This window comes from Tessaracoccus sp. OH4464_COT-324 (assembly GCF_003932855.1).
GTDB lineage: Bacteria > Actinomycetota > Actinomycetes > Propionibacteriales > Propionibacteriaceae > Arachnia.
The window spans coordinates 344,563-399,848 of record NZ_RQYZ01000001.1 but is presented as its reverse complement, the minus strand read 5'-3'; the positions used below and the strand labels follow the sequence as shown (position 1 = coordinate 399,848).

59 protein-coding genes and 1 tRNA gene (2 of these 60 only partly in view) are annotated in these 55,286 nt (G+C 64.0%); 32 read left to right on the top strand and 28 right to left on the bottom strand.

What is annotated here, in order from left to right; genetic code table 11:
* From thrS to EII42_RS01890, 13 genes are all read left to right on the top strand, one after another.
* Positions 1-742: the end of a threonine--tRNA ligase gene (gene thrS / locus EII42_RS01950; protein ID WP_125170408.1), read on the top strand. It extends 1,277 nt beyond the left edge of the window; the window shows 742 of its 2,019 coding nt (coding positions 1,278-2,019); its start codon lies beyond the left edge, outside the window; it ends in the stop codon at positions 740-742.
* A complete protein-coding gene (locus EII42_RS01945) occupies positions 739-1,260 on the top strand; it encodes an HIT domain-containing protein (RefSeq protein WP_125170407.1) in 522 nt (173 codons plus the stop codon). The genes thrS and EII42_RS01945 overlap by 4 nt, the downstream gene beginning before the upstream one ends.
* Positions 1,253-2,071 (top strand): phosphatidylinositol mannoside acyltransferase, encoded by an 819-nt coding sequence (locus EII42_RS01940; RefSeq protein ID WP_158676358.1) that lies wholly within the window; start codon positions 1,253-1,255, stop codon positions 2,069-2,071. Before EII42_RS01945 ends, EII42_RS01940 begins: the two co-directional genes overlap by 8 nt.
* Before the next feature lie 11 nt (positions 2,072-2,082).
* A complete protein-coding gene (locus EII42_RS01935) occupies positions 2,083-3,048 on the top strand; it encodes a glycosyltransferase family 4 protein (protein WP_158676357.1) in 966 nt (321 codons plus the stop codon).
* A 10-nt stretch (positions 3,049-3,058) separates the two neighbouring features.
* The gene (locus tag EII42_RS01930) at positions 3,059-3,649 is read left to right on the top strand and encodes a CDP-alcohol phosphatidyltransferase family protein (RefSeq protein WP_233558226.1); all 591 of its coding nucleotides are present in this window, start codon (positions 3,059-3,061) and stop codon (positions 3,647-3,649) included.
* Positions 3,649-4,416 (top strand): DUF881 domain-containing protein, encoded by a 768-nt coding sequence (locus EII42_RS01925; protein WP_125170404.1) that lies wholly within the window; start codon positions 3,649-3,651, stop codon positions 4,414-4,416. Before EII42_RS01930 ends, EII42_RS01925 begins: the two co-directional genes overlap by 1 nt.
* A gap of 2 nt (positions 4,417-4,418) precedes the next feature.
* Positions 4,419-4,751 carry a small basic family protein gene (locus EII42_RS01920; RefSeq protein ID WP_125170403.1) on the top strand — a complete coding sequence of 111 codons (333 nt, stop codon included), beginning with the start codon at positions 4,419-4,421 and terminating at the stop codon, positions 4,749-4,751.
* Positions 4,744-5,547: a DUF881 domain-containing protein gene (locus tag EII42_RS01915; protein WP_158676356.1), complete on the top strand. Its 804-nt coding sequence runs from the start codon at positions 4,744-4,746 to the stop codon at positions 5,545-5,547. The genes EII42_RS01920 and EII42_RS01915 overlap by 8 nt, the downstream gene beginning before the upstream one ends.
* Positions 5,548-5,599: 52 nt before the next feature.
* Entirely contained in the window at positions 5,600-6,076 is a 477-nt protein-coding gene (locus EII42_RS13810) for an FHA domain-containing protein (RefSeq protein WP_125170401.1), read from the top strand.
* Positions 6,076-6,768, top strand: coding sequence for a MerR family transcriptional regulator (locus EII42_RS01905; RefSeq protein ID WP_125170400.1), 693 nt, complete (start codon positions 6,076-6,078; stop codon positions 6,766-6,768). Before EII42_RS13810 ends, EII42_RS01905 begins: the two co-directional genes overlap by 1 nt.
* Positions 6,749-7,249: a bifunctional nuclease family protein gene (locus EII42_RS01900; protein WP_125170399.1), complete on the top strand. Its 501-nt coding sequence runs from the start codon at positions 6,749-6,751 to the stop codon at positions 7,247-7,249. Before EII42_RS01905 ends, EII42_RS01900 begins: the two co-directional genes overlap by 20 nt.
* Before the next feature lie 213 nt (positions 7,250-7,462).
* Positions 7,463-7,987, top strand: a complete 525-nt coding sequence (locus EII42_RS01895) for a MerR family transcriptional regulator (protein ID WP_370318083.1) — start codon at positions 7,463-7,465, stop codon at positions 7,985-7,987.
* 30 nt (positions 7,988-8,017) lie between these two features.
* Positions 8,018-9,142 carry a YhjD/YihY/BrkB family envelope integrity protein gene (locus EII42_RS01890; protein WP_125170398.1) on the top strand — a complete coding sequence of 375 codons (1,125 nt, stop codon included), beginning with the start codon at positions 8,018-8,020 and terminating at the stop codon, positions 9,140-9,142.
* 65 nt (positions 9,143-9,207) lie between these two features.
* Here the strand turns inward: EII42_RS01890 and EII42_RS01885 are convergent, their stop codons facing one another.
* Positions 9,208-10,428: a pyrophosphate--fructose-6-phosphate 1-phosphotransferase gene (locus EII42_RS01885; RefSeq protein WP_125170397.1), complete on the bottom strand. Its 1,221-nt coding sequence runs from the start codon at positions 10,426-10,428 to the stop codon at positions 9,208-9,210.
* Positions 10,429-10,720: 292 nt separating this feature from the next.
* Between EII42_RS01885 and EII42_RS01880 the strand changes: the two genes are divergently transcribed.
* Both EII42_RS01880 and EII42_RS01875 read left to right on the top strand, forming a co-directional pair.
* A complete protein-coding gene (locus tag EII42_RS01880) occupies positions 10,721-11,587 on the top strand; it encodes an aldo/keto reductase (RefSeq protein WP_125170396.1) in 867 nt (288 codons plus the stop codon).
* A gap of 1 nt (position 11,588) precedes the next feature.
* Positions 11,589-12,209, top strand: coding sequence for an L-threonylcarbamoyladenylate synthase (locus EII42_RS01875; RefSeq protein ID WP_125170395.1), 621 nt, complete (start codon positions 11,589-11,591; stop codon positions 12,207-12,209).
* Between the two features lie 3 nt (positions 12,210-12,212).
* Here the strand turns inward: EII42_RS01875 and EII42_RS01870 are convergent, their stop codons facing one another.
* Positions 12,213-12,764 (bottom strand): hypothetical protein, encoded by a 552-nt coding sequence (locus EII42_RS01870; RefSeq protein ID WP_125170394.1) that lies wholly within the window; start codon positions 12,762-12,764, stop codon positions 12,213-12,215.
* Positions 12,765-12,825: 61 nt separating this feature from the next.
* Between EII42_RS01870 and EII42_RS01865 the strand changes: the two genes are divergently transcribed.
* Positions 12,826-14,313, top strand: coding sequence for a DUF1846 domain-containing protein (locus tag EII42_RS01865; protein ID WP_125170393.1), 1,488 nt, complete (start codon positions 12,826-12,828; stop codon positions 14,311-14,313).
* A 40-nt stretch (positions 14,314-14,353) separates the two neighbouring features.
* On the opposite strand, the gene treS is transcribed toward EII42_RS01865, so the two are convergent.
* Positions 14,354-16,537 carry a maltose alpha-D-glucosyltransferase gene (gene treS, locus EII42_RS01860; RefSeq protein ID WP_125170392.1) on the bottom strand — a complete coding sequence of 728 codons (2,184 nt, stop codon included), beginning with the start codon at positions 16,535-16,537 and terminating at the stop codon, positions 14,354-14,356.
* An 83-nt stretch (positions 16,538-16,620) separates the two neighbouring features.
* Positions 16,621-17,127, bottom strand: a complete 507-nt coding sequence (locus EII42_RS01855; RefSeq protein WP_125170391.1) for a GNAT family N-acetyltransferase — start codon at positions 17,125-17,127, stop codon at positions 16,621-16,623.
* A 178-nt stretch (positions 17,128-17,305) separates the two neighbouring features.
* Here EII42_RS01855 and EII42_RS13805 point away from each other — a divergent pair, with 178 nt between their 5' ends.
* Positions 17,306-17,530: a DUF2188 domain-containing protein gene (locus EII42_RS13805; RefSeq protein ID WP_125170390.1), complete on the top strand. Its 225-nt coding sequence runs from the start codon at positions 17,306-17,308 to the stop codon at positions 17,528-17,530.
* 464 nt (positions 17,531-17,994) lie between these two features.
* Here EII42_RS13805 and lpdA read toward each other — a convergent pair whose 3' ends face one another.
* Positions 17,995-19,395 (bottom strand): dihydrolipoyl dehydrogenase, encoded by a 1,401-nt coding sequence (lpdA, locus tag EII42_RS01845; RefSeq protein WP_125170389.1) that lies wholly within the window; start codon positions 19,393-19,395, stop codon positions 17,995-17,997.
* Positions 19,396-19,481: 86 nt separating this feature from the next.
* On the opposite strand from lpdA, the gene EII42_RS01840 reads away from it, so the two are divergent.
* Positions 19,482-21,023 (top strand): UDP-N-acetylglucosamine 1-carboxyvinyltransferase, encoded by a 1,542-nt coding sequence (locus EII42_RS01840; protein ID WP_125170388.1) that lies wholly within the window; start codon positions 19,482-19,484, stop codon positions 21,021-21,023.
* A 754-nt stretch (positions 21,024-21,777) separates the two neighbouring features.
* On the opposite strand, the gene pdxY is transcribed toward EII42_RS01840, so the two are convergent.
* Positions 21,778-22,635, bottom strand: coding sequence for a pyridoxal kinase PdxY (gene pdxY / locus EII42_RS01835; protein ID WP_125170387.1), 858 nt, complete (start codon positions 22,633-22,635; stop codon positions 21,778-21,780).
* Between the two features lie 34 nt (positions 22,636-22,669).
* Between pdxY and EII42_RS01830 the strand changes: the two genes are divergently transcribed.
* Positions 22,670-23,440, top strand: a complete 771-nt coding sequence (locus EII42_RS01830) for a glycerophosphodiester phosphodiesterase (RefSeq protein WP_125170386.1) — start codon at positions 22,670-22,672, stop codon at positions 23,438-23,440.
* 46 nt (positions 23,441-23,486) lie between these two features.
* On the top strand, positions 23,487-23,825 hold the full coding sequence (locus EII42_RS01825; protein ID WP_125170385.1) for an RNA polymerase-binding protein RbpA: 339 nt from the start codon (positions 23,487-23,489) through the stop codon (positions 23,823-23,825).
* Here EII42_RS01825 and EII42_RS01820 read toward each other — a convergent pair.
* From EII42_RS01820 to lnt, 3 genes are read right to left on the bottom strand one after another with little or no spacing between them, the layout of a single operon-like run.
* A complete protein-coding gene (locus EII42_RS01820) occupies positions 23,822-24,355 on the bottom strand; it encodes an FxsA family protein (protein WP_125170384.1) in 534 nt (177 codons plus the stop codon). The genes EII42_RS01825 and EII42_RS01820 overlap by 4 nt on opposite strands.
* Positions 24,348-25,127, bottom strand: coding sequence for a polyprenol monophosphomannose synthase (locus EII42_RS01815; protein ID WP_125170383.1), 780 nt, complete (start codon positions 25,125-25,127; stop codon positions 24,348-24,350). Before EII42_RS01815 ends, EII42_RS01820 begins: the two co-directional genes overlap by 8 nt.
* A gap of 1 nt (position 25,128) precedes the next feature.
* Positions 25,129-26,661 (bottom strand): apolipoprotein N-acyltransferase, encoded by a 1,533-nt coding sequence (gene lnt / locus EII42_RS01810; RefSeq protein WP_125170382.1) that lies wholly within the window; start codon positions 26,659-26,661, stop codon positions 25,129-25,131.
* A gap of 35 nt (positions 26,662-26,696) precedes the next feature.
* Here lnt and EII42_RS01805 point away from each other — a divergent pair, with 35 nt between their 5' ends.
* Positions 26,697-27,581, top strand: coding sequence for a 5'-3' exonuclease H3TH domain-containing protein (locus EII42_RS01805; RefSeq protein ID WP_125170381.1), 885 nt, complete (start codon positions 26,697-26,699; stop codon positions 27,579-27,581).
* On the opposite strand, the gene metW is transcribed toward EII42_RS01805, so the two are convergent.
* The 5 genes from metW to EII42_RS01780 all read right to left on the bottom strand — a co-directional run bounded on the left by metW (position 27,578) and on the right by EII42_RS01780 (position 31,884).
* Positions 27,578-28,165 (bottom strand): methionine biosynthesis protein MetW, encoded by a 588-nt coding sequence (metW, locus tag EII42_RS01800; protein ID WP_125170380.1) that lies wholly within the window; start codon positions 28,163-28,165, stop codon positions 27,578-27,580. The genes EII42_RS01805 and metW overlap by 4 nt on opposite strands.
* Entirely contained in the window at positions 28,162-29,271 is a 1,110-nt protein-coding gene (locus tag EII42_RS01795) for a homoserine O-acetyltransferase (RefSeq protein ID WP_125170379.1), read from the bottom strand. Before EII42_RS01795 ends, metW begins: the two co-directional genes overlap by 4 nt.
* Complete coding sequence (locus tag EII42_RS01790) at positions 29,264-30,097, bottom strand: EI24 domain-containing protein (protein ID WP_233558238.1); 834 nt, start codon at positions 30,095-30,097, stop codon at positions 29,264-29,266. Before EII42_RS01790 ends, EII42_RS01795 begins: the two co-directional genes overlap by 8 nt.
* On the bottom strand, positions 30,097-30,582 hold the full coding sequence (locus tag EII42_RS01785) for a YbjN domain-containing protein (protein WP_125170377.1): 486 nt from the start codon (positions 30,580-30,582) through the stop codon (positions 30,097-30,099). Before EII42_RS01785 ends, EII42_RS01790 begins: the two co-directional genes overlap by 1 nt.
* A 69-nt stretch (positions 30,583-30,651) precedes the next feature.
* Entirely contained in the window at positions 30,652-31,884 is a 1,233-nt protein-coding gene (locus EII42_RS01780; RefSeq protein ID WP_125170376.1) for an endonuclease/exonuclease/phosphatase family protein, read from the bottom strand.
* Positions 31,885-31,981: 97 nt separating this feature from the next.
* On the opposite strand from EII42_RS01780, the gene EII42_RS01775 reads away from it, so the two are divergent.
* The 8 genes from EII42_RS01775 (at position 31,982) to EII42_RS01740 (ending at position 38,296) form a co-directional block, all read left to right on the top strand.
* A complete protein-coding gene (locus tag EII42_RS01775; protein ID WP_125170375.1) occupies positions 31,982-33,265 on the top strand; it encodes an O-acetylhomoserine aminocarboxypropyltransferase/cysteine synthase family protein in 1,284 nt (427 codons plus the stop codon).
* A 197-nt stretch (positions 33,266-33,462) separates the two neighbouring features.
* Entirely contained in the window at positions 33,463-34,272 is an 810-nt protein-coding gene (locus tag EII42_RS01770) for an ABC transporter ATP-binding protein (protein ID WP_125170374.1), read from the top strand.
* Complete coding sequence (locus EII42_RS01765) at positions 34,269-34,916, top strand: ABC transporter permease (protein WP_125170373.1); 648 nt, start codon at positions 34,269-34,271, stop codon at positions 34,914-34,916. Before EII42_RS01770 ends, EII42_RS01765 begins: the two co-directional genes overlap by 4 nt.
* Positions 34,913-35,578: an ABC transporter permease gene (locus tag EII42_RS01760; RefSeq protein ID WP_125170372.1), complete on the top strand. Its 666-nt coding sequence runs from the start codon at positions 34,913-34,915 to the stop codon at positions 35,576-35,578. Before EII42_RS01765 ends, EII42_RS01760 begins: the two co-directional genes overlap by 4 nt.
* A gap of 26 nt (positions 35,579-35,604) precedes the next feature.
* On the top strand, positions 35,605-36,492 hold the full coding sequence (locus EII42_RS01755) for an ABC transporter substrate-binding protein (RefSeq protein ID WP_125170371.1): 888 nt from the start codon (positions 35,605-35,607) through the stop codon (positions 36,490-36,492).
* Positions 36,493-36,681: 189 nt separating this feature from the next.
* Complete coding sequence (locus tag EII42_RS01750; RefSeq protein WP_125170370.1) at positions 36,682-37,050, top strand: roadblock/LC7 domain-containing protein; 369 nt, start codon at positions 36,682-36,684, stop codon at positions 37,048-37,050.
* Positions 37,051-37,064: 14 nt separating this feature from the next.
* Positions 37,065-37,547: a PAS domain-containing protein gene (locus EII42_RS01745; RefSeq protein WP_125170447.1), complete on the top strand. Its 483-nt coding sequence runs from the start codon at positions 37,065-37,067 to the stop codon at positions 37,545-37,547.
* Positions 37,544-38,296, top strand: coding sequence for a PhnD/SsuA/transferrin family substrate-binding protein (locus tag EII42_RS01740; RefSeq protein WP_125170369.1), 753 nt, complete (start codon positions 37,544-37,546; stop codon positions 38,294-38,296). The genes EII42_RS01745 and EII42_RS01740 overlap by 4 nt, the downstream gene beginning before the upstream one ends.
* A 320-nt stretch (positions 38,297-38,616) precedes the next feature.
* Here EII42_RS01740 and EII42_RS01735 read toward each other — a convergent pair.
* Together EII42_RS01735 and der are read right to left on the bottom strand one after the other, a co-directional pair.
* Positions 38,617-38,690: transfer RNA gene (locus EII42_RS01735), tRNA-Pro, on the bottom strand.
* 75 nt (positions 38,691-38,765) lie between these two features.
* Positions 38,766-40,130 carry a ribosome biogenesis GTPase Der gene (gene der, locus EII42_RS01730; protein WP_233558224.1) on the bottom strand — a complete coding sequence of 455 codons (1,365 nt, stop codon included), beginning with the start codon at positions 40,128-40,130 and terminating at the stop codon, positions 38,766-38,768.
* A gap of 161 nt (positions 40,131-40,291) precedes the next feature.
* On the opposite strand from der, the gene EII42_RS01725 reads away from it, so the two are divergent.
* Entirely contained in the window at positions 40,292-41,857 is a 1,566-nt protein-coding gene (locus EII42_RS01725) for an ABC-F family ATP-binding cassette domain-containing protein (RefSeq protein ID WP_125170367.1), read from the top strand.
* Here the strand turns inward: EII42_RS01725 and EII42_RS01720 are convergent.
* The 5 genes from EII42_RS01720 to prcB are packed head-to-tail and all read right to left on the bottom strand — an operon-like array spanning position 41,854 to position 45,378.
* Entirely contained in the window at positions 41,854-42,198 is a 345-nt protein-coding gene (locus EII42_RS01720) for a hypothetical protein (protein ID WP_125170366.1), read from the bottom strand. The two genes, EII42_RS01725 and EII42_RS01720, sit on opposite strands and share 4 nt — an antisense overlap.
* Positions 42,191-42,838, bottom strand: a complete 648-nt coding sequence (gene cmk, locus EII42_RS01715) for a (d)CMP kinase (protein WP_125170365.1) — start codon at positions 42,836-42,838, stop codon at positions 42,191-42,193. Before cmk ends, EII42_RS01720 begins: the two co-directional genes overlap by 8 nt.
* 1 nt (position 42,839) lies before the next feature.
* Entirely contained in the window at positions 42,840-43,859 is a 1,020-nt protein-coding gene (locus EII42_RS01710) for a prephenate dehydrogenase/arogenate dehydrogenase family protein (protein WP_125170446.1), read from the bottom strand.
* 50 nt (positions 43,860-43,909) lie between these two features.
* A complete protein-coding gene (gene prcA / locus EII42_RS01705) occupies positions 43,910-44,584 on the bottom strand; it encodes a proteasome subunit alpha (RefSeq protein WP_233558222.1) in 675 nt (224 codons plus the stop codon).
* Positions 44,585-44,586: 2 nt separating this feature from the next.
* Positions 44,587-45,378 carry a proteasome subunit beta gene (gene prcB, locus EII42_RS01700; RefSeq protein WP_233558221.1) on the bottom strand — a complete coding sequence of 264 codons (792 nt, stop codon included), beginning with the start codon at positions 45,376-45,378 and terminating at the stop codon, positions 44,587-44,589.
* A gap of 28 nt (positions 45,379-45,406) precedes the next feature.
* Here prcB and EII42_RS01695 point away from each other — a divergent pair, with 28 nt between their 5' ends.
* A complete protein-coding gene (locus tag EII42_RS01695) occupies positions 45,407-45,763 on the top strand; it encodes a DUF3054 domain-containing protein (RefSeq protein ID WP_125170363.1) in 357 nt (118 codons plus the stop codon).
* Here the strand turns inward: EII42_RS01695 and EII42_RS13250 are convergent.
* Genes EII42_RS13250 through metH form a run of 3 tightly spaced genes read right to left on the bottom strand, consistent with a single transcriptional unit; the run spans position 45,701 to position 50,831 of the window.
* Positions 45,701-46,654, bottom strand: coding sequence for a tRNA (adenine-N1)-methyltransferase (locus EII42_RS13250; RefSeq protein WP_199729762.1), 954 nt, complete (start codon positions 46,652-46,654; stop codon positions 45,701-45,703). The genes EII42_RS01695 and EII42_RS13250 overlap by 63 nt on opposite strands.
* Positions 46,647-47,324 carry an HAD family phosphatase gene (locus tag EII42_RS13245; RefSeq protein ID WP_199729761.1) on the bottom strand — a complete coding sequence of 226 codons (678 nt, stop codon included), beginning with the start codon at positions 47,322-47,324 and terminating at the stop codon, positions 46,647-46,649. The genes EII42_RS13250 and EII42_RS13245 overlap by 8 nt, the downstream gene beginning before the upstream one ends.
* A 39-nt stretch (positions 47,325-47,363) precedes the next feature.
* Positions 47,364-50,831: a methionine synthase gene (gene metH / locus EII42_RS01685; RefSeq protein ID WP_125170362.1), complete on the bottom strand. Its 3,468-nt coding sequence runs from the start codon at positions 50,829-50,831 to the stop codon at positions 47,364-47,366.
* Positions 50,832-50,905: 74 nt separating this feature from the next.
* Between metH and EII42_RS01680 the strand changes: the two genes are divergently transcribed.
* Entirely contained in the window at positions 50,906-51,742 is an 837-nt protein-coding gene (locus EII42_RS01680; protein WP_125170361.1) for a PAC2 family protein, read from the top strand.
* Positions 51,743-51,806: 64 nt separating this feature from the next.
* Here EII42_RS01680 and rpe read toward each other — a convergent pair whose 3' ends face one another.
* The 4 genes in view from rpe to EII42_RS01660 are tightly spaced (at most 9 nt apart) and all read right to left on the bottom strand, a layout consistent with a single transcriptional unit that may run on beyond the window.
* Complete coding sequence (gene rpe, locus EII42_RS01675) at positions 51,807-52,457, bottom strand: ribulose-phosphate 3-epimerase (protein WP_125170360.1); 651 nt, start codon at positions 52,455-52,457, stop codon at positions 51,807-51,809.
* Between the two features lie 9 nt (positions 52,458-52,466).
* The gene (locus EII42_RS01670; protein ID WP_125170359.1) at positions 52,467-53,756 is read right to left on the bottom strand and encodes an RsmB/NOP family class I SAM-dependent RNA methyltransferase; all 1,290 of its coding nucleotides are present in this window, start codon (positions 53,754-53,756) and stop codon (positions 52,467-52,469) included.
* Positions 53,753-54,661, bottom strand: a complete 909-nt coding sequence (gene fmt / locus EII42_RS01665) for a methionyl-tRNA formyltransferase (RefSeq protein WP_125170358.1) — start codon at positions 54,659-54,661, stop codon at positions 53,753-53,755. The genes EII42_RS01670 and fmt overlap by 4 nt, the downstream gene beginning before the upstream one ends.
* 2 nt (positions 54,662-54,663) lie before the next feature.
* On the bottom strand, positions 54,664-55,286 hold the final stretch of the coding sequence (locus EII42_RS01660) for a hypothetical protein (protein ID WP_125170357.1). 1,324 nt of this gene lie beyond the right edge of the window; 623 of the gene's 1,947 nt are visible here — the last part of the coding sequence; its start codon lies off the right edge, out of view — the gene reads right to left on this strand; it ends in the stop codon at positions 54,664-54,666.

Here is a 55,286-nt window from a genome sequence, read left to right as displayed (position 1 = left end):
CCTGCTGAAGTTCGTGCTCGACTTGCTGGCCGACTACGGTCTGGACGACTTCTACCTGGAACTGTCCACGAAGAACCCGGAGAAGTTCGTCGGCGACGACGCCACCTGGGAGGAAGCCACCGAGGTGCTGCGGCAGGTGGCCACCGATTCGGGCCTGTCCCTCGTCGACGATCCGGGCGGCGCGGCGTTCTACGGCCCGAAGATCTCGGTGCAGGCGAAGGACGCCATCGGCCGCACCTGGCAGATGTCGACGATCCAGCTCGACTTCAACCTTCCTGAGCGCTTCGGGCTCGAGTACCAGGCGGCAGACGGCACGCGCAAGCGCCCGGTCATGATCCACCGCGCATTGTTCGGCTCGATCGAGCGGTTCTTCGCCGTGCTGACCGAGCACTACGCCGGGGCCTTCCCGGCCTGGCTGGCGCCGGTTCAGGTGCTGGGCATTCCGGTGGCCGCCGAGTTCAACGACTATCTAGGCGGGGTGCTGGATCAGCTGCGTCGCGCCGGGATCCGCGTGGCGCTGGACGCTTCGGATGACCGGTTTCCGAAGAAGATCCGCAACGCGCAGAAGGAGAAGGTGCCGTTCATGCTGATCGCGGGCGGTGACGATCGCGACGCCCAGGCGGTGTCCTTCCGGTTCCGCGACGGCTCGCAGCGAAATGGGGTTCCGGTGGCCGAGGCGGTGGCGGAGATCATCGAGCACGTGCGCAGCCGAAGCAACTCCACCCCGACGGCAGCACAATGAGCGAGCTGGCCGGGATTCCGGATTCGTTCCAGCGGCTGTGGACCCCGCACCGCATGGTCTACATTGACGGCGCGGCGAAGCCCCGCGATGCTGGCGAGTGCCCCTTCTGTGTCAGCCCCCGGAAAGCGGACGCCGAGGGGCTGATCGTGCACCGCGGGGAGCACGCCTTCGTCGTGATGAACCTGTTTCCGTACAATCCCGGCCACCTGCTCGTCTGCCCGTATCGGCATGTCTCGGGCTACGTCGACGCCACGCCGGAGGAGACGAGGGAGATCGCCGAACTCACGCAGCAGGCAATCTCGACGCTGCAGGCGGTGAGCCGGCCTGCCGGGTTCAACATCGGGATGAATCAGGGTGACGTGGCGGGCGCGGGCATCGCTATGCACCTGCATCAGCATGTGGTGCCGCGCTGGTTGGGAGACGCGAATTTCTTGCCGATCGTGGCGCAGACGAAGGCGGTCCCGCAGCTGCTGGAGGACGCCCGGGAACAGCTGGCCGCAGCCTGGGCGGATGCTTAGGCCGTCGCCGCGACGGGTGTTCCGCTGGGGCGGGCGGGTGCCCGTCTGGCTGGGCAACGCCATCGCGGGAGCGGGCGCGCGCGTCGTGGTGCTCAGGCCGCCAGCGGCGGTGCTCAGGTGGCGAGCCAATGTCGCCGCGGTCGTTGGGTTGGAGCCGGATCGCCGGGCCACGCGGCTCCTGATCCGACACTGGCTGATGAATCGGCTGTGGTCTTTGTCGCTCGCGAAGTGGCCCAACCTGCGGCGCATCTCGATCGATCCGGCCGACGAGCAGCGGATGCGCGACTCGCTGGCTGGGCCCGGTCTGGTTCTAGCCCTGCCGCACATGGGTTCCTGGGATGGAGCCGGGGCATGGTGCACCAGGGCGGGAATGCCGGTGGTCAGCGTCGCCGAACGGCTTCCGGACGGGCTGTTCGAGGAGTTCCGGTCCGCGCGCGAGGCGATGGGCATGAAGATCTACCCGGTGGCTGAGCGCGGGCTGACGGACTCCCTGGCCGCCGATGTGGCCGATGGCCTGGTGCTGTGTCTGCTGGCCGATCGGGATCTGAGCGCGCATGGCGTGGCGGTTCGCTGGCCCACCGGGTTCGTCTCGAAGGTGCCGGCGGGCCCGGCTCTGCTGGCCCGCCGCACGGGCGCGGATCTGCGCGTCGCCACCGCCCGCTTCGTCGGCGGTCGCCTGCGGTTGAGCGTCAGCGAGCGCATCGTGGTGGACGAGGTGGTTCCGACGATGCAGCGCGTCGTTGAGCGCTTCGCGGCTGCCATCTCTGCCGATCCCGCGAACTGGCTGGTGCTGCAGCCGATGACGCGATGAGGATCGCGCTCGTGTGTCCCTACTCACTCGACGTGGCCGGGGGAGTGGGCAAGCATGTTCTCGGCTTGGCGGGTTGGTTGCAGTCGATGGGACACGAGCCGACGGTGATCGCCCCGGGTTCGGCGCGTGCGGCGAGTTTCCCGATACACACGTTGGGTGCGAGCGTGCCCATCCGGTTTAACGGCTCAACGGCCCGACTCGCGCTTGGGGCGAGCCAACGTCGCGAGGCCTGGGCTGTGGCCGCGGCAGCCGACGTGGTGCATGTCCACGAGCCCCTCACCCCGGGCGTCGCATACGCCGTGGCGCGACGGGCGCCACGGCTCGTCGTCACGCACCATGCGCACTTCCTGCCGGGGTGGGCGTTGGGCGCGGCCCTGCGCTGGCGCGCGGCCCGGTTGGGGGCGCGGGTGAGCATCGCCGTCTCGGCCGCGGCGAATGAGACGGTGGGTCGGTTTGCGCTGCCGGCGGAGGTGATTCCGAACGCCATCGTGCCGCCGGCGGCGAGCGGGCTGAGGCGGGAGCGGCTCGGCGTGTTCATCGGGCGCAAGACGGATTCGCGCAAGGGCTACGCCATATTCCGCGATGTCCGGGAACGGCTGGCGGGGGAGGTGGACTTCGTCGAGTTCTCCGACGGGCGGGCCAGCGAAGGCGAGCTGGCCGAAGCCCTGCAGCGGGCGAGCTTCCTGTTTGCGCCGAACCTGGGCGGGGAGTCCTTCGGCGTGGTCCTTGTCGAAGCGCTCGCCAGCGGAGCGGGCATCGTTGGGAGCCGGCTGCCGGCGTTTCGGGCGGTGGTGGACGATCCGCGCGTCGTGCGCTGGTTCGAGCCGGGAAGCGTGCCCGGGGCGGTCGCTGCTGTGCGGGCGCTCCTGGGGCAGGGGGTCGGGGAATCGGTGGCGCGTGGCCTGGCGAAGCCGTTCTCGTGGGCCGAGGTGGGGCCAAGGATCCTGCGCCAGTACGAATTGGCCCTGCTGGGCTAGTGTTGTCCCCGTGACCGAACCAGTGTGGGATACCGACCGTGTGATGACAGTTCCGAATGTGCTGTCTTTCATTCGGTTGGCAGCCATTCCAGTTTTCGTCTGGCTGATCATCGTCGGCAATTACACGCCGGCGGTGGCGATTTTGATGATCTCAGGGATCACCGACTGGTTCGACGGTTTCCTGGCCCGGGTGCTGCAGCAGCGCACCAAGCTGGGCGCCCAGCTGGATCCGGTTACGGATCGGCTCTACATCATCGCGACGGTCAGCGCGTTGCTGATCAGCGGCCTGTTGCCTGCGTGGTTTGTGATGGCGCTGCTGGCGCGCGACGCGATGTTGTTGGCTTTGGTGCCTTTCCTGCGCCGCACGGGGCGAAACGCGTTGCCCGTCACGTGGCTGGGTAAGTGCGGCACGTTCGCGCTGCTGATTGCGCTGCCGTTGTTGCTGCTGGGCCACGACGCGGTGACAGGCTGGTCGCTCGTCTACTGGGTGGCCTGGGCCATCGGTCTGGTCGGAGCCGTCTTGTACTGGGTGGCGGGCTTCCAATATGTGGCCGCCACCCGGGAACTCCTGCGCGAGAGCCGGGCGGAAGTGACGCTCTGATGACCAGGCGTCCTGACGCGTCAATGAGCCTGCTTCGGACCCTCACCGAGGAGGCCTTGGAGCCGGAGTATGCCGCGACGACCGCGCCCAGGCGCACGCCTTGGCTGACGGCGACGGTATTCGGCTTGCTGGCCGCGCTGCTGGTGCTGGCCGCGGTGGAGACGCTCAGCAGCCGCGACGTCCGCTCGGCCGAGCGCGACGCCCTGGTTGCGCAGCTTCGGGAGGCCAACGAACACCAGGAGCAGCTGGCGGGCCAGATCGCGCACCGCGAGGAGCGCATCCGAGAGCTGCAGCTCGCGGCGCTGCCGGACGAGCGGCAGCGTTCCAGGTTGGCGCACGCTGAGCTGCTCGCGGGAGCCGTTGGGGTTTCGGGCCCGGGGGTTGTGATCACCGTGGACGACGCCCTCAACGCCACGCCTGCGCTGGGGCACGTGTTGGACAGTGACCTGACGGTGCTGGTCAATGGCCTGTTCGAGGCGGGGGCCGAGGCGGTTTCGATCAACGGGATCCGGGTGAGCACCCGCACTCCGATTCGGCAGGCGGGGGCCGCGATCACGGTCGACTATGTTTCCCTGCGTCCGCCCTACCGGGTGGAAGGCTTGGGAAACAGCGCCCAGCTCGCGAGCCGGTTCGCCCGAACGTGGGCTGGGGAGTGGTGGCGCACGCTGCACCTGAATTATGGGCTGAGGCTTGATGTGCTGCCGGTAGACTTCGTCGAGTTGGCGGCAGATCCCGGTTTGGGGCTGCGGCATGCGAAGAAGGGATAGCCGTGTACGCGATTCTTGGTCTAGTGGTTGGCGTCGTGCTCGGCCTCTATTTCGACCCGACGCTGCCGCCTGCACTCGCCCCCTACTTTCCCATTGCCATCGTGGCGGCCCTGGACGCGATCTTGGGGGCGACACGAGCCTACTTCGAGGGGGTGTTCAGCGACCGGGTATTCGCAGTCAGCTTTCTGTCCAACGTGTTGATCGCCGGCCTGATCGTCTTCATCGGGGACCAGATCGGTGTCGGCTCGCAGCTGTCCACTGGCGTGGTGGTGGTGTTGGGAATCCGCATCTTCACGAATGCGGCCGCCGTCAGGAGGGCCATCTTTCATGCCTGAGCAGCCCGACGAGGTGACCGCCGGCGCGGCTGCGGAACCAGGGCCGAGGCCCGACGGGGCAGCCAGCCGGCCGCTCCGGCGTGGCTTGGAACGAGACTACGTGCGCGACTTTCTGCGGCCGAGCCGAGGACAGGTCGTCGCGGCGGTACTGCTGTGCGTCACGGCGCTGCTGCTGACGTGGAGTTGGCGCTCGCAGAGCGCGCAGCCGGAATTCGCCCAGGCGCGGCAGGCCGACCTGGTTCAGCTGCTGGACACCGTGACGAGCCGCTCGCGCGGCATGGAAGCCGAGCTGCGTGACCTGGAACAGACGTACAACGAGTTGCTGAGTGGCCAGGATCAGGAGGCGAAGCGGCAGCAGGATGCGCAGCGCCGCCTGGAACAGTTGAGCATCCTGGCGGGCCTGGTGCCGGCCGAGGGTCCTGGGATCGTGATCAGGATCGAGGATCCGCAAGGGAAGATGGCTCCCGACCTGATGCTCAACGCTGTGGAGGAACTGCGCGACGCTGGGGCGGAGGTGATCGAGCTGAACGGGAAGGTGCGGCTTGTGGCGGGCAGCTATTTCACCTCTGACCAGGGCCGATTGCTCGTGGATGAGGTGCCGCTCGACGCGCCCTACATGATTCGCGCGATTGGCGACCCGGCGACGCTGGAGGCGGGCGCGCGATTCCGGGGCGGGCTGGTGAGCGAGGTTGAGGGCGCCCGGATGGGGGGCCAGGTGTTCATCACGCAGCAGGAGCTGATCCGAATCCAGTCGATTAACGATCCCGGTGAGTACCAGTTTGCCCGCCCTCGATAGGGTTGGCATACGCTAGAGTCTTGCAGGAACCGAGGGGAACGAGGGCTAAGCAATGAAGTGCCTGAAGTGTGGCTTTGACTGTGCGGAGACCGCCCGATTTTGCAGCCATTGCGGTGCGCAGCTGGAAACATTGACGGACACCACGACGAATCTTCCGATCATCGATGATCTGGAGTACACGCGTCCGCGCCACACTGAGGTCATCCCCGGCCTCGCGCCGGGCAACGCGATGCTAATGGTCAGGCTGGGGCACGGCGACGAGTCGCGTTTCCTGATCGACGCGGATGTCACCACTGTGGGGCGCCACCCGGAGTCCGATATCTTCCTTGATGACATCACCGTCTCCCGGCACCACGCTAAGTTCATCCGGATCGACGGTGTCCTTTTCCTGGAGGATCTGGGAAGCCTGAACGGTACCTACATCAACCGAACCTTGATCGATGGCCGAGCCATCGTCCGGGATGGTGATGAGGTGCAGATCGGGAAGTATCGTGCCACCGTGGCAGTGGGAGACGCACGAGGCAGCTGATGCCCGTCGAGGAGTGGAAGATCAGCCAAGTCCTGGAGAAGGTGCGAGCGGAGTTTCCGGACCTCTCCCTATCCAAGCTGCGATTTCTCGACAACCAAGGTTTGATCTCGCCCGAGAGACTCCAGTCCTCCGGATATCGTCGGTTCACTCAGAAAGACATCGACCGGTTGCTTTACGTTCTGCGCGCGCAGCGTGATCGTTACCTTCCGCTGAAGGTGATTCGAGAGGAGCTGGAGGCGATCGATCGCGGGGAGGAGCCGATGACTGCGCCGCCGCCTGCTGTGGAGCCGGTGGCACCCGATCCGCCGCCTGAGCGAACGCAACAGAGGGTGAGGGTTCCGGCGTCGCAACTTTTCACCCGCAGACAGGTTTTGGTGGAGTCCGGGATCCCGGAGGCCTCGCTGATCCACTTGGAGCGAATGCGTCTGGTGGAGCCGAGGCGCGGATCCAATTTGTATGGGCGGGAGGCGATTGCGGTAGCCAGCGCCGCAAAGAGACTCGCGCACTACGGCTTGGACCTTAGACAGCTTCGGGTGGTGAAGGATGCCGCCTCGACAGAGGTTGCGCTCATCGAGCAGATCTTGGAGCCCTATCGGCGACGAAACGGCTACCCGAGTGAATGCATGGCCGACGTGTGCCGCTCGATCATGCAGGCCCACCTTGCCTTTCTACATGGACAGTTCAATGTGTGACGACAAGCCAGAAACGGTTGATTTGACGGTGCAGGGCATCAGGCTCAGCGGCGAGAACGACCAGCCGATCCTCCTGCTGGAGCACCAGGCGACAGGTTTGGTCCTGCCGATCTGGATCGGGACCGTCGAAGCCGCGGCGATTGCTTTGCTGCTGTCTCCGGACGAGGAGTTCACCCGCCCCTTGACGCACGACTTGCTGGGCAGTGTGCTCGAACAGGTTGAGGCCACCGGACACGTCGAGATTTACGACATGGTCGACGGGCTTTTCTACGCCAGGCTGGTGCTGAACATCGGTGAGATTGAGGCGAGGCCTAGCGACGCCGTCGCCGTCGCGGTGCGCATGGGCTGGCGGGTCCTCTGCCCGAGCGCGTTGCTGCACCGGGTCGGGGTGGCCCCTGAGCAGTTGGATCAGGATGAGGTCGATGAGTTCGTCGCTTTCCTAGACCAGATAAATGCCGATGACTTCACGGCGGAAGAATGAAGCTAAACATCGAGTTTAGGTTTCCCGAGGCGCCAGCCGGCCGCTCGCCGGCTGGCCGGGCTTGGGCGAATAACCTAGCCAGAGTTTACTCATGGCCGGGGAGTGTGCCGGGCGGGCCTGAGCCCTGGGGAGCGACGTGTGCCGGGGCGGCGTGTCGGTGCGGAATCAGGCTGGGGCGAAGGTAGCGTTCTGGCAGCCGAGAGGAAAGAGGAGATCGTGGCAGAGCTACAAGACGCGCTGTTCGAGGGCGATTACACGCCTGTGCCGAGCGATTTCGGTTTCCGCGGCCCGTTGGCCCAGCGGGTGGCGGGGATCACCTATCGGCAGCTTGACTATTGGGCGCGGACCGGTCTTGTGGTGCCGTCCATTCAGGAGGCGGGCGGCTCGGGCACGCAGCGCCTGTATTCTTTCGGCGACATCCTGCTGCTTCGAGTGGTTAAGCGTTTTCTGGACGTTGGTATCTCGTTGCGTCAGGTGCGTGCCGCCGTTGACCATCTGCGGGCCCGCGGGATCAGCGATGTCACGTCGGTGACGCTCGTCAGCGACGGATTCAGCGTTTTCGAGGTCACCAGCGCCAACGAGCTCTATGACCTGACCCGTGGTGGGCAGGGCATGTTCATGATCTCGGTCAGCTCGGTCTGGAAAGAAATCGAGGGGACTCTTCTGTCGATGCCGGTTGAGCGCGGCGAGAGCGTCGCGGACGAGTTGGCGGCGCGACGGGCGAGAGCCGCTGGGTGATGAGCTCGGACGGTCGCTAGTCTTGGTCGGGTGAAGGACAGACTCGATCAGCTCATGAAATGGCCGCCGGTCGCGCACCTGTTGGCAGCGGCTGGCCGGTTCAGCACCAGGCTCGGCCCCCAGTTCGCGGGAGCGATCACCTACTTCTCGGTTCTCTCGCTGGTGCCGATTCTGATGTTCTCCTTCGCCATGCTGGGCATGGTGCTCACCGTGCTCCGTCCCGATCTGCTCGCGGGCATCCAGGTCTGGGTCGAGCAGGCGCTGGGGGGAGTTCCCGGTGACAACGCGCAGTCGATCAAAGGCGTGATAGACAACGCGCTGTCGTCCTGGAAGGGCATTGGTTTGACGGCCCTGCTGATGGCCGGCTACTCCGGGTCCGGTTGGGTGGGCAACCTGAAGATGGCCGTCCGGATGATGTGGCGTGAGGTGGCGGTGGACGAGGAGAACTCCACCAATCCGGTTGTGAATGTTCTTGGCAACATGGTCATCTTCCTCGGCCTGATTGTGTGCGTGATTCTCGTCATCGCGGTTGCTCAGTTCGGCTGGCTGGGCTCGTCCTGGTTGATCGGTGTTTTGCAGCTCGACGGAGTTCCCGGGATAGGCCTGCTGTTCTCCGTCGTGTCCTTCCTGCTCAACTTCCTCGTGGCGTGGATCCTGGTGGCGTTTCTGTTCCTCACCCTGCCGGGCGAGCGGGTGCGCAGCCGCGTTTGGCTCGTCGGGGTTACGATGGGCGCGCTGCTGATCACCATCCTGCAGCAGCTCGCAGGCGTGATCACGAGCATGTTCTCCAGCAGCCCCGCAGCATCCGTGTTCGGCTCGCTCATCCTGCTCATGCTGCTCATGAACCTGCTGGCCACCGTACTCCTGTTCTGTGCCGCCTGGATCGGCACGGATCCCCAACGGCGCCCCGACGTGAGCGGCGTGCGGGCGAAGGCCGCGGAGATGGCGGCTAACCGCGCAGCTGTTGCCCGCGCCTTCGCGGAGCCCAGGGGTAGTCAGCCTCCGGAGGAACTGGTGAAGCAGTCGGTCGCTGAGCGGGGAGTGCGCGCGGGGCTGAAGGTGGGCTACGGCGTCGGAGCAGCCACCGGGTTGGGTGCGGGCGCGCTGCTCGCCGCGACGGCGTCGGCCTTCTCGCGGCTGTTTGGCCGCCGCTGAGTCGAGTCACGAAAGACGGGGTGGGCGGATGATCCTTCCGCCCACCCCGTGACAGGTTCCCGGACTCAGTGAGTTTCCGCCTTGGCGGGGATCTCCTGCCCGATGGACTTCAGCAGGTCGATGTACCACTGCTGCTCAATGTCGAAGGCCTTACCACCTGCGATGCGGTCGAAGGCGATGGCGGTGAGCACGTTGCCGTTCTCCTCGTCCTCACCGATGACGCCGGCTTCGCCGCGCAGAGCGCAGTCGACGGCAAGGTCGGTGCAGCGCTTGATGAGTTCCAGATCAGCCTCGTTGGCTGCGGCGGAGCGGGAGTAGTAGCCCGATTTCTGCACCATTACCTTCTCGGCCCCGAGCATCTCGGCGAACTTCGACGCGAACCAGGCCCCCGGGTTGACCTTGTCAAGCTTGACGTGGCCGAATGGGTCGCGGGGCACCTCCGCGCCGGACGCCTCCATCTCGGCGACGATGGAGTCGAGGCCGGCTCCCTCGGACAGGAAGATCGTCACGTTGCCGATCTCGTCCATCACCGTGCGCAGGCGCTTGCTTTCCGCGGCAATGTCGATGACGCCCTCGGGGACGTATACCCCGTGCACATCCCAGGCTTCCTTGCTCAGCCCGATCTCGGGCAGCCACTCCTGCTCGTCCACCCAAGCGTGGTAGCGCTCCGCGGTCGCCGCGGTCAACCAGCCGCAGTGGCGGCCCATGACTTCGTGGACGATCAGCATCCGTGAACCGGAGTTGTGTTCGGCCACGATGTTCTTGGCGAAGCGGGCGCCCATCTCGGCTGCAGTCCAGGCGCCGAGCGACTGCCGGATCGGGATGACGTCGTTGTCGATGGTCTTCGGCAGGCCCACGACGGTGAGGCCGTAGTCGTGTTCCGCGAGGTACGCGGCGAGGTCGGCGGCGGTGGTGTTGGTGTCGTCGCCACCGATGGTGTGCAGGACGTCAACGCCGTCAGCCACCAGCCGGTCAGCGGCCACCTTGAGTGGGTTCTCGCCCTCGGCCACCAGCCCGCGCTTGACCAGGTCCTTGGCGTTGGTGAGCTTCACCCGGGAGTTTCCGACGGGGGAGCCGCCAAACTTGTGCAGGAGGTGGGCCTTGGCGCGCACGGTCTCGTCTACGACGAGGTAGTCGCCTCGCAGCAGACCCTGGTAGCCGTGCTTGTAGGCGATGATCTCCACCTCGGGGGCGACAGCGGTGTATTTCTCGATCAGCCCGCCGATGGCGGAGGAGAGGCACGGAGCAAAGCCACCCGCAGTGAGGATGGCGACCTTCTTAACCATGAAGTGTCCTTTCAACATAGCCGAACAGGAGTCAGCCTATTGCACATTGACCGCAGGCCCCACAACACCCAGCCGAATGAACCGTCTGCTTGCAAGGAGCCGCTGCGGACGAACCGCGAGCGTCCTGGATCGCCAGAACGTCGGAGGGCGGATGCCGTCTCCGGCACACGGTTCGCCGAATCCGGCCGCAGACTGGGAACGAGGCGGTGCGGCGGTAGCCTGCAGCATAGTTGGTCTCCCATCAAGTGCCGATTCGCCTGTGCAACGTTTTCCGGCCCGCTAGACTCTCGTCATGAGCCGTCAACTAGGTAGTTTTCAGGTCTCGGCAGTGGGCTATGGGGCAATGTCGCTTTCCATGCCCGAAGCGGTTGAGAACCCCCACCTCACCGTGCATGCAGCGCTGGAAGCGGGCGTCACTCTCATCGACACCGCGGACATCTACGCGCCTTCGTGGGATGCGATGGGGCACAACGAGCGGGTGATCTCGGATGCCCTGCGCTCCTATCCGGGAGATACCGGCGGAGTCGTGGTGGCGACGAAGGCCGGTATCACCAGGAACGAAGGGGAGAGCTGGGGGCGCAATGCCACGTTGGCGTACCTGAGAAGCCGAGCCGAGGCTTCCATTGCAGCGCTGGGGGTGGAACGCCTGGATCTGCTGTACCTTCACCGGCCGGATCGGCGCGTTGCTTTTGAAGAAAACATGGTGGCGCTCGGGCAGCTGAAGGCGGACGGCCTCGCGAAGGAAGTAGGCATTTCGAACGCCAATCTTGAGGAGATCGCGATCGCGGTCGAGGTTCTGGGGGAAGGTGGTTTGGCGGCCGTGCAGAATGAGTTCTCGCCGTGGTTTAACCACACGAGCAAACCGGAGCTGGATTACTGCGGGGCGCACGGCATCGCGTTCGTGCCCTTCGCCCCGCTGGGCGGGGCGCATCGACGGGCCGTCCGCTTGGGACAGCGTTTCCCGGCGATCGGAGAGGTGTCGGAGGAGTTGGGAATCAGCCCTTACCGGGTGACCTTGGCCTGGGAACTGTCGTTGGGAGAACATGTCATCCCCATTCCCGGCGCCACCCGTCCCGAGACCATCCGTGACTCGGCTGCAGCGATGAATGACGTAGTGCCGACCGAATTGTTGGAAAAGATAACCAAGGGAGTGCTGTGAAATGGCCAAGTATCTAGATGTTCATCCAGATAATCCGCAGCCGCGCGCGATAGCGCAGGCTGCCCAGATTCTGCGCGACGGCGGGCTCATCGTCTACCCCACGGATTCGGGTTTCGCGCTTGGCGCGTTGTTGGGCAACGTCGAGGGCATTCGCCGGATCAAGAGCATCCGTCAGCTCGACGACAAGCACAATTTCACGCTGGTTGTGGACGACTTCGCGAAGCTGGGCCAGTACGTGGAGATGGATAACTGGGTGTTTCGTGCTGTGAAAGCTGCGACGCCTGGCCGGTATACCTTCATCCTGAAGGCGACGCGCGAGGTGCCCAAGATGATGCAACACCCGAAGAAGAAGACGGTTGGGGTGCGCATCCCGGAGCACAAGACCGTCACTGCTCTCCTGCAGGCGCTAGACCAGCCCTTGCTGACGTCGACGCTGCTGCTCCCCGGCGACGATGTGCCGCCCACCGATGGTTGGCAGATAAAAGAACTGCTCGACCATCAGGTCGAGGCAGTTCTGGATTCGGGCGACGTCGGGCTGGTGGCCACCACGGTGGTCGATCTCACGGGGGATGAGCCCGTCGTCGCTCGCCACGGGGCAGGAGATCCAACTCCGTTTGAGTGAGTTTTACTTCTTGAGCAGCGGCAGCGCCCCCAGGTAGGAAGATTCCTGGCCGGCAAGGTACTTCTGTTTCGCGTCCTTGGCTCCGAGGATTGCGAGCACGAAGTACACGACACCCACCAGGGAAAGGATGCCGCTGAGGAAGTTGCTGAACCAAAACAGAGGCAGAGCAACGCTGATGATCATCCGCGTGGCCGACATGTTGAAGGTATCGCGTAGGTGTTGGTCGTAGAGCGGCTCCTTACCGCGTTCCGCGAAGTAGAAGATCATGCCGATGAGAGGGACAAAGACCGAGAGCCAGGCGTTCAGTGTGACGTTTTGCGAGTTGCCGGGAGAAACCGGCACCTGGGCGCCATGGTAGGGGCGCAAGCCAGAATCTACGGGCACGGGCTGGGGTTGGTAGTCGTAGCTGCCCGCGCCGTATGCCGGTTCCACCGGCAACGGCGCGGGTTCCGGCATCGCGAGGTCGTAGCCCGCGCCATCCAGCGGCTCCGGAGCAGGCTGCCCTCCCACGGGCTGCGCCATGTCGTCGTAGTTTGCGTAGGGATTGTTTGTCATCTTTTCTCCATACTTGCGGGTGCTCCCCATGCTACCAACCGGCAGGCGCTAAGCTTCCGACGTGCGAGTGGGATTCGATCGATCTAGGTATCTGGCTATGCAGTCGGAGCAAATCGCGCAACGACGACGCAAGTTCGGCGGCAAGCTGTACCTGGAGTTCGGGGGCAAACTGTTCGATGACATGCACGCGTCACGCGTTCTTCCGGGGTTTACTCCGGACAACAAGATAGCGATGTTGGAAACCATGCGCGACGAGGTTGAGGTTGTCGTCGTGGTGAGCGCCAAGGACATCGCGGTCAAGAAGCAGCGCTCGGACCTGGGAATCCCCTACGAGGATGATGTGTTGCGTCTCATTGACGCCTTTCGCAGCCGTGGCCTGTTCGTGGGGAGCGTGGTGATCACGCAATCTACGGAGGATAACGCCCCGGCACGCGCGTTCCGCCGCAAGCTGGAGCGGCTCGGGTTGAAGGTGTACCGGCACTACCCAATCAAGGGCTACCCGCACGACGTTCGACACATCGTCAGCGCCTCAGGGCTGGGGAGGAACGATTACATCGAGACCGAGAGGGACGTCGTCGTCATCACCGCTCCCGGACCGGGCAGCGGGAAAATGGCCACCTGCCTGTCGCAGCTCTACCACGACCACGTGCGCGGCATCAGTTCGGGCTACGCCAAGTACGAGACCTTCCCCATCTGGAACCTGCCTATCGATCACCCGGTGAACGTGGCGTACGAGGCCGCGACGGCCGACCTGGACGACGTCAACCTGATAGACCCGTATCATCTCGCGGCCTACGGTGAGCAGTGCGTCAACTACAACCGTGACGTGGAGGTGTTTCCCGTTCTCAACCAGCTGTTCGAATCGCTGCTGGGGGAATCTCCCTACAAGTCGCCCACCGACATGGGCGTCAACATGGTGGGCATGTGTATCAGCGACGACGAGGTGTGCCGCGATGCGTCGAAACAGGAGGTGATCCGGCGTTGGTACAAGGCCGCCGTGGAGGAGCGCAAGGAGGGGCTGGAGCCTGACGCGTCCGAGCGCATAGCGTTGCTGATGACCCAACTCGGGATCAGCGGGATGGACCGGCCAGTGGTGGAGCCTGCGCTACAGCTGGCCAAGAAGACCAAGGCTCCCACCGCCGCCATTCAGTTGCCGGACGGCCAGATCGTGTTGGGTAAGACATCCGAGCTGCTGGGCGCGTCGAGCGCGATGCTGATCAACGCGTTGAAGGAATTGGCGGGCATTGACCCCACCGAGACGCTGCTCTCCCCGGAGTCCATCGAACCCATTCAGTGGTTGAAGACTGAGATCTTGGGCTCACGGAACCCGCGCCTGCACACCGACGAGGTGCTGATCGCGCTGGCCGTGAGCGCAAAAACCCACGATAATGCCCGCAGAGCGATGGAACAGCTACAACACCTTCGCGGTTGTGACGTTCACGAAACGGTGATTCTTGGCCCGGTTGACGAGAACATTTTCCGCCAGCTGGGGATCCACGTCACGACCGAGCCTATCTATCAGACGAAGAGCCTGTATCGGAAACGCTAGGGCGTGTTCCGAAAGTCAGGCTGGGCCGTGGCACACCGGATCAGTTGATGACGAGCGCGGCGCCGCCGAAGGCCGGCAGCGCGAGCGTGAATCCGCCGAGTTCGTCCACCTCCGCGAGTTCTGCTCCGCTGGCCAAGTCGGTGACCCGCCCGGGTGGGATTTCGTCGCTGCGGAGGTAGGCGTCGATGGGTTCTGGTGAGAAGTTTAGGGCGGTGACCTGGGTACGCAGATCCGGTAGCCGGTTCACGAGAACCAGCATGCTGCGGCTGGTGACGCTCGGCACGTCCACCAGGGTGCCGAAAGCGAGGCCGTTGTCCCGGCGCACCCGAATGATGCGGGCAAGCCGGCTCGCGAACGACTCCGGGTCGGCAAGCTGATCGGGCAACGGGCCGTAGAGGGCCTTGGCCCGCGGCATGCCGGCCGACGATGCCTCCACCTCCGTGGCCGAGCCGAGCAGGTCGTAGGCACCGCGCTCGATCCACCGGGTGTCGCCGTCGACCATCAACACCGCCACCTGCTCCGCGTCCAGCGGCAGCGCGCCGACGAGGTCCCAGCCGGACAGCGCGAACACGCCGGGTTGGTAGGCGTTGAACATGCACAGCAGCAAATGGGCCTGGATGATGCGCTCGCGGTCCTCGTCGGTGATTGCGGAGAAATCGCTGATCCCGAGAGCCGCGGTTATCACGGAGACCGTCGTGCAGGCGATGCCGTTCTGTGTGAATACGCGGTTGTATCGCACGCTGGGGCCGGTCAGGACAGCGCGCAGCGTGGCGCGGACGTGGTCGGCCAGAGCGGCGCCGGAGAGTTCCAGGCCGTCGAATTGGAACAGCTGTTCGGCGTGTCGGGATGTGAAATGGACCAACTCATAGGTGAGCTCATCGTGGTTCTGGAGGGCATGGACCAGCGATGCCTGGTCGATGCCCAGCGCGAGCGACTCGTTCAGTACCAGCCGCAGGAACTCGGTATCGCCCGTAGCCAGGGCGAGGTGATACCCGGGACGGGAGACGAAGTCGTAGCTGAGGTCGGGCCCGACGGCGCCCGTCGCCGCGATCTCGTCGAAGCTCAGATTCAGCTCCTGGAAGGTGAAGCCCCCGAGCTTACGCACGAGCGCGCCGATCAGCTGGTTGGCCGCTTGGGAGAGGGGGTGTCCCTCGCTCCAAGCGGGGGAGAGGTCCACCGACTTCTCAACCGCGAGGAAACCGTTGGCGTCTAGCCGAAGGCCGCCGGTGCCGAGATCAAGCAGAGAGTGCAGAATATCGCCCATCACCAGGCGCATACCGGCACAGCTTGGGTCGAGCCAATTGATCGAAGGCTGCCCATCCTTGAAGTAGTGCAGGTAAACCCAGCGGTGTGCGACGCCGTTCACGTCGGGGATCGGCGCGGTGGCGGACCAGTTGGTTTCTTTCACCCCGGGTTCATAGAAGATGACCCGTTGGAGTTCGCCGATGATGTAGCCGGCCTCGGCCAGGGCGCGCTCAGTCTCGGGGGAGAGATTCACGCAGTCCCGCCCCTCCGGAACCTCCGGCAGCAGATGCCAGGCCTCCTCTGGGATCGCCACCATGTGGTAGATGCCAGGGTAGTCGCCGTAATTCAGCTCGGCGAGCCGAAAGTCCGCTCCCTTGCCAGTGTGCGCGGGAATGATGTCGTCAATGATGGTGCCGCCGAAACGGGCTGCCGTCTCGCACATCGACCGGAACTCGTCCTCCGAACCGAAAAGGGGGTCGATGGACATCGAAATTCGATCGAAGTGACCATCGATGCTGGGTGTGGACTGTAGCCCCTTGAGGCCCCCGGCGAGTTTCACCGGCCCGGTGTGGATGGCGTCGATCCCGATTCGTTCGAACGCATCCCACAACGCGTCCTCGCCGAGCGCTCCGAGGAAGGACTGGCCAGGCGACGTGATGAGGCTCAACGGATAGGCGGTGAACCAGACCTGGGCCTGATCGAGCGCGTTGCGTGGAGCGGGGGAGGCAAAGGCGTTGCTCCACATGAGATGGTTACCCGCCAGTTGGCGGGCGAGCCGCGTGGCATCGGCCAGCATCGACTGTCCGACGAGCCACTCGACGTAGGCCTCGTTGCGGCCATCAGCCTCAAATTCGGGGGCCTCAGTAACGGTTGAAACGGCTCGCCGCGCTCTCGGGCGCAGTCGCGCCGGTCGGGCGGCGAAGCGCTGCTGGTCAAAACTGGGTTCGGCGGTGATTTCCTCGGTCTCATTGGGGCCCATGGTCAAACCGTACTCGCAATCGGCTGGCTTTCGCTGACCGGCCGCGATTTCTCCGTCACTCCAGGCGAGCGCGGAGCGGTCGGCTACGCGAAATGTCTCAGATAGGCGACCAGCGTGGTCCGGGAGCCGGCGCTTTCGGGCGAATCGAACCATAGGCCCTCAACGAAACCGGCCGAGCGCAGCGCGCGAATCGATGCGGCGTTGCGATGGTCTGGGCAGGCCAACACGCCCTGCGCCTGCGGCCAGACCCAGCGCGCCATCGAGACCAACTCCCGAAGGAGTGCTGTGCCATAGCCCTGGCCAAGCAGGTCTGGCTCGCCGATACAGAAGTCCATCGCCACATATCCGGGTGGCGCGGGAACGGTGTCTCCCACATCCTCGATGCGGTAAAGTTGCGCGTACCCCGCGTCTCGACCCTCGATCTCTACCACCAGCATGCGCACGGGAATAACGCCCCGGATGCGCGGGCCGAACCGACGGTGTGCTTCCTCCAGGCTGAGCGCGGGAAACCAGCGCGCGGCAGCGGGGGAGGTCTGCCACCTGATTAACTGCGGCAGATCAGCCAATTGCATCGCGCGGAAGGCCACCATGCCATGATCCTAGCTTTGTCGCACTGCGCATCCTCACTGTCTTGGCGCGTTGGATGGGCGGTCCGGCGCCAGCCAAGGCAAGCAATTGCAGCGGATGCGTCCCCCAACCGACAAAGACTGTCAGAGCCTCACCTCATGCTTGTTCGTGGCAGCAAGTGTGGAGAGGGGGTGAATCAAGGTGGCCAAGGGAGACATTAGGACCTATTACGAGAACAACTCGTGGAAGAACAAGGTTGAGGGCAACCAGCAGGCCTCAAGTACCCATGCCACGAAGGCTGAGGCTTCGGCCGTAGGCCGAGAGATGGCGCGGGAACGTGGTGCAGAGCATTCCATCTGCAGGATGGACGGCACTATCGGAGAGAAGAACTCCTACGGACGGGATGCGAATCCGCCGAAGGGCTGATCCCAGTATGGAGTCTCCGCCGCTTGGAAAGGCGGCGGAGACTCCATGACATGGGGCGACGTTCACGACGACGGTCTCGGCCCGCATGTGGTATCGAATCGGCACGGCCCGGAACGGCAGCGCTCAGGTCTCCGCTGCGGAACTCGGTCGGCAACGTCGGAACGGGAGATGTGGCCTCCAACCCTCGTTGGCGATCGTGGCGGAGGTAACTGCAACGGCCATCTGGTTTTGAGAGTTAGATCAGGGGCTGAAACAGGGGCTGGGAGCCAGGCCAATCTTCTTCAGAAATGACATAATCAAGCTTATCGGCCAAATGGTCGGGCGCAGGACTGGAGGGTTGGGTGCCTCTTGGTCTGATGCATCGTCTGGCGCAAGCGTGCTGATCCCGTAGCGCGGTCGATGTGTCGGGCAACGAAATGGCCCCAGCCGGAGAACCCAGCTGGGGCCGTCCTGAACGTGCAGCGTCAGAAGTTGATCATGTGGCCGGTGATGCCCTCGGCGGCCTCCTTGATGGCCTCGGACAGCGTCGGGTGCGCATGAATGTTGCGGCCGATCTCGTCAGCGGTCAAATCGAACGCCTGTGCGAGGGTCAGTTCGGGCAGCAGCTCGGTGACATCTGGACCGATCATGTGAGCGCCCAGCAGTTCGTTGTAGCGGGCGTCGGCCACGATCTTGACGAACCCGACGCCCTCGCCCAGGCCCCAGGCCTTGCCGTTGGCCGCGAAGGGAAACTTGGAGACCTTGACCTCGTACCCCTTGTCCTTGGCCTGCTGCTCCGAGTAGCCGAAGGACGCGATCTGGGGCTGGCAGTAGGTGGCGCGCGGAATCATGTCGTAGTTGATTGGCTGAGTTTCCGCCCCAGCGATGGTCTCCGCGGCCACCACGCCCTGCGCCTCGGCGGTGTGGGCCAGCATCATCTTGCCGGTGCAGTCGCCGATGGCGTAGATACCCGTTACGTTGGTTCGCATGTAGTCGTCGATTGCGATCGCGCCGCGCTCGGTCAGGGCGACTCCCGTATTCTCCAGCCCATAGCCCTGGGTCCGCGGGGCGAATCCGATGGCGGAGAGGAAGCGATCAGCCTCCAGCACCTGGCTCTCTCCCCCGGCTGCCGGGCTTACCGTGACCCGAACACCGGCTCCGGTGTCCTCGATCGATTCGACCTTCGTCGAGGTCATCAGCTTGATGCCGAGCTTCTTGTAGGCCTTGGCGAGTTCTGTGGAGATCTCGGCGTCCTCGGTTGGCACGATGCGATCCAGGTACTCGACAATTGTCACGTCGGCACCGTACTGGCTCAGCACGTAGGCGAACTCGGTCCCGATGGCTCCGGAGCCACCGATGATGATGGAGCCCGGAACCTTGTCAGAGAGGATCTGTTCCTTGTAGGTGACCACGTTTGCCGAGGTCTGCGTTCCCGGCAGCATTCTGGTCGTGGCGCCAGCCGCGATGATGCAGTTGTCAAAGGTGACGCGTTGCACCTCACCACTCTCGGCGGCAACGTCGATGGTCCTGGCGTCGACGAAGGTGCCCCAGCCGTGGATCTCCTGGATCTTGTTCTTCTTCATCAGGAAGTGGATGCCCTTGGTCATTCGCTCGGACACCGCACGGCTGCGCTTGAACGCCTTCTCGTAGTTCATGCTGACCTGACCCTCGATGCCGTAAAGGTCGGCCTCCTTCGTGAGGATGTGTGCCAACTCCGCGTTGCGCATCAAGGACTTCGTAGGAATGCAGCCGACGTTGAGGCAGACGCCACCCCAGTACTCTTTCTCGATGATCGCGACCTTCTGGCCGAGCTGGGAGGCGCGAATGGCGGCAACGTAGCCGCCCGGGCCCGCGCCTAGGACAACCGTGTCAAAGTGAGAGCTCATGAAAGACACTCTAGCCCCTGAGCGACCTGAGAACATCCTGCTTCGGAGTACCCGAAGTGATCTCATCTATGAGATAAAGTGGCGGAATGAGTGTTACGAGCGAGTCCATCGGGCGTCTGATCCACGACGCGCGGGTAGCGCGGGGCTGGTCGCAGCAGCGGCTGGCAGCAGAGATCGGTACTGCCCAGAGCGCAATCCATCGGATCGAGAACGGCCAACAGAACCTGTCGCTGATCATGATCGAACGACTCGCCACCGCGCTGGAGCAGCCACTGATCCAAGCCGCAACCCGTGGGTCGATGAACTACAAAGTTCAAGGGCCGACGACGCTGACGGGGGCCATCCAGGTGCGCTCCTCCAAGAACGCGGCGGTGGCGCTGCTGTGCGCGTCGCTCCTTAACAAGGGCACCACCACGCTGCGTGGGATCGCGCGCATCGAAGAAGTCGACCGCATCATCGAGGTGCTCACGTCAATCGGTGTGCAACTCACCTGGGCCAATGACGATCGGGACCTGGTGATCCGACGCCCCGAGCAGCTTCTGCCGAAGAACATGGACCAGCGGGCGGCCAAGCGGACTCGCTCCATCCTGATGTTCCTGGGGCCTCTGATGCACGAGTTCTCGGGCTTCGAACTACCATATGCCGGGGGCTGCAACCTCGGCGCCCGCACCGTCCATCCCCATATGGCCGCGCTGAGCAAGCTTGGACTTTCCGTCGTGGCTACCGACGGCGAGTATCACGCGACAGTCGCCAAGGACGGGCTCCCTGAACACCACGTGACCTTGATTGAACGTGGGGACACCGTCACCGAGAACGTCCTCATGTCTGCAGCGCGCACCAAGGGCACCACGGTCATCCGCAACGCCTCCGGCAACTACATGGTCCAGGATCTGTGCTTCTTCCTGCAGGCCTTGGGCGTGGGCATCGAGGGTGTGGGCACCACCACGCTGAAGATCAGCGGCGTCGAGGAGATCGACGTTGATGTCGAGTATCACATCTCCGAAGACCCCATCGAGGCAATGAGCCTGCTCACTGCGGGCATCGTCACCAAGTCCGAAATGACGGTGCAGCGCTGCCCCATCGAGTTCTTGGAGGTCGAGTTGGCAGTGCTCGACGAGATGGGCCAGCGGCTCGAGACGTCCCCGGAGTATCTCAGCAGCAACGGCAAGACGCGGCTGGTGGATATCACGCTGCACCCCTCGGAGCTGCACGCACCGATGGACAAAATTCATCCGATGCCCTTCCCCGGGCTCAACATAGACAATCTGCCCTTCTTCGCCGTGATCTGTGCGGCCGCAGAAGGCCAGTCGCGAATCTACGACTGGGTCTACGATTCGCGGGCCATCCACCTGGAGAAACTGTCTCAGCTCGGCGCGAACATCCAGCTGATGGACGCTCATCGGCTGCTGGTGATTGGGCCGACCGATTGGCGGGCCCGCACCATCGAGACTCCCCCGGCGTTGCGTCCTGCGGTGTGTCTGTTCCTCGCGGCCCTCGCGGCGCGTGGAACAACGAGGCTGAAGGACGTCTACATCATCAACCGCGGCTACGAGGACCTGCCTCAGCGGCTGAATAAGTTGGGTGCCAAGGTGGAGGTCTTCTGGGGAGATGACGAAGAAGAGGACTAGTTGTGATGTCTAGTCGAGTTTGATGTGGCGCGTGCAAGGTGAAGGCCTCCTGTAGTGGAGTTGGAGCTGTACAGAAACCAGCACCACCGTCGAGGAGGCCTCCGTGTCCCGCGCTAGCCATTCGAGTGCCGTTTGACGCCACACGCCTTGCTGAGGTTGGCTCGTCGTGGTCGAGCGAGGCTGGTCAATAGCCAGTACGGTTGAGCCATTATGACGTGTCCTACCTATAAGACTGCGTAGAAGCGGTTGAGGCGTTGGCGTGACCAGGGCATGGCAGGCATGTCTGGCAGGTCATCGCAGCCCTTGCGCCGAGGTCCACGGGCGAGACAGCGCCCACCGCGGTCGTCGTGCTCGATCCTCGCCTGTTCGCTGCTCGCGGGGTCACGGCCGAACGGGTCATGACCGATAGCGGTGGCTGCTGCCGGCCCCCATCTTTATCTTTGGCGTGACATCTGCATTGAGTTGGGTGTCACCCACAAACGTGCCAGGCCGTATCTACCTCAGAAACGAGCGCCTTGCTGGTTGAGCGGGAGTTACAGACAAACCTCTCCAACGGTTCGGCCCGAACGTCAAGAAGGCAGCGGCGAGGAACCGCGTCGCCCGCAGACGGGTGCACGGGGTAAACGCCGCCTCGGCGAGAGGCACGAGGGGGCCTTTCTGGAGGTGGTCGTCGGCAAACCCGCTCAACTCTAAGGTCCCTCCCTCGCCACTCTCGGGTTCGAGGGCTCCAACCAGCTCATCCGGTCAAGTACTCCTAGATTTCCAGCTTGCGTGCCTCGAAGGTGAACCTCGGCTCGACGATGTCCTCCTGAGCGCTGACCAGGCGGAGTTCCCGCGCGCCCTGCGCCGTCGTCGCTTCCAAAATGGAGTAGACCACCGACGCGGTGCGCCCCAGAGCCTCAGCCAGGTTCTTGGCGCGCAGCCAGTGGGTCAGGAAAGTGGCGGTGGTCAAATCTCCGGAACCGGTGAAGGTCCGATCGAGCTTGGGCGTGGAGACGATGAACACCTCGTCTCGGCGGACAGCCAGCATGTGCAACTCGTCAGCAGGAAGATCGTCTGCGGTCGTCGACGTGACCAGCACCACATCAGGACCCGCCGCGCGCAGACTCTGCGCGGCGGACACCACGTCGGCGAGGGTTTTGGTTTGTCGCCCGGTCAGAAACTCGAGCTCGAAGAGGTTGGGCGACATGATGTCGGCCTTCTCGACCACGCGGTCGCGCCAGAACTCCGGGATACCAGGCCGGGCGTAGAAGCCTCGATCGACGTCGCCCATCACCGGGTCGGCGCAGAACACCGCGTTCGGATTGTGGCTCTTGACCTTCTCCCCCGCTTCCAGGATCACCTCGCCCATCTCCGGTGCGCCCAGATAGCCGCACAACAGCGCATCAACCGCAGGCAGCGCATCACGCTCCTCCACTCCCGTGACCACCGCGCGCACGTCGTCCGGCGCGAGCAGCGGACCGCGCCACGATTGGTAGCCCGTGTGGTTGGAGAAATGCACGGTATAGACGGCGATGACGTCGATGCCGGCGCGCTGCATTGGGAAGACAGCGGCCGAGTTGCCAGCGTGGCCGTAAGCGACACTGGACTGGATTGAAAGCACAGTAGACATTGCTCCATCGTTCCACAGGTGCATAATGGTTCGCATGGCGGCCAAGAAGAACGAGTACTTGAAACCACGCTTCGTGCCGCTCGCCCACCGCGGCGGGGCCTTCCTGCCAAGCAACCTGGGCATCGAGAACACGCTGAAGGCGTTCAGCAACGCGGTGAAACTCGGCTTCAACTACTTGGAAACGGACATCCACGCCACCTCCGACGGCCATCTCATCGCGTTCCACGACGTCGATCTCGCCCGGGTGACAGATTTCGTCGGCAAGCCAGGAGCGTTGACGCTCCGCCGGCTTAAGGAGTTGCGTGTGGGCGGGCGAGAGGAAATCCCCACCCTAGACGAACTGTTCGAGGCCTTCCCAGAAGCCAACTTCAATATCGATATCAAGGAGCCGCAATGCACACGACTCCTGGCCGAGTTCATCGACCGACACGCGGCCCACGACCGAGTGTGTGTGGGATCGTTCTCGGGACGGCAGATCCGCCGATTCCGTAGGTTGCAGCCGAGCGTCACCACGTCGGCCTCGGTAGGCGCGGCGGCACTGCTGGCTGCAGGCCTCGTACGCACGCGGGGAGATGTCTACCAGATTCCGCTTAGTCATCGGGTGGGCGGCCTCAACGTCAGGTTGGTCACCGCGAAGCACATCGCTGCCATCCACAGAGCGGGTAAGAAGGTGCACGTGTGGACCATCGATGACGAGTCAACCATGCATCGGCTAATCGACTGGGGAGTGGACGGAATCGTCACAGACCGACCGGATGTGCTGAAAGCGGTCCTACGAGCCCGCGGTATGTGGTCTACTCGATAGGGAACAATCGAACCGTGTCGGTCGTTGATGTTCCTAAGGAGGAAAAATGGCAGACAGCGCATTGCGGGGAGTCGGTCTCGGCTCTAAGACCTTCGAAGACGAGCAGGGCGTCGAGTTCGCGGAGCGGCAACGCTTGGCTTTCGACTGTCCGAAGGGACACCACTTCGAGGTGACCTTCGCTATGGAGGCGGACCTGCCCACCGAGTGGGACTGCAAGAAGTGCGGGCAGACCGCGGTACGCTCCGACGGCGTGACAGGTGAGCCAAAGGAGGTCAAGCCGCAGCGCCGACACTGGGACATGGTGCTGGAACGCAGATCAATGAGCGAGTTGGAGGACAACTTCAAAGAGCGGCTGACGATGAAGCGCGAAGGGCTCGTCGATTAGGAACGCTCTTCTTCCTCCAGCTCCACGATGGTCCCCTCCAGGATGAGGGGGCCATCGGCCTTTTCCGCCGTGCCGTCGTTCGTCACGACTTCGCCCGGAACAACAACCTGGGCCGGGTCTGCTTGCTTCCGCTCCGCCCACGACGACACTCGGCTCAGGACTCGCCGAACCATCGGGCGGGTGAAAGGAAGAACAAACAACAAACCGACGAGGTCGCTCAGGAAACCGGGCACGATGAGCAGGAGCGCCCCTGTCAACAGCATGCCGGCGTCCGACTGTGTCCGCATCGGCTCTCCTGCAGCCACGGCGTCGCGTACCCTCCCCACGGCCTTCCGCCCTGCGCGCACCGCGAGCCCCGCACCGAGCACGAAGCTCGCGCCAACCAACAGGATTGTCTTGACCAGGCCGAACTGCGCGCCCACCCAGATCAACAACGCCAGCTCGGCAACCACCCAGATAATCAGCGGAGCCAGCAGGACGAACAGCACCAGAAGCAGACCACCGGTGCGAGGCGCGGCGGGCTCAGCCACGCTTGAACAGCCCCAGGCCTCGCTTCAACAAGCCCTTCAACTGTGAGAAGCGATGCTCGACCCCCCACAGGGTGGTGCGCAGCAGGGCCTCAACGACGATGTTCTTGCTCATCTTCGAAGTGCCGAATTCCCGTTCGACGAACTCGATCGGCACTTCGACCACCTTGTAGCCGCGCTTCACCGCACGCCAGACGAGATCGATCTGGAAACAGTATCCCGCCGAGGCGACGTCGTTCAGGTCAAGGCCGCGCAAAGTGTCGGCTTTGAACGCGTTGAATCCGCCCGTGGCGTCCTTGACCGGGATTCCTAGCCACAGGCGGGTCCACAACGACCCGCCTCGACTGATGAACTTGCGGCTAGCGGGCCAGTTAACCACCGAACCGCCAGGAACCCAACGCGAGCCCTTCACCATGTCGGCCCCGTCCTCCAAGGCTTTGAGGAGACGGGGCAACTCCTCCGGCTGGTGGGATCCGTCGGCGTCGTGCTGCACCAGCACGTCGTAGCCACGCTCCAGACCCCAATCAAAGCCCGCGAGGTATGCGGCCCCGAGGCCCTGCTTGCCGCTGCGGTGCATCACATGAACATGATCGTCGTTGTCTGCCATACGATCCGCCAGCTGCCCTGTGCCGTCGGGCGAGTTGTCGTCGGCGATCAGCACGTGCGCGTGGGGAACCGCCTTGCGGATGCGCGTCACAATCGACTCGATGTTCTGTGACTCGTTGTACGTGGGAATGACAACTAGAACTCTGCCGACAGCCGAGCCATTGGACATTTCAAACCTCTTTCGACGATGGTCCCACCAGCCTACCCCGCTGGCGCCAAGCTGCAGCCAGAACCCAAACGATTGCCCCAAGAGTGACGAGGCAAGCACCCTGGGAAAGCCAGGGAGCGATGGTTGGCGCCCAGGTCTGGCCCGAGCGCACCGGAACACTGACGATCGCTGCGGCCGCGCGATACTCCTCCTTGACGTCGGTCAACGAGCCATCCGGGTGGGCTAGAGCGCTCACCGAATTCAGCGTGCTGGCTACGACCTCGCGGCCCAACTCAATGGCGCGCAGCCGGTTCAACGCCAGCTGCTGTGGAACCTGAGATGTGCCAGCGTAGGTGTTTTCGTTGGATTGGGAGACCACGATGTCAGCGTTGTTGCGTGCCACGTCATAGACGGTTTCGTCGTAGGCGAGCTCAAAGCATATGATGTCGCCCACCCGTAGCGTTCCCCCATAGGGCAAGGTGGTGCTCAGCACGCCCGGCCCGGCTCCCGGAACGGATTGGCTTCCGGTCTGCCTCAGTACGGGGAAGACGGGTAGCAGGATGTCCCGGAAAGGAATCCATTCGCCGAAGGGCACCAAGTTCCGCTTGTGGTATACGGCGGCCGGCCCCACCTCGGGCTCCCAGAAAATGCCCGTCGTCTGTCGTGAGTTCTCCGGCGTATCCGGACGGGTGACAGCACCCACGAGCAGCGGAGTGCCCGCCAGTTTCGTTGCCAGCTCCACCTGGTGGCCTGCCTTCCGGTCCAGGAGGGGGTCGTAGTCGCTAGCCGACTCCGGCCACAGCACCATGTCCACTATCTTGTTTCTGCTTCTGGCTTCTGCCAGCGCGAAAACCGTGGCGCTGAGTGCGTTGTTGGTCACGGCGCGCGCATAATACGGCCCGCCATACTCGTGGCGGTTCACGTTGGGTTGCACGTTGGCCACTTCAACGGTCCTTCCCGTGGTGGGGAGCTTTTGCGCCGGCAACAACGCGCCTACCAGGAACAAGGCGGCCATCAGAGGGAGACAGATCTGGAAACGGCGGGTGAACAACAACTGACCGACCAGAGCCATCAGGAGGGACGCCCCCGCGGCGCCCAGGAACGGAAGGTATCCGCCCAGTGGCTGATCCAGCGTTGCATGGGCCAATCGGATCCAGGAGAATCCCCCGAAAGGCCACCTGCCGGAAACGTGCTCGATCGCGACCCAGGCGCAAGCCACCCAGGCCTGCCAGCCGGGCAGCTTGATCAGCCTCGAAATGATGAGGCCGGCGAGTCCGTACCAGATGGCCGCGTAACCGATCAAAGCCAGAGCCACCGGCGCTCCCAACACCGATATCCACCATAGAGTCAATCCGTTGAGTGCAAGACCCGCCACGTAGCCATACGCGACGGCAGTACGCTTGGTGCGGCCCTGCAGCAACCAACTGAACAGCCCGATACCGACGATGGTGGCCGGCCACCATCCGATGGGTGCTTGGCCGAGCCCGAGCAGCACCCCCGCCGTCACGAACAGCGGACCGGAGACGTACCAGGGCAATTTCGCGTAACCGATCACTGCGCCATCCTAACCAGCCATGGGATGATTGGGTCGTGAATAAGCTGCTCGCCTGCGATACCCCCTACCTCTGTTTCCGGTCCTATTTCGGGGTTCCGCGCTCGTTCGTAAACTCCGACGGCCACCCGGTGAACGCGGTGCGCGGTGTCTGCGCCACGCTAGCCGCCCTGGTGGAGAAATACTCCCCCGACCGGGTGTTGTGCGCCTGGGACGAAGACTGGCGCCCAGCGTGGCGGGTAGCGCTGGTGCCAAGCTACAAGGCGCATCGAGTGGCTGGTGAGGGCGAGGAGGTGGAAGAGGATTTGGCGCGCCAGCTTCCCTGGATTCGCGAAGCACTGGCCGCAGTGGGTCTGCCCGTCGTCGGGGTAGCTGACTATGAAGCCGACGATGTGCTCGGCTCGGCGGTGAGCTGTCACGACGGAGAATCACTGGTTGCCACCGGAGATCGGGACTTGTTTCAGCTGGTGAATGAGACGACCCGGGTCGTCTACCTGGTCCGTTCGGTCGCCAACCATGATCTCGTGGACCTGGATTGGCTGGCGGAGAAATTCGGGATTCCTGCCGGACGCTACGTCGACTTCGCCGTGCTGCGGGGAGATCCCTCGGACGGGCTTCCCGGAGCCAAGGGCATAGGCGAGCGGACAGCTGCCCGGCTCGTGGCCGACTACCCGAGCTTGTCAGCCATGCTAGCGGCGGCTGCCGACCCGTCATCCGAACTCAAACCTAGCATCAGGCGAAATCTGCTGGCGGCGGCGGATTATCTTGAGCCCGCGCGCAGGGTGGTGGCGACAGCCAACACGCTGCACCTGCCGGACGTTCGGGGCGTTCCCGACGAGGCTACCGTCGAGCGGCTGACGAAGGAATTGTCGCTTGGCAGTACCCTCACCAAACTGGCAGCGGCACTCGGCGTCCGCACTTAGGATCGCTCCAGGAAGTACAGGGCGGAACTGGCCAACAAGTTGGCGGAGCGTCGCGCCCAGTGCCGCTGGCCGTTCTGATCTAGCGCGATGCGTCTGGTAATCCGGAAGCCGACATCAATGAACAGCGGCTCCAGGTCTTTCAGCGAGGTGTAGTGCAGGTTTGGAGTATCAAACCACTCAAAAGGTAGATCCTTCGAGATCGGCATCCTTCCGGCGAGTAGCCTCAGTCGGTTGCGCCACAGCGCGAAATTAGGCATGGAAACGATCGAGCAGCGGGCAATACGCCGGATCTGGCGCAGCACTTCGGCTGGCCGGTGAACCGCCTGAAGGGTGCGGGAAAGCACAACGACATCGTAGGAATCGTCCCCGAACTCATCAAGAGCCAGGTCGATGTCCAACTCGATCACGTTCACGCCTCGTGCTATCGCCTGCAGGACGGGACCGGCTTCGATCTCGACGCCGGTCCCGGTGCAGCCTTTCTGCTGAAGGCCACTCAGCAACTCGCCGTCCCCGCATCCCAGGTCTAGCACTCGTGCCCCCTTGGGGATGAGATCGGCGATCAAGCCGAAGTCGGCTCTTGTCACTTGCTCCTCCGATTCAGAAATGCGCGAATCGTCGCGTGGTAGTCGGGTAGTTCGAGCAAGAAGGAATCGTGTCCCCAAGGAGAAGAAATCTCGCGGAAACACACCGGCACGCGGGCCCCTTCAAGGCGACGGACGATGCGCCGAGAGTCCTTCGTCGAATACCGCCAGTCCGAGTCGAAGCTCATGACGAGGAAATCAACCGGGCGTCGTTTCAGCTCATCCAGCGCGTCGGCGCTAGCGAATGGGTCGAAGTAGTCCATCGCGCGGGACAGGTAGAGGTAACTCAGAGCGTCGAACCGGGAGAGGAAGCGTTGTCCCTGGTACTCCAGGTAGCTCTCCACCGCGAAATCCACGCCGAAGTTCTCTGCCAGTTCTTCGGCTTGTGCCTGTCTGCCGAACTTTTCCCCAAAGGCTTCTTCGGACAGGTAGGTGATGTGCGCCATCATTCGGGCAACGCTCAGCCCCCGATCCGGCGAGGTGCCCAGCGCGTGAAAACGGCCGCCATGGAAGTCTGCATCGCGCATGATCGCGTGCCTGGCCACCGCGGAGAAGGCAATGTTCTGGGCAGTCAACCTGGATGAAGCAGCCACGATAATCGCACGCTCTGCATCGCCCGGGAAACGCAGCGTCCAGTCTAGAACCTGCATTCCTCCGAGTGAACCGCCGACTAACGCGGCCCACCTGCCGATGCCGAGGTGAGCCCCCAGCCGTCGGTGCACGTCAACGAAGTCGCTTATCCGCAGCAGCGGAAAGTCGAGCCCGTAGGCTTCGCCCGTTGTTGGGTTGATGGAGGACGGGCCGGTTGTTCCCTGGCAGCCACCCAGCAGGTTCGAGCAGACGACGAACCAGCGGTCGGTGTCGATCGGTTTTCCGGGGCCGATCAGGTTGTCCCACCATCCCGGCTTGGTTTCTCCCGCTCGGTAGCCAGCCGCGTGCGCGTCACCGGTGAGGGCATGGCAGATATAGATGGCGTTGGAACGGTCCTCGGCGAGCGTCCCATATGTTTCATAGGCGACGTCGACTTCGTCGAGGCGCCCACCGGAGGCCGACAGAAAGGGCTGCTCTGGGGTGTAGAGCCGGGCGGAGAGCGTTGCTATCTCACGCATCGTCCGGGTTCTCCCCCTTGGGGATCGATTCCAGGTCCTTGCCGTCCAGCAGGGTCTCGGAAGTTTCGTCGGCGGTCGGCTGAGTCTCGCCCAGAACCTCCAGGATCAGGTGAGTACCGGTTACCACCGCGCTGGGCATGACGAGAACGCCGAGTACAGGTACCAGGAAGGCCAGATAGACGGGGAAAGCGCACGCCCCAGCGAGGGTTGGACGCTGAGCCAGCAGGAGTCTTCGCTGAGCCAGGCTGAGCCCGCGTGGCTCGCCTGCGAAAGCGGTCAGCTCCAACGCCAACGCCTTGGTTCCTCGAACTGCGGAGAACACCCCTGCAGCAGGAACCCCCACGAGCGGGATCAAGCCGATGAGCAGGGCCAACACCGAGGTCTGTAGCGACGACAGTAGCAGCCGGAAGGTGTCCCTCAAGCTGTCCGCGGTGGAGAGAGCACGCTCGGAATCAGGCAGGGTGCCCAGTTCCTGTTCTGTGGCGCGCCAAATGTGCTGATAGAACGGGCCACCAACGTTTAGCGTCAGTGCGACGAAGCTGAGCAGACAGAAGACTGCCAACGCCAACGCGGCGGAGAAGCCGACCGTTAGTCGCAATGCGTCTCGCCACATCAAGGCCCAGTCGTTCGCAAATGGTGTGACCCATTGGGCGAAGTCATAGGTTCGTGGCAGTGCCCAGGCGAGCAGCACCACGAAGGCTGTCGCTACCAGCAACGCAGGCACCAGCCCGATCAGCATCAGCCGGGGACGACGACGCCAAGCGACGATTCCCCTGCGCAGCAACTCGAAACCGAACCGGAAATCGGTCAGCCGAAGGACCGCCATCACCGGGCACACTCCCCGCCGCAACTGGCGAGGAAGTGTTCATCAAGGTGCTCGAAGAAAGCGCCGCAAGTGGTGATGGCGACGGAGAGGTCGCTTAGCAGCTGCTCCTTCGTGAGCCCGAGGGCCACGTCGCGTACGTAGTCCGCGCCGATGACTACCATGCCTTCGGGGGTACGCACGCACGACGTCCGGGGGAAGAAACGGGTGGCGTTCCACTCGTTGACCACCTCCAACGCGGAGTCGTACTGCTCCCCGCTCAACGTGTGCTGCCAGCGGCCAAGCATCATCAGCGCTTTCACGTCGGACTCGTTGCTGAGAATCCGGACCCAGCAGGGGTTGCCCTCGAAGGCGGCGACGATGTCTCCGTCCTCGTCGATGCCGAAATTGACGTTCATTTCCGTTAGCGCCGCCTGAACGCTCTCGTAGGTCACGGGTTGCAACAGCGGGGTGGAAGAAGTGAAGGATGATTCGTCAAAGACCGACATGGCTTCCCTTTCGAGGGTGGTTTACCGGGCGAGGCTCAAGATTAGCGTCACCCGGTTCCCCACAGGGCACTAGCGGCCGGTATTCGGCAGCTTTGGCAGCAAGGGCTGATCTGGGCCGGCGCGGAACTGCGCGTCCACCCAGACGAGTCGGTGATCGGAGGTCGGAAATGGATGCTCCCCCACCAGCCGGAACAACGGGTCGTCGCGTTTGGGCCAGAAAACTGCCGAGTCCTTCGCCGACATCGTCTTGGCGCTCAGCAGGGTGTAGTCGACTCGAATGTTGCCCGGCCGCGGGGCGTCGTTGAAGTCGGCGGTATCGAGCGCCGGATCGCCGAGGTGGGAGTTGTTCGCTCCGCCCTGCCGCTTGGCCGCCTCGACCGCGCCTGCCGACACGGGTTTCGGATCAAGGACGAGACTGTTCTTCAGCAGCGCATCAATCGATCCGGGCCAGGAGTCTCCATCAACCGGATCCGAGTTGTAGTCGCCGAGGATCGCGAAACTTTCGCCGTCGGGCAACCCTCCCCGAGCCCCGGAATCGTCGTACAAGTAGTCGGCTTTGCCGCTGATGTAATCGGCCCACAGACGGATCTCGTCGTTGTTGCGACGCTTGTTTCGCTTCTCCGGACCATCGAACGAAGGGGGCGTCGGGTGGGCGGCGAGTATGTGCAGCGTATGTGAGCCGACTTGCACGGGGATGTCGGCGTGTGTCTTCGACGACAAGCGCAGTTCCGATAGTGCTTCGGCCGAGTACCAACCCTCCGGGATGAGATTGCTTGGCATGTCCTTCCAGAGGAACTTCTGGAAGGTGCGAACGCTCCCCTGGTTTATTGGATACTTCGAGTAAAGAACGAAGCCGTACTGTCCGGGGAACTGCCCGAACCCGAAGGCATCCTCGGGACCACCCACGGTGCCGTCGTTGTTGAGGTCATGCCCGCTCGGCACACCGGTGTTTACCGGGCCGGCCCACATGTGGGGGTACTCGACAGGTTCAGCCCCGCGCTGGGGGACCTTCAGGTAATTGTCGTGAAAGGCCTTGGCGGCCCTGAGGTCAGGCTCATAATCGAACTCGTTGATCAGGACGATGTCGGGCCGTGCACGTTGGATGGTCTCCGCAGCGTTCCGCGCCTGTTCATTCGTCCCGTCATTCAACTGCCGGAGCAACTCCCCCGCTGCGTTGCGGTTGAGGCTGGCGTTGAACGTGGCGATGCGGACGGTTTGGTCGTCGTCAGCATCGGCCGACGACACCCCCGCTCCGGCCAGGAGCGCGGCCGTGGCTGCCACGGCCGCGATTCGCTTGATCATGAAACGTCTCCTATCTTGCTTGCACTCCACATTAAAGTTCATCGGGAGCAGTTAAGGGCTCAAAGCTCGTGAATCGACGAAAACAGGAGTATTTACGGTGGACCTTCACCCAGAGACGCTGGCCGTACAAGCGGGCCAGGAGCAGCCGGACCCCGCGACCGGGGCTCGAGCGGTTCCGATCTATCAGACCACATCCTTCGTATTCGAAGATACCGAGCACGCGGCGGAACTGTTCGCGCTCAAGCGCCCTGGCAACATCTACACGAGGATCATGAACCCCACCCAGCAGGCCCTGGAAGAACGTGTGAATGCGCTTGAGGGCGGAGTGGGCGCCCTTGCCACTGCGTCCGGAGCGGCCGCCGTCACGTATGCGGTGCTGAACCTGTGCCAGGCAGGCGACAACATCGTCGCGCTGTCCACGCTTTATGGCGGCACCTATGCGCTACTGGCACACACCCTGCCCCAGTTCGGCATTGAGACACGGTTCGTTGACCCCGACAAACCGGATGAACTCGCGCAGCACGTCGACGACCGAACCAAAGCAGTGTTCGGCGAGACCATCGGGAACCCGGCAATCAACGTGATCGATCTCGACGCATGGTCGGGCGCTGCACACGAGTTGGGACTGCCTTTCATCCTGGACAACACCGTCGCCACGCCGGTCCTCACCCGAGCATTCCAGCATGGCGTGGACATCGTCGTGCACTCCGCCACCAAGTTTTTGGGCGGACACGGCACCTCGCTGGGCGGGCTCATCGTCGACTCAGGCAATTTCGACTGGGAAAGCCACGCCGATCGCTTCCGGAACATGGCCGCCCCCGACCCCGCCTACCACGGGGTTGTGTGGACCCAAGCGGCGGGCAAAGCAGCTTTTGTGGTTCGGGCGCGGACGGTACTGCTGCGCAACACAGGTGCGGCTATTTCTCCCTTCAACGCTTTTCTGCTGCTTCAGGGGATCGAGACCTTGCACCTGCGAATGGAGCGCCACAGCGACAACGCGCTCGCCGTCGCGCGCTTCCTTGAGAGCCATCCGGGCGTAGCCTGGGTAAACTATCCCGGCCTGGACTCGTCGGCCAGCCACGCCGTGGCCAAGCGGGTGCTCGACTCCGGTAGGTTCGGAGGCATTCTGTCTTTCGGCCTGCGATCCGGCCGGGAAGGAGGAGCCCGGTTCGTCGATTCGCTGAGGCTGTTCAGCCACCTGGCGAACATTGGTGACGCCAAGTCCCTGGTGATCCACAGCGCTTCCACAACGCATTCCCAGCTCACGGAGGAAGAGTTGAAGAAGGCGGGGGTTCCAGCGGAGATGGTCCGCCTATCGGTCGGGATCGAGCACGTCGCTGACCTGATCGCTGATCTGGACCAGGCACTGCGCCAGGCTTGACCAGAGCTGGTTGTTTCCGACCGGGTTGTGCGGGACACTCCCGCAGAAACGACTAGGCCCTGTGCCCTTTCCACTCGGAAGAGATACTGTCCGGACTCGTCCACCGCCAGGCTCGGACTTCACCTCCTCGGCCGCGCATAACGTCGATTGCCTAGCCAGTTGATACGGTGGAGGACACGACAACGGTCTGGAGGGCCATGATCGAGTTCAAATCAGTCCGGAAAGAGTATGCGGGTTCAGTTGCCGTAGCCGACTTTTCCCTCCTGGTGCCCTGCCGCAAAACGGTCGTTTTGGTTGGTTCATCCGGCTCGGGCAAGACCACAGTGATGAGGATGGTAAATCGCATGGTTGAACCCACCTCGGGCCAGGTCGAGATAAACGGGATCGACGTGCGCAGCCAGAATCCCGTTGCGTTGCGACGCTCGATCGGCTACGTCCTGCAGGCCAGCGGGCTGCTGCCGCACCGCACAGTGTTGGACAACATCGCTACGGTTCCCATGCTCAACGGCATGGCCAAGCGACAAGCCCGAGCCGCAGCCTTCGAACTGATGGAGCGGGTCGGATTGAAGGCGGAGCTGGGTATGCGCTACCCCGGCCAGCTGTCCGGCGGCCAACAGCAACGCGTCGGAGTGGCGCGCGCCTTGGCCGGTGGACCCGAGATTCTGTTGATGGACGAGCCCTTCGGGGCCGTTGACCCGATCGTCCGCCGAGAGCTGCAGGACGAGTTGATCAGGCTGCAAGCTGAACTGGGCAAGACGATCCTGTTCGTCACCCACGACATAGACGAGGCGTTCCGGCTCGGAGATGAGGTGGTGGTGCTGCGCGAGCAGGGGGTCGTTGCTCAGCACGGCACCCCGACGGAAATTCTTGCTCGCCCGGCCAACGACTTCGTCCGTGATTTCGTGGGTGTTGATCGTATCGACCGAACACTGGCCACCGTAGAAGTGGCCGGAGAATTGCTCGCGGTAGACGGGCGGGGCCGACCCGTCGGAAGGTTGAAGACTTGAACTGGCTGAGAGCCAATTGGCAGCAGGTGGTGGAACTGGCTGCAGCTCACCTGCTGCTCAGCCTGCCTGCGATCCTGCTGAGCATTGTGATAGCCGTGCCGATCGGGCGCTTGGCGTTTCGTCGTCCTCGGCTGGCCGCTCCGGTGCTGGGAGCGGCCACCCTGCTCTACGCAGTGCCCGCGCTCCCCCTGCTCATAGTTATCCCGGTGTTGCTCGGCATACCGCTGCGATCCTCGGCCACCATGATCGTTGCGCTGAGCATCTACGGAGTAGCGCTTTTGGTGAGAACGGCCGCGGACGCTTTCGCCGCGGTGGATTCCGCCGTCCACGATGCTGCGGTTGCTGTGGGTCACTCGCGGTTGAGCGTTTTCTGGCGAGTGGATCTGCCTCTTGCGGTACCGGTGCTGGTCTCAGGGGCTCGCGTGGTGGCCGTCTCGACGATCTCCTTGGTGACCATCGGAGCGCTCATCGGTGTTCCAAGTTTGGGCACTTTGTTGACGGACGGTTTTCAGCGCAGCATCACCGCGGAGGTACTAACGGGCATTGCAGCGACGATGGGGTTGGCCTTGATCGTTGATGCGGTGGTGCTCCTTGTCGGTTGGCTGCTGACCCCGTGGAAGCGGGCCAAGCGGGTGAGCACATGACTCTTTTCGTCGAGGCTTTGCGGTGGTTGATCGACACGAGCCACTGGACCGGTTCAGGCAGCATCCCCCAGCGATTGGTGGAGCATTTCTCTCTGAGCCTGGTCACCGTCGCGCTGGCGGCGTTTCTCGCCTTGCCGGTCGGAGTCTATATCGGGCACACCGGCCGAGGAGCAGGCGTAGTTGGCGCAGTGGCAGGCGTGGCACGCGCGATTCCCACGCTTGGCCTGCTCACCATCTTCGGCTTGGCTCTGGGCATCGGCGTGGTTGCCCCTGCTTTGGCGCTCATCGTGCTTGCAGTACCTTCGCTGTTGGCAGGGGCATACGCCGGAATCCACGCTATCGAACCTGCCGTTCCTGCTGCTGCTAAAGCCATTGGCATGAGTCCGATGCAAGTGGTTCGGCGGGTGGAGATCCCGCTTGCTTTGCCCGTGATGATTGGTGGACTGCGCTCCGCAACCCTCCAAGTGGTGGCGACCGCGACGCTTGCCGCGTACACGGCCGATGTCGGGCTCGGCCGCTACCTGTTCTCCGGGTTGAAGTCGCGCGACTACGCGCAAATGCTCGGGGGATCGCTCTTGGTGATTGGGCTGGCCCTGCTGATGGAGCTTGGTCTGATGCTGCTTCAGCGGTTTGCTCGCAGAAAAGCTGACCCAGCAAAGTGATACATAGAAATGGAGGTTGGAGGAGAATGAAGACCGGACGTCTGACAGCGGTAGTGTTCGCCGTGCTGGCGGTGGCTGCCTGTGGCGGCAACCCGCTGGAATCGGGGGATTCAGACGGGGCAATCGTTGTTGGTTCCCAGGATTACTACTCCAATGAAATCATCGCGGAGATCTACTCTCAGGCCCTGGAAAAGGAAGGCATCCGGGTGGAGCGCCAGTTTCGGATCGGGCAGCGGGAGGTCTATCTCCCGGAGATCGAGCGAGGTGACATTGACTTGTTCCCTGAGTATTCCGGACCGTTGCTGCAGTACTGGCGTAGCGAGACGAAATCGCGCCTCGCCGACGACGTCTATGCCGAGTTGCGAGAAGCCACCCCAGCAGGGCTTCGAGTGTTGGCCCAGTCGCCCGCTACTGATCAAGACTCCTACACGGTGACCAAGGAATTCGCGGCCAAGTGGGGTATCGAGAGCATTGAGGATTTGGCGAAGGTTCCAACCGCGCTCACCCTTGGAGCTAACTCGGAGGCGGAGCAGCGACCTAACGGGCCTAAGGGGCTGCGGGAGGTGTACGGCGTTGAGGTGGCCTTCTCACCAATCGAGGACGGCGGGGGGCCGTTGACGGTCAAGGCGCTCAAGGACGACGCTATCCAGCTCGCCATCATCTACACCGCAGACCCATCGTTGGCGGCCAACAACCTTGTGTCGATAAAAGATACCAAAGGTCTGTTCCTGGCTAGCCACCTGGTGCCGATCGCCAGCGATGATGTCGACGCGAACGCTGCTCGCATAGTGGACGAGGTGAGCCTGCTGCTGACTCCCGAGGACTTGGTGCAGCTGAACGCACGCAGCGTGAATGAGCACCTTCCCGCGGGAAGGGTTGCTGCTGACTGGCTGGCGGAAAAGAGGCCTGGCTAGCCCCTTCGTATCAAACAGGGTGCTCCGGGGGGACAGGAACCTCGACCTTTGGTTCAGGTTCGTCGACTTTCATTGGCCCGATTCTAGTCTAACTGGCGAGAAGTGAGTAGGCTCGCTCTTACGCGGGGGGCGGATGGTTGGTTGAGGCTGACTGCTCGCCCCTCTTCAATATGAGGTCAGAGGAACACCATGTCTTTGAACGAACAGCTCAATCGTCTGTTGCAGACTTTTGTCAGCGGAACGCTGGATGTAGAAGGAGCGGTACTCGTCACAACTGACGGTTTGCCGCTCGCATCCGTGCTCGGCCCCGGCGTCGACGAGGATCGGATCGCCGCGATGGGAGCCGCCGCGCTTTCCATGGGCGCCCGTACCATCGGAGATCTGCAGCGGGGAACGCTCGAGCAGGTGCTGCTGAAGGGCAGCGGCGGCTACGTTATGCTGGTCCAGGCCGGCTCGGAGAGCGTGTTGGAAGCGTACTCCAACGAAGATGCCAAGCTTGGGCTCCTGCTGTATGAAATGAAGCAGGTCGCAAAGCAAATCGCACAGATTATGAGGTGAGTGACTTGCAGGACATGACTCTCGACGACGTGGTCGGCGAGGCTCCTGAGACGCGGCTGCATTATTACGACGGCACTTCGCGTGTTGTCTATGCCACCGATGTCGAGACTCGATTCCCTGCCGGGGAACTCATCGTTTCGCAGACCGATCCCGCAGGGATCATCACGACCTGCAACGAGGCCTTCGTGCTGATGAGCGGCTTTTCCCGCGAGGAACTGCTGGGGCAGCCCCACTCGATCCTTCGTCACCCGGACATGCCTAGGGCCGCTTTCGCGGACCTGTGGCAGACGGTGCAAGAAGGTCGTCGATGGAGCGGCTATGTGAAAAACCTTCGCAAGGACGGGGGTTTCTATTGGGTCTACGCGACGATCATCCCCAAGATCCGAAATGGCGAGATCGTCGGCCACACCTCGGTGCGTCGTGAGCCGTCCCGGAAGAAAGTTGAAGAGATGGCAGCGCTGTATGCGCAGATGCTTGCGCAAGAGGAGCAAGGATGACGTTGCACCTAGCTATCAGTCCGGACGTCAACACCAAGAACTTCGCGGACTGGTTCGTGTTTAATACGAAGATTCAGCGCGCCACCGGCTTGCCCTTCCGGGCGACGGTGTACTCGGACTTTGCAGAGCTTCAAGAGGCATTCGACAAGGGACAGGCCGATTTGGTCTTCGCCAACGCAGCTAACACCGCAATGTTGGTTCGTGACAAGGGGTATGTACCGCTGGCCGTGCCCTCCGCCGTCTCGAACGAGGCGGTCATCGTCGTGAACAATGACAACCCGGCGCAGAGCGTGCCGGAGCTGGGTGAACGGGTTACAGTCGCCGCAACTGATGCGCCCGATGTCGAACGAATTTGCCGCATCCTGCTGGAACCCGCAGATCTCAACCGCGACAGCATCTCCTTGGAGTACAAGCCCAACCCGGTGCTCGTTGCCAAGGCCCTGCTGAATCGCGAAGTGGAGTTGGGCTTCTTCCTGGCCGACGCCTACTACGAGCTGTCCCGCCTTATTCGTCGCGACTTGCGCGTGCTGATGGCGAGCAAGATCTATGTCGTGAAGCATAGCCTCTTGATGAGCCCCGCGCTCGCTCCGGAAGGCGAAAAGCTGTGGACGTGGTTGGAGTCGCTCAACAACTCCCCCACCGACGGATCTCTGCTCGACGCGATCGGCGCTCCCGACGGCTGGGACAGGCTCAGCCAAGAGGATGCAGAGTTCATGATCGACCTGATGGAAGCCCTGGAACAGGGCTGATCCTCTCTACGGAGGTTGGGGCCGCGGCACAAGCCTGCGGCCCCAACTCTTTTCTACCGCCAATCAACACCGCTCGCAGAGCGACGGCCATGCCCCATTCCAGGCAGGTGAAACCGGGGCCCAGCCACGGAGAGCCGCTGGCGTTATGGCCGGAGTGGGAGACCCTACCGGTCCGGTTGCCCGGGCACAAGATGCAGAACCGTTAACAATAGATTCTCCTGCCCCACGAAGCCCAAGGATGTGCGAACAGTCAGCAGCCGCGAATGGCTCTTGCTGCGAAGAAAAGCCTTGGTGAGTGATGCCACCCACCAAGGCCGGCGTCGGGCTGACAGGATTTGAACCTGCGACCCCTTGACCCCCAGTCAAGTGCGCTACCAAGCTGCGCTACAGCCCGATGGACCTCGGTCCGAGGTGAAACTTTAGCGCATCCAAGCCGTCAACGCCACTCGGAGCTGACCAGCAGTTTTGGCTACCGTTTCTCGCGTTCGCTGCGCTTAGCCCGGGCGCGAACTTCGACGTGTACCGGCGAACCACGGAAGCCGAAGTCCTCCCGCAGCCTCCGCTCCACGAACCTGGTGTATTGAGCGTCCATCTGCCCAGAGGTGAACAGCACGAAGGTGGGAGGGCAATTGTGTGCCTGGGTGCCGAAGAGGATGCGTGGTTGCTTCCCGCCACGCAACGGGTGCGGATGCGCAGCCGCGAGACGACCGAGGAAAGCGTTGAGTTTACCGGTGGGTATGCGGGTCTCCCAACCCGCCGCGGCTTCCTCAATGGCCTTGGACAGTCGGTCGATATTGCGGCCGGTGAGCGCGGAAATGTTCACGGTGGGTGCCCAGTGGAAGGCGACCAGGTCCCGATCAATTTCGCGCTCCAGATAGCGGCGACGTTCTTCGTCGGTCAGATCCCATTTGTTGAACGCGATCACGAGCGCCCGCCCGCCGTCCTCGATGAAGCTGAGTATCCGCAGGTCCTGATCCGTGATCGGCTCGGATGCATCGATCACCATGATGCACACTTCAGCACGCTCAACTGCCGCCTGAGTCCGGAGGCTCGCGTAGTACTCGTGCCCGCTAGCCTCCTTCACCCGGCGTCGGATGCCCGCGGTGTCGATGAAGTGGTAGACGTTGCCGCCCACCTCGACGATCTCGTCCACAGGGTCGACGGTGGTGCCGGACACGTCGGAGACCACCGACCGCTGCTGACCACAGAGTTTGTTCAGCAGGGACGACTTGCCCACATTCGGCTTACCGACGATGGCCACCCTGCGCGGCCCAGCTTCCTGCACTTCGGGTGATTGCGGAGCTTCCGGCAGCACAGCGAGGAGGGCGTCGAGCAGATCGCCCGATCCCCGGCCGTGCAGCGCGGAGACCGGGTGCGGCTCCCCCAACCCGAGATTCCACATGCTCGCGGCCATCGCCTCGTGTCGCTGGTCGTCAACCTTGTTCGCTGCCAGAATCACGGGTTTCTTGCTCCGGCGCAGCACCCGTACAACGGCCTCATCCTCATCCAGCGTTCCAACGGTGGCGTCAACAACGAACAGCACCGCATCGGCTGCGGCGATGGCGAGTTCCGCCTGGTCCGCGATCATCGCGGCCATGCCCTTGGCGTCGGAGACCCAGCCGCCGGTGTCCACGACGATGAAGTCCTTACCGTTCCAGTTTGCGTCGTAGCTCACCCTGTCACGGGTGACGCCGGGCTGATCCTGAACAACCGCAGCCCTGCGACCCAGAATCCGGTTGACCAGCGTCGACTTTCCCACGTTGGGGCGACCGACCACGGCCACGACAGGTTTGATGACCTTCTCCTCGAACTCGTCGGCAAATACATCGGTCACTGGCGCTCCTAAAACTGATTGCGACCGACCAAGTCTACCGGGTATCCTGAAGGTCACGTATTCCCGAGGAAACGGAAACCGACATGTACTTGGCTCTCCGCGCCTGACCCGCGTCGTCGAGCATCCGCTCCGGCGCATCGAAACGCGTCCCTGGAGCTCTCATGTCTGTAGTCATTTCAAACCTCAGCTTCGCCTACGGCGATCGGCCTTTGCTTTCCAACATCAGCCTCGTCCTCAGCGCACGCCGCACAGGCATCATCGGCCGAAACGGCAGCGGAAAAACCACGCTACTGCGGCTCATCGTCGGCGAATTGTCCCCGACGCAGGGCAGAGTAACCGCACCGTCCGCCGCGCGTCTCAGCCAGGACCTTCTGCAACACGGAGACACAACCGTCGCCGAGTTGCTCGGCGTCGCAGAACCGCTCGCCGCGCTGCGCAGAATCGAAGCGGGCAGCGTGGACGCGGCAGACTACGAGTTGGTGTCCGGCCGTTGGGATCTCGAATCCCGTGCCAATGCACTGTTGGCCGCCCGAGTACCCAGTCTCACCTCTCCGGGAGCCCTGGAACGGGCCTCGGAAACGCTCTCCGGCGGTGAGCTGATCCAGGTGGCGATGGCTGGTCTCGATTTGGCCGATGCCCGACTCGCGCTGCTCGACGAACCAACCAACAACCTGGATCGAGCCGCCCGAGCGGCTTTGCTCGACGTGGTGCGGGCCTGGCGGGGACAGCTGATTCTGGTCAGCCACGACACCGAACTACTCGATCAGATGGACGAGATCGTCGAGTTGCACGATGCAGGCGCCGAGGTCTTCGGCGGAAACTACACCGCTTTCCTGTTGAACCGCAGGCTTCGCGACGCGGCCGCTGAGCGCGACGTTCGGGAAGCCAGCGCAAAACTGCGGGCCGAGCGCAGGAACATGAACCATATGGCCACGGCGACCGCCCGCGCGACGCGACAGTCAAGCGCCCGGTTCGGCCCAGGCAAGTCTCATCCGAGCGATCCGACGGAGAAACGCGCGGCCCTTGCCCGGCGCGCCAATCGGGTTGCTGCCTCTGCCAGGAAGGTTCGCGAAGCCCGCGAACAGCTGGCGGAGGCCGAATCCCGACTTCGATCCGACGACGCCATCCGCATCCCGATGATCGACCTCGCCCGCGCCAAGGGCCGACGACTCGCGGAACTCGTCACCGCCGACCAGCGCATCCCCATCTTGGGCGGCGACAGGGTGGGGATCACCGGAGCCATCGGCTCCGGAAAATCGACGATGCTTCGGCTTGCCCGAGACACCGCCACCGGGCGCGTGGGATACCTGGATCAGCGACTGACTCTGCCGTCGGCGACGGTGTTCGACGCGGTGCACGGCTCCTCCCCCAGGCCTCCGCAGGACACCCACGCTCTGCTGGCTCGCTTTCTGCTCCGCGGCCCGATGCTGAGCCGCCCGGTCAATACCCTCTCCGGCGGAGAACGGTTTCGGGTGGCGCTCGCCACGATACTGCTGGCGGATCCTCCGCCGGAGCTGCTCATCCTGGATGAGCCCACCAACAACCTAGACCGCGAGTCGGTCGCGCAACTAACTCAAGCATTGCTGGTCTATCCCGGGGCAATCGTCGTTGTCAGTCACGATGAACACTTCCTCTCCGAGTTGGACCTCCACCAGGCCTGGCACCTTGAAGCCGGGCGACTGCACGAATCCCCGCCGCCCGCAAGCACCGGAAGTTCAGCTGACTAGGACGAATCGTCCGCAGGATGACTGGCGACGTTCTCGACGACGTGGAACGCGGGCTCCTCGTAGGGATGCGCCGCGCGCAGCGCCGCAACCACCTGCGCCCTGATGCGCCGGGGGAAGGTGACCTCGATCCGGTTCTCCGCCACGTACTCCAACTCGTTGACGCTGCCGATCGTCGGATTGGCTCCCGCCAAGGGCCGGAATTGGCCGGTGCCCGGCGTTATGAAGGCGCACTCCCGGTAGGCGCCGATCTCGCCGGCCCCGGCCTCAAACAGCGCACGAAGCACCAGCGCAGTATCGGACTGCGGGACATAGCTCACCAGCACGTCAAGCCGCTCAGACATCAATCAGCTCCTCAATCCGAGCGACCACCTCGTCGGGCGGGATGAAGGTGGAGTCGATGACAGTCACACCCTCCGCTGCTTCCGTGAAGTTCGACACCGTCGAATCGTCTCGGTCGCGGCGCAACACCTGATCTACCACGTCCGCCCGACCCGCCCTGCCCGCCAGCTCAGCCTCGCGGCGCGCCACCCGCGCATCCGGGTCAGCGACGAGAAGCACCCGCACGTCGGCGTCCGGGGCCACCACCGTGGTGATATCCCGGCCCTCCACGACAATCCGGCGCCCGTGCGCGTCGATGATCTGGCGCATTCGCTGAGTGAGCAGCCGCCGGACCTCCAGGTTGGTTGCCACGCGCGACACCATCGCCGAGATGCGTGGCTCGCGGATCTCCTCCGTGACGTCGCGGCCGTTGATGCGCACCCGGTTGCCCTCAACGCTGCAGCCGATCAGAAGTTCCGCACCCGCCACGTAGTCCACGAGACCCTCATCGCCGATCTGCTCGGCGAGAAACCCCGCGGTCGCTGCCCGATACATCGCCCCGGTGTCCAGGTAGCCCAACCCGTGCCGTGCGGCAAGCAGTCGCGCCGTCGTCGATTTTCCTGAGCCGCTCGGCCCGTCGATGGCGATCAACAACGAATCCATCTCAACCTTTCCTCATAGCCGACGCGGTCACCCACCCGCGGACCTCCAGGGTCTCGCGGAACTGCTCCGCGACCTCCCGCCCGACCACGATGGTCAGGTAACCCACCTCACGTGCCGGATCGTGCTGCAATTCGAAGTCCTCCACGTTGAAACCCGCATCGCCGATGTCGGTGAACAGGCGTGCCAGGGCGCGCGGCTCGTCGGGGATTTCGACGATCACCTGCCAGACGTCCAACGGCTCGGCGCCGTGCTTCACGAGGAGTGCATTCGCTCCATCCCTGCCCAGGCCAAGGAAACCCTCCAGCCGTTCCGGCTGATCCAGCACCTCGATGAGGTAGCGCAGATCATCCGCAACCTCAGCCAGCTCCGCACGGATGGCTCGCGCGTTCGCGGTGATGATCTGGCGCCACAGTCTAGGGTCTGAGCCGGCGATGCGCGTGACGTCGCGGATTCCTTGGCCCGCCAGCCTGAGATGCTCGCCGGGAACTGCGCGCAGATGCGAGGCCGTCAGGATGCTCATCAGGTGCGGAACGTGGCTGACCTGGGCCACGGCCTCGTCGTGACGCTCCGCGTCCATCACCAGCACGTGCGCGCCCGCAAGTTCCGCGGACTCGACGACCCGCGCCACCGACTCGGGGGAATTGCCCGGAGCGGGCGTGATCACCCAGGTTCGATCCACGAACAGTTGACCCGAGGCGGTGAGCGGACCGGTGAACTGTGAGCCGGCCATCGGATGCGACGGCACATAACGGGCGGCCAATTCTCCGGCCAGCTCACCGACCCGCCGCATGATGGGCGCCTTTACGCTGCCAACATCCGTGACCACCGCGACCGGATAGCGGTTCAGGGAGTCCACCACTACGGGGGCGATCGCATCCGGCGGAGTAGCCACCACCACGAGATCCACCTCGTCGCCTCCCGGCAACCCGACCCGTCCCGCGCCGAGACCGGCAGCCACCACCGCGTGCGCACCCACCGCGTCTGACAGCACGACGTCGCAGCCCGCGGAGGTGAGCGCCATGCCCAGCGACGTGCCCACCAGTCCGGCGCCAATGATCAACACCCGAAGAGTCACGCCAGATGTTCCTCGATCTGCCTAACCGCGACCCTGCGGAAGGTGCGCCGACGCCCGCTCTCCCGGTCGAGCAGCGCCACCTCAAGCTGCCCAGCGTTCAACGGCTGCTGCGGGTTGAGCACGCCGGCGGCCAGCTTCAGGAGCTCGGGCAGCGGCATCGTCGGCGTGAAGGAGGTCTCGAAAGAATGCGCGATCCGCTCAGCATCGCCCCCGACCACGGCGAACTGGTCCTCGTCGCTGATCACACCGTCGTAGGAGATCCGATAAAGCACGTCGTCGCTGGGGACCCCGCCCAGCTCTGCGAGAATCAGGTCCACCTCGAAGGGCTTGTCGTTGCCCGAAGCAAACGCAGAACCGAGCAGCTGGGAGTACGAACCTGCGAGATTTCTGGCCGAAACGTCGGACCTGTCGTAGGCGTAGCCACGCAGGTCTGCCTGCCGGATGCCCGCCACCCGCAGCGCCTCGAACTCGTGGTAGCGCCCGGCGGCGGCGAAGGCGATGCGATCATAGATCTCGGATACCTTGTGCAGCGTGGTGGAGCGGTTCTCGGCCACGGCGACGATTCCCAGCTCGGCCTTGAACACCGCCACGGAGCGGCCGCGGGCGATGCCCTTTCGGGCAAACTCCGCGCGGTCCAGCATCTGCTGTTCCGGCGACACATAGAACGGCATGCTCACAGCGCAGCCCCCCTCGGGCCGCCGAAACGCACGGAACGTTGCTCGACTACGCGCCGCGCAACCTCGTCGACGCCGGCCTCCGACCAGCGCACCACCCCCGCGGCGGAGGCGCGCATCACCACCGGCAGAATCCCGCGGGTGAGATCCAAGCCTGAGGTGGCGGCGTCGTCATCGGCCGCATCGAACAGAGCCTGCAGCGCGCAAGTGACCGCGGTCAGCTCGTCCGCGTCGGGATCATGCAGCTTCTTCAGCGCGGACTTCGCGTAGGACGCGCCGGAACCGACGGCGGCGAAAGACTCCTCTTCGTAGCGCCCGCCCGTCGCGTCGTAGGAGAATATGCGGCCGCGTCGCTGCTCATCATCCCAGCCGATGAACAGGGGCAGAACCACCAAACCCTGTAGGGCGTCGGCGAGGCTGGCGCGCAGCATCGAGCTGAGTCGGTTGGCCTTGCCGTCGAAGCTGAGCGGCAGCCCCTCAACTTTCTCGAAATGCTCCAGCTCGACCTGAAACAGCTTCACGAACTCAACCGCCGGACCGGCCACACCCGCTACGCCGATGATGGACCGCTCATCAGCCCCGAAGACTTTCTCGACGTCGTGCAGCGCGATTTGATTGCCGACGGTGGCTCGCCTGTCCCCGACCATCACCACGCCGTCGCGGTAGCCTGCCGCCAGGATGGTCGTGCCGTGGGGCGCGCCCTTCACGCGACTTGCAGCAGGAAACCCGCCCACCAACTCAAAGAACGACGAGCCACCGCCAACGGCAGAGTAGCCCCCGAATACTTCCATCGGCCCTAACCCTCCTATAGTGGCGACCATGATGCGAGTGGTTCCATTTGCCATTGACATGGCGCTAGTAATCCTATTCGTGGCCATCGGACGCCGCAGCCACGGCTACGACCTGTCAGGCATCCTAGCCGCTTTGTGGCCGTTCGCCGTCGCCGCCGTTTTGGCTTGGATAGTCGTAGCCGCACTCGGTGATCAAGGCTACGGCTTCCGCGCTGGCTCGGTGGTCTGGCTCGTGACCTCGCTGGGCGGCGTCGCCTTGAGAGTACTGGCAGGCGGCACCGCTCCCCTATCGTTCATCCTGGTCGGGAGCAGCTTCCTCGCCCTATTCTTGTTCGGCTGGCGACTGATCTACCGCTTCGGCTGGCCGCGCAGGAGTTCCTCCTAGGCTTTCCGGCACGTTCTTCGGCCGCGGGCCGACGTAGTCGGCCCCATAGGCACCGGGAGCGGGGCGTCGCTTGCGCATCGGCGCCTGCTGTCCAGGAGCCAGCCGCCGAGAGGTCAGGAGAAAGCCGGTGTGTCCCGTTGAGCCGTGACCCGGTCGGATGGCCAGGCCTTCGGCGTGCCAGTCGCGCACCGTCGTCTCGGTCATGGTCGGCTCTGTGAAGCCGCCGTGCGCGCGCAAGGTGTCCGCCACCCGGCCGAGCTGCGTTGTTGTCGCGACGTAGCAGCACAGTATCCCGCCCGCGACGAGCCGCTCGGCCACGGCAGCCACGCAGTCCCAGGGCGCCAGCATGTCCAGGATCGCGCGATCGATCGGCTCGTCGGTGATGCTCTCCACCAGGTCACCGACGGTCAGCCGCCAGTTCTCCTGGGGGCCGCGCAGGAAGGTCTCGACATTCTTTCTGGCCACTTCGGCAAACTCTTGCCGCCGCTCGTAGCTGTACAGCTGGCCGTGCCCGCCGATCGCGCGGAGCAGCGCCAGGGTGAGCGATCCGGAGCCAACTCCCGCCTCCAGCACCCGGGCCCCGGGGAAGATGTCCGCCCACATCACGATCTGCGCCGCGTCCTTGGGGTAGATAATCGCCGCCTCGCGGGGCATGCTCACCATGTACTCATGCATGATGGGCCTGAAGGCTAGGTATTCCATCCCGCCCGCGGAACGAATCACAACGCCCTCCGGGCCGCCGATGAGGTCGTCGTGCGCGACGGCGCCCTTGGTGGTGTGCCATACGGCCCCCTCCCTGAGCACGAGCGACTTTCGCCGGCCCTTGGTGTCGGTCAGAGTAACCCGCTCGCCCACCTGTAGTGGCCCCGAGTGGATGGAACGATCAGTCATTGTGCTCCTTCAATCGCTGCCAGACGGCAGTCAGTTTGGCTAGGTCTGTCGTGGCAAGCCCGTCGTCGGACAGGTGTAGTCTCGGGTGCTCCTCCGGCTCGGCGATCATGGGTACTCCGTACACCACTGACCCGGCAGCCAGCCCTGCCGCGATGCCCGGCAGGGAATCCTCCAGCACGATCACCTCGTGCGGCCTCAGCCCCAGCTTGGCGAAGGCCAGCGTGTAGGCCTCTGGATCCGGTTTGGGGCGCGCGACGTCGTCGGCCGTGATGATGAACTCAATACTCTCCGGTAGCCGGGCACGCGCCGCTTCGATGATCAGCCCGCTGCTGGCGGTGACGATTGCCGAGCGCACGCCGGCTTCAGTGAGCTCGCCCAGCAGCCGCAGCGCCCCGGGCAGGTAGGGCAGTTCACCTGCGCACAGCTGCGCCGCGACCCGCCGATGCAGCTGCTCGTAGAGCGAGTCGAACAGCTCGGGGCTGCCGACGGCATCCGCCATCAGCTTCACCGTGCTGACGGCATCCTGTCCCACCAGCTGACGCATCTCGGCCTGCCCCCAGTGCACGCCGTGGTCAGCGAGCATCTCGATCTCGACTCGCGCCCACAACGGCTCCGTGTCCACGAGCGTGCCGTCGAAGTCCCAGACGACTCCAGCCAGGGTTTCGCTCACGGTTCTCCAATCATGATGGTGCATTCACGGTTCGGGTGATCAGGCGCTGAAGTATTTTGCTTCAGGATGGTGCAGGATGATCGCGTCGGTGGACTGCTCCGGATGCAACTGCAGTTCCTCGCTCAGCTCTACCCCGATGCGGTGCGGTTGCAGCAGCTCCACGAGCTTCAGCCGATCCGCCAACTCCGGGCAAGCGGGGTAACCGAACGAGTAGCGCGAGCCCCGATAGGCCTGCTTCGCCAGGGCCTGATCTCGCGCGCCTTCCTCGGCTCCGTAGCCCAGCTCTCGACGAATCCGCCAGTGCCAGTACTCGGCCAACGCCTCGGTCAGCTGCACCGACAGGCCGTGCAGTTCCAAGTAGTCCCGGTAGGAGTTCGCCTCGAACAGTTTGTTCGCGGCCTTGGCCACCTCCGAGCCCATGGTGACGAGTTGGATCGGCAACACGTCCGGGCCCGAACGCTCCGCCTCCTCCCGATCCCGAAAGAAATCGGCCAAGCAGAGCCTGCGATCGCGGCGCTGCCGCGGGAACGTGAACCTGGTGAGCTCCCGGCTCGGCTCCTGCGGATCCCCGACGATGAGGCTCTCGCCCTCGGAGTGGACGGGAAAGTAGCCGTAGACCACTCCAAAATTGCCCAAGGATTCGGTCTTCAACCGATCCACCCACATGCGCAGCCTGGGCAGGGCCTCCTGCTCCACCAACTCCTCGTAGGTGGTGCCCTCCTTGATCGACCTCATACCCCATCGGCCCATGAACGTGGCACGCTGGTCCAGCCAGGAAACGATGTCCGCGAGCGGAATGCCCTTCACGACCCTGGTTCCCCAGAACGGGGGCGACGGCACCCGGACCCCGCGCGCCACGTCGCTGCGCACGCCCTGACCTGGATCAGCAATCTCCACCAGCGGTCCAGGAGCTACCCTGCGTTGTTTGCGTTCCGGCAGCCGAGCCCCCGGTATCCCCTGCTTGACGGCCATCACCGCATCCATCAGGGCCAATCCCTCGAACGCGTCCTTGGCGTAGCGCACCTCCCCGTCGAAGAGCTCGGCGAGATCTTGTTCGACGTAGGTCCGGGTCAGCGCCGCCCCGCCCAGCAGCACCGGGTATTTCTCGGCCAGTCCCAGCCGATTCAGCTCAATGAGGTTGTCTTTCATCACCAGCGTCGACTTGACGAGCAACCCGGACATGCCGATCGCGTCCGCGCCGTGCTCCTCGGCGGCAGCGACGATGGACTGGATGGACTGCTTGATACCGATGTTGATCACGGTGTAGCCGTTGTTGCTAACGATGATGTCGACCAGGTTCTTGCCGATGTCGTGCACGTCGCCGCGCACCGTGGCCAGCACGAGAGTCCCCTTTCCCGTGCCGCCGGCCCGCTCCATGTGCGGTTCAAGGTAGGCAACCGCCGACTTCATCGTTTCTGCGGACTGCAGCACGAACGGCAACTGCATCCTGCCGGAGCCGAACAGTTCGCCAACGACCTTCATACCGGCCAACAGGTCTTCGTTGATGATCGCCAACGCGGGCTTGTGCCGGAGAGCCTCGTCGAGATCACTATCGAGCCCCTTGGACTCGCCGTCGACGATCCGCCGTCGCAACCGCTCGTCCAGCGGCAGCGCGGCCAACTCCGCGGCCCGGGAGGCCCGAGCGGAGGCGGCAGTCACTCCCTCGAACATCTCCAAAAGTCTGGCGAGCGGATCGTACCGCTCGCGCCGATCGTAGATCAGATCCAGTGCCACCTGGCGTTGCTCCTCAGGGATACGATCCATCGGCAGGATCTTCGCCGAGTGCACAATCGCCGAATCCAGCCCCGCGGAAACGCACTCGTGCAGGAAAACCGAGTTCAGTACGATACGCGCAGCCGGGTTGAGGCCGAACGAAATGTTGGAGACCCCCAAGGTGGTGTGCACACCGGGGTATCGCCGCTTGAGCTCGCGGATGGCTTCAATGGTTTCGATCCCGTCGCGCCGGGTCTCCTCCTGGCCTGTGCAGATCGGGAAAGTCAGGCAATCGACAAAGATGTCGCCGAGCACCATGCCCCAGTCCTGGGTGAGTCTTTCTATCAGCCGCGACGCCACCCGCACCTTCCATTCAGCGGTCCGGGCTTGCCCCTCCTCATCAATGGTCAGGGCGACGACCGCAGCTCCGTGTTCCCGCACAAGCGGCATAATGCGAGCGAAACGACTCGAATCACCGTCACCATCTTCGAAGTTTACGGAGTTGATGACGCACCGCCCCGCGAGCCTCTCCAGCCCGGCGCGCAGCACAGCGGGCTCAGTGGAATCGAGCATGATTGGCAGAGTCACCTGCGTGGCCAGGCGGGCCGCGATCTCGGCCATGTCCCGCACCCCGTCCCGTCCCACGTAGTCAACGCACAGATCCAGCAGATGTGCGCCGTCGCGGGCTTGCGATTTTGCGATCTCAATGCAGTCGTCCAGCCTGCCCTCCAACATTGCCTCGCGAAACGCTTTGGAACCGTTTGCGTTGGTCCGCTCCCCGATACTCAGATAGCTGACGTCCTGGCTGAATGGAACCTCGGCGTAGAGCGAACTCGCCGCATCGTCCGCAAAAACGGGTCTGCGCGGCACCTCCTCTCCGCTGTGGCGTTCCGCCAGCAACCGGATGTGTTCCGGCGTCGTTCCGCAGCATCCGCCCACCAGGCTCAGACCGTATTGCTGCACGAAGGAGCCAACCGCCTCCGCGAAGGGCTCGACCTGTAGTGGGTAGACGGCGCCGTCGGGCGTCAGCTCCGGCAGACCCGCATTCGGCATCACGGCAATCGCCAGGGGAAACTTTTGGGCGAGAACCCGAAGGTGCTCGCTCATCTCGTTCGGACCGGTGGCGCAGTTCAAGCCGATCCCGTCGACGCCGAGCGCTTGCAGAGTGACCAGCGCGGCGCCGATCTCCGAGCCGAGCAGCATCGTTCCCGTCGTCTCGACCGTGACGTTCACGATGATGGGCAGTTCGACACCGCTTTCCTGGAACGCGCGACGCGCCCCGATCACCGCGGCCTTGGCCTGCAGCAGATCCTGCACGGTTTCAATCAACACGCCATCAATGCCACCGCGCAACATAGCGGCGGTTTGCCGCTGATAGGCGTCCCGCACCGCCGTGAACTCGATGTGCCCAAGCGTCGGGAGCTTGGTACCCGGCCCGATGGCGCCCAGCACATAGCGCGGCTTGTCCGTGAACTCGTCCGCCGCGCCGCGCGCGATCCTGGCGCCTGCCTCAGCCAGTTCCTCCAGTCGATGCGCGACGCCGTACTCGGTGAGAGCCGCTAGGTTAACGCCGAAGGTGTTCGTCTCGATGCAGTCCGCGCCCGCGGCCAGGTAGGCGCGATGGATCTCCCGCACAACATCCGGGCGGGTGACGTTCAGGATTTCGTTGCATCCTTCGAGGCCTTGAAAGTCCGAATCGACGCGCAGCTCAGTGAACGACTGAAGCATCGTGCCCATCGCCCCGTCGGCTACCAGGACGCGACGGCCAAGAACATCGCCCAGTCGTTTCCGCATGGCCACACATTAGCCGGGCCAGGTCGATGGCCCTAAACCTGAAGCGTGGTCGCGGCGCGCGCTAGGCTGGCACAATGCAGTTTGAACCGGCCTCAGACCTCCGCGACCCGGTGGTCCTCATCGCCTTCAGCGGCTGGAACGATGCCGGAGAAGCCGCCAGCGACGTCATGCGGCTGTTGCTCGACGCCTACCCGGGGTCCGAGTTGGAGCCGGTCGACGACGAAACCTATTTCGATTTCCAAGCCACTCGGCCACACATTCGACGCGAAGCCGACGGAGCCTGGATCGAATGGCCCTCCATCCGTTTCCGACGGCTCGCTCACCCCGAGCGAGACATCATCGTGGTGTTCGGACCGGAGCCAAACCTCAAGTGGCGCAGTTTCTGCCGGACGCTGGTGGAGCGGGTGACGGCCTTGCGCCCTACTATCGTGCTCGCCTTGGGGGCGATGCTCTCCGACATACCGCACACCCGGCCGCTGCCGACTGGTCTCTACGCCGCCAGCGAGGAGCTGAAGGAACGCTTCGGCTTTCAGCGTTCCACCTACACCGGGCCGACCGGCATAGTCGGTGTCCTCTCCCAAGCGTTCGCTCAGCACGGGTTGCCGACGGCATCGCTGTGGGTTTCGGTCCCCCATTACGTCGCGAACCCTCCGAACGCCAAGGCCCAGGTGCATCTACTCGACAAGCTTGAGGGAGCGCTGGGCATCAGCATCGATCGCGGTGATCTCGGCGAGCAAGCCAGAGCTTGGGAGAGCGCAGTCAACGACCTCGCCCAGTCCGATCCGGAGATCTCACAGTACATCGAGGCCCTGGAGGCGGTGCGGGACAAGGAAGTCGTCGAAGAACTCTCCGGCGACCGGATAGCCGCCGAGTTCGAGCGCTACCTGCGCCGGCACGGCGGACGCTCTTAGAATCCCTTTCGGGTGTCACGCCGGCCTTGGCGTTCCCGCGTCTTCCGCACCGCGGACCCGACGCTCAGTGGGAACACGACCTGGCCAGCTCGCGTAGTTCTTCGACCATCACGGCGGGATTCTCCGCCTCGTAGACGGCCGACCCGGCGACGAACACGTCGGCCCCGGCCTCCGCGCAGCGCTCGATCGTCTCTTTGCTGACGCCGCCGTCGACCTGCAACCAGATGTCGCGCGAGCCGATCATTTCCCGGACTCTGCGGATCTTCGGTAGCACGAGGTCGAGGAACTTTTGCCCCCCGAAACCGGGCTCCACGGTCATCAGCAGCACCATGTCCACCTCGCCGAGTAGGTCGGCGACCATCTCCACGGGAGTCGCGGGGTTGAGCGCGGCGCTGGCCCGGGCGCCCAGGCGACGCAGCTCGCGGGCCAGCCGCACCGGAGCCTTCGCTGCCTCGACGTGGAAGGTCACCGAGTGCGCCCCCGCCTCGGCGTATGCGGGCGCCCAGCGGTCAGGGTTCTCGATCATCAGGTGCATGTCGATGGGCAGCTGGGTGTGCTTCATCAACGACTCAACCACCGGCAATCCGATGGTCAAGTTGGGTACGAAATGCCCGTCCATTACATCCACGTGCACCAAATCGGCGTTGGCAATACGGTCAACTTCACGTGCCAGATCGGCTAGATCGGCGTTCAGGATGCTGGGCGTGATTCGCATGGGGAAAGCCTAGCGCCGTCGCAGCAAAGCCAAGAACATGGCATCGGTTTCGTGCCGGTGCGGCCACAGCTGCACGTAGTTGCCCACCGCGCAATCGGGTACCTCGGGCAGCAACGCGGGTGCGTTTAGCACCTCGACGTCCGCCAGGCAGCTCTCGACGACGGCGCGGGTCTCCGCGCGCAGCGGCGAGCAGGTGACATAGGCCACCACCCCACCGGGCACCGCGGCCGCAATCGCGGTGCGCAACAGCTGGCGCTGCACGGACACCAGGCTCGCCAGATCATCCGGTTGCCGGCGCCAGCGGGCCTCGGGGCGGCGACGGAGCGCGCCCAGACCGGTGCAGGGAACGTCGGCGAGCACCCGAGCAAAGCTGGCGGGCCGCCACGGCGGCGTCCTTCCGTCGGCGACGATGACGTCACTGTGCCCGTAGCACGCCAGCGCCTGCGCCACCAGATGTGCGCGATGTTCCTGTAGCTCGCTGGCGATCAACCGCTCGCCCGCTCGGCGGGCCAGGCCCGCCAGGAGAGCGGATTTCCCGCCGGGCCCGGCGCACATGTCCAGCCACGGGCCCGACGGGGCGTCTGCCCGTGCCAGGGCCAGGGCGACGAGTTGGGAACCCTCATCCTGTACACCCGCGCGGCCCTCGCGCACCGCGGCGATGTCGCTCGGCACGGCGGTGCTTCGCGCACCGAACGGCGAGAACCGCGTGGGGCTGCCCAGCTCCTCGACTTCGCACAGCCCAGGCCGCACAACCAGGGTGGGGGCCGGGGAAACGTTGTTGGCCGCGAGTGCCGCGGCCAGCTCGCCCTCGGGCAGCACCTCGGCCAGGGCCTCGGCCACCCAAACCGGGTGGTGGCCGCGAATGGCGGCGGCTTCGACGCCCTGCTTGCCCTCTGCCAACAGATCGCACCACTGATCGAGATCTCGGGACGCGACCTTGCGCAGGATCGCGTTGACCAGCCCCGTCACCCGATTACCGATCCTTTTCCTCGCCAGCTCAACGGTGGCCCCGACCGCCGCATGAGCCGGGGTCCGCATGCTCAGCAGCTGATGGGCGCCCATCCGCAACAGATCAAGCACAGCGGGTTGCAGCGACTTCAGGCTACGACCGGCTGCGCGGGAGATGATCTGGTCGTAGGTGCCCAACAGCCGACAGGTGCCGGAGACCAGCTCAGTCACCAGCGCGGCGTCGCGGGCGCTCAGGTTGGCTTGTCTCAGGCGTTTCTTGAGCGCCAGGTTGGCGTAGCCGCCCTCGGAGCTAACCTGCCGAAGGACTTCGAACGCTACCGCACGACTCATTCGAGCACCCCCTGAACGCCGCCACGTGCCCAGTCGATAGCGGGCATGCGCTTCTTCCCCGGTGCCTGAACTTCAAGCAGTTCCAGCGATCCCCCCGAAACACCAACGAACACCTGCTTCTTCGTCACCCTAAGTTCTCCCGGGGCCAGATCCCGCTCCTTAGCCACCGCAGCGCGGTAGACCTTCAGCCGGTTGCCCCGGTGCTCGCACCAGGCCCCAGGATCGGGGGAACATCCGAGGATGTGGTTGCGCACAGCCACGGGGTCGTGCGCGAAATTGATTCGGGCCTCCTCGCTGGAGAGTTTCGCGGCCAAAGTGACCCCCTCGTCGGGCTGCGGCGTCGGCACAGCACCGTCGGCGATCGCATCCATGACACGAACCAACTGGGTCGCGCCGCTGTGCGCCAGCCGCGCCAGAAGCTCGCCCGCTGTCTCCTCTAGCAGTGGAACCCGCTCCAGGTCATACACGTCACCGGCATCGAGTTCGCGCACGATCCGGAAGCAGCTGGTGCCCGTGTATTCGTCCCCCGCCATTATCGCTCGCTGCACCGGAGCGGCTCCGCGCCACCGGGGAAGCAAGGAGAAATGGAGGTTGATCCAGCCGAATCGGGGAATGTCGAGCGCGCTCTGCGGCAGCAGCGCCCCGTACGCCACGACCGGGCAGGCATCTGGGGCGAGTTCGCGCAGTCGTTGCTGAAACTCTGCCTCCCGTGGGTGGGTTGGTTTCAGCACCTCGATGCCCAGCTCCATCGCCCGCAGCGCGACCGGCGAAGCTGACAGTTTCCGGCCGCGTCCTGCCGGGGCGTCGGGGCGGGTCACGACCGCGACGACATCGTGTTGGGAAGCCACCAAAGCGTCCAGGGCGGGCACTGCCACCTCGGGGGTACCAGCGAATACCAGTCTCATGATCAAAAAACCTCCGGATCTACCTGCCAGGCAAGGATGCCAGCTTGTTTCTTAGTGGAGCGCGCCGCGGCGGCAGACTTCACCTGCCGGACGAAATCGCCCCCGGACTCCCGGCCAGCGCGCAGCAGCGCAGCCCATCTGCCCTCGCCGACTTCGCTCGGCCCCAGCAGCTCGGCCATCGGCCAGTCGACGTTGCCCAAGAAGGCCTGCACCGCGTCCAGCTCCCCCGCCACCCGCGCGACGCGCACGGTCGGCGGCAGCCTGGTTTCGCGACGCAATTCCAATTCGCGCTCGATCTGCCCGACGGCGTCTGAGCGGGCCAAGGCCTGCACGCATGGATGCAGGTGAGCCCCGACGATCAACGCTTGGCCTTCTCGTTCCGCCGGGCGCACCAGCGCCAGCGCGTTGCTCCACCTCCGCAGCGCCTCCTCCCCAGCACGGAAATCTGCCCGACCAAGTGAGACCTCCGCGTCCAGCAGAAGTGCGCCCGCGTAGCCGTCCACGGCATTGGGCTCCGCTCCGGGAGTGGCCACGACGATCGCCGATGCGTCGGAGACCTCGTCGCGGATCCGTTCGCCGGAACTGTTGATCGCGAGGGTCCCCGGGAATGCCCGAGCCAGCTCGT

Coding starts and splice junctions, on each gene's coding strand:
- EII42_RS01945 (WP_125170407.1), top strand. CDS start 739: ATGAGCGAGCTGGCCGGGATTCCGGATTCGTTCCAGCGGCTGTGGACC.
- EII42_RS01940 (WP_158676358.1), top strand. CDS start 1,253: ATGCTTAGGCCGTCGCCGCGACGGGTGTTCCGCTGGGGCGGGCGGGTG.
- EII42_RS01925 (WP_125170404.1), top strand. CDS start 3,649: ATGACCAGGCGTCCTGACGCGTCAATGAGCCTGCTTCGGACCCTCACC.
- EII42_RS01915 (WP_158676356.1), top strand. CDS start 4,744: ATGCCTGAGCAGCCCGACGAGGTGACCGCCGGCGCGGCTGCGGAACCA.
- EII42_RS13810 (WP_125170401.1), top strand. CDS start 5,600: ATGAAGTGCCTGAAGTGTGGCTTTGACTGTGCGGAGACCGCCCGATTT.
- EII42_RS01905 (WP_125170400.1), top strand. CDS start 6,076: ATGCCCGTCGAGGAGTGGAAGATCAGCCAAGTCCTGGAGAAGGTGCGA.
- EII42_RS01900 (WP_125170399.1), top strand. CDS start 6,749: ATGGACAGTTCAATGTGTGACGACAAGCCAGAAACGGTTGATTTGACG.
- EII42_RS01885 (WP_125170397.1), bottom strand. CDS start 10,428: ATGGTTAAGAAGGTCGCCATCCTCACTGCGGGTGGCTTTGCTCCGTGC.
- EII42_RS01880 (WP_125170396.1), top strand. CDS start 10,721: ATGAGCCGTCAACTAGGTAGTTTTCAGGTCTCGGCAGTGGGCTATGGG.
- EII42_RS01875 (WP_125170395.1), top strand. CDS start 11,589: ATGGCCAAGTATCTAGATGTTCATCCAGATAATCCGCAGCCGCGCGCG.
- EII42_RS01870 (WP_125170394.1), bottom strand. CDS start 12,764: ATGACAAACAATCCCTACGCAAACTACGACGACATGGCGCAGCCCGTG.
- treS (WP_125170392.1), bottom strand. CDS start 16,537: ATGGGCCCCAATGAGACCGAGGAAATCACCGCCGAACCCAGTTTTGAC.
- EII42_RS01855 (WP_125170391.1), bottom strand. CDS start 17,127: ATGGTGGCCTTCCGCGCGATGCAATTGGCTGATCTGCCGCAGTTAATC.
- lpdA (WP_125170389.1), bottom strand. CDS start 19,395: ATGAGCTCTCACTTTGACACGGTTGTCCTAGGCGCGGGCCCGGGCGGC.
- EII42_RS01840 (WP_125170388.1), top strand. CDS start 19,482: ATGAGTGTTACGAGCGAGTCCATCGGGCGTCTGATCCACGACGCGCGG.
- pdxY (WP_125170387.1), bottom strand. CDS start 22,635: ATGTCTACTGTGCTTTCAATCCAGTCCAGTGTCGCTTACGGCCACGCT.
- EII42_RS01830 (WP_125170386.1), top strand. CDS start 22,670: ATGGCGGCCAAGAAGAACGAGTACTTGAAACCACGCTTCGTGCCGCTC.
- EII42_RS01825 (WP_125170385.1), top strand. CDS start 23,487: ATGGCAGACAGCGCATTGCGGGGAGTCGGTCTCGGCTCTAAGACCTTC.
- EII42_RS01815 (WP_125170383.1), bottom strand. CDS start 25,127: ATGTCCAATGGCTCGGCTGTCGGCAGAGTTCTAGTTGTCATTCCCACG.
- EII42_RS01795 (WP_125170379.1), bottom strand. CDS start 29,271: ATGCGTGAGATAGCAACGCTCTCCGCCCGGCTCTACACCCCAGAGCAG.
- EII42_RS01790 (WP_233558238.1), bottom strand. CDS start 30,097: ATGGCGGTCCTTCGGCTGACCGATTTCCGGTTCGGTTTCGAGTTGCTG.
- EII42_RS01785 (WP_125170377.1), bottom strand. CDS start 30,582: ATGTCGGTCTTTGACGAATCATCCTTCACTTCTTCCACCCCGCTGTTG.
- EII42_RS01780 (WP_125170376.1), bottom strand. CDS start 31,884: ATGATCAAGCGAATCGCGGCCGTGGCAGCCACGGCCGCGCTCCTGGCC.
- EII42_RS01770 (WP_125170374.1), top strand. CDS start 33,463: ATGATCGAGTTCAAATCAGTCCGGAAAGAGTATGCGGGTTCAGTTGCC.
- EII42_RS01760 (WP_125170372.1), top strand. CDS start 34,913: ATGACTCTTTTCGTCGAGGCTTTGCGGTGGTTGATCGACACGAGCCAC.
- EII42_RS01755 (WP_125170371.1), top strand. CDS start 35,605: ATGAAGACCGGACGTCTGACAGCGGTAGTGTTCGCCGTGCTGGCGGTG.
- EII42_RS01750 (WP_125170370.1), top strand. CDS start 36,682: ATGTCTTTGAACGAACAGCTCAATCGTCTGTTGCAGACTTTTGTCAGC.
- EII42_RS01745 (WP_125170447.1), top strand. CDS start 37,065: ATGACTCTCGACGACGTGGTCGGCGAGGCTCCTGAGACGCGGCTGCAT.
- EII42_RS01740 (WP_125170369.1), top strand. CDS start 37,544: ATGACGTTGCACCTAGCTATCAGTCCGGACGTCAACACCAAGAACTTC.
- EII42_RS01725 (WP_125170367.1), top strand. CDS start 40,292: ATGTCTGTAGTCATTTCAAACCTCAGCTTCGCCTACGGCGATCGGCCT.
- EII42_RS01720 (WP_125170366.1), bottom strand. CDS start 42,198: ATGTCTGAGCGGCTTGACGTGCTGGTGAGCTATGTCCCGCAGTCCGAT.
- cmk (WP_125170365.1), bottom strand. CDS start 42,838: ATGGATTCGTTGTTGATCGCCATCGACGGGCCGAGCGGCTCAGGAAAA.
- EII42_RS01710 (WP_125170446.1), bottom strand. CDS start 43,859: ATGGCGCTCACCTCCGCGGGCTGCGACGTCGTGCTGTCAGACGCGGTG.
- prcA (WP_233558222.1), bottom strand. CDS start 44,584: ATGCCGTTCTATGTGTCGCCGGAACAGCAGATGCTGGACCGCGCGGAG.
- prcB (WP_233558221.1), bottom strand. CDS start 45,378: ATGGAAGTATTCGGGGGCTACTCTGCCGTTGGCGGTGGCTCGTCGTTC.
- EII42_RS01695 (WP_125170363.1), top strand. CDS start 45,407: ATGATGCGAGTGGTTCCATTTGCCATTGACATGGCGCTAGTAATCCTA.
- EII42_RS13250 (WP_199729762.1), bottom strand. CDS start 46,654: ATGACTGATCGTTCCATCCACTCGGGGCCACTACAGGTGGGCGAGCGG.
- metH (WP_125170362.1), bottom strand. CDS start 50,831: ATGCGGAAACGACTGGGCGATGTTCTTGGCCGTCGCGTCCTGGTAGCC.
- EII42_RS01680 (WP_125170361.1), top strand. CDS start 50,906: ATGCAGTTTGAACCGGCCTCAGACCTCCGCGACCCGGTGGTCCTCATC.
- rpe (WP_125170360.1), bottom strand. CDS start 52,457: ATGCGAATCACGCCCAGCATCCTGAACGCCGATCTAGCCGATCTGGCA.
- EII42_RS01670 (WP_125170359.1), bottom strand. CDS start 53,756: ATGAGTCGTGCGGTAGCGTTCGAAGTCCTTCGGCAGGTTAGCTCCGAG.
- fmt (WP_125170358.1), bottom strand. CDS start 54,661: ATGAGACTGGTATTCGCTGGTACCCCCGAGGTGGCAGTGCCCGCCCTG.